This is a genomic window from Dietzia sp. B32, assembly GCF_024732245.1.
Lineage (GTDB): Bacteria > Actinomycetota > Actinomycetes > Mycobacteriales > Mycobacteriaceae > Dietzia.
In genome coordinates, this window is the sequence record NZ_CP093845.1 from 2,168,595 (window position 1) to 2,223,966 (window position 55,372).

55 protein-coding genes and 2 pseudogenes (2 of these 57 only partly in view) are annotated in these 55,372 nt (G+C 70.9%); 26 read left to right on the forward strand and 31 right to left on the reverse strand.

Annotation, left to right across the window (positions count from 1 at the left end; translation table 11 throughout):
- The 13 genes from L8M95_RS10340 to L8M95_RS10400 all read right to left on the reverse strand — a co-directional run.
- On the reverse strand, positions 1-998 hold the 5' portion of the coding sequence (locus L8M95_RS10340) for an MlaD family protein (RefSeq protein WP_260486061.1). It extends 220 nt beyond the left edge of the window; the window shows 998 of its 1,218 coding nt (coding positions 1-998); its start codon is at positions 996-998; the stop codon falls past the left edge of the window.
- A complete protein-coding gene (locus L8M95_RS10345; RefSeq protein ID WP_260486062.1) occupies positions 995-2,095 on the reverse strand; it encodes an MlaD family protein in 1,101 nt (366 codons plus the stop codon). Before L8M95_RS10345 ends, L8M95_RS10340 begins: the two co-directional genes overlap by 4 nt.
- A 2-nt stretch (positions 2,096-2,097) precedes the next feature.
- On the reverse strand, positions 2,098-3,195 hold the full coding sequence (locus L8M95_RS10350; RefSeq protein ID WP_260486063.1) for an MCE family protein: 1,098 nt from the start codon (positions 3,193-3,195) through the stop codon (positions 2,098-2,100).
- On the reverse strand, positions 3,186-4,214 hold the full coding sequence (locus tag L8M95_RS10355; protein ID WP_260486064.1) for an MCE family protein: 1,029 nt from the start codon (positions 4,212-4,214) through the stop codon (positions 3,186-3,188). Before L8M95_RS10355 ends, L8M95_RS10350 begins: the two co-directional genes overlap by 10 nt.
- 11 nt (positions 4,215-4,225) lie before the next feature.
- A complete protein-coding gene (locus tag L8M95_RS10360) occupies positions 4,226-5,272 on the reverse strand; it encodes an MlaD family protein (protein ID WP_260486065.1) in 1,047 nt (348 codons plus the stop codon).
- Entirely contained in the window at positions 5,269-6,549 is a 1,281-nt protein-coding gene (locus tag L8M95_RS10365) for an MlaD family protein (protein ID WP_260486066.1), read from the reverse strand. Before L8M95_RS10365 ends, L8M95_RS10360 begins: the two co-directional genes overlap by 4 nt.
- Positions 6,546-7,337, reverse strand: a complete 792-nt coding sequence (locus L8M95_RS10370) for an ABC transporter permease (protein ID WP_260489225.1) — start codon at positions 7,335-7,337, stop codon at positions 6,546-6,548. Before L8M95_RS10370 ends, L8M95_RS10365 begins: the two co-directional genes overlap by 4 nt.
- Before the next feature lie 91 nt (positions 7,338-7,428).
- The gene (locus L8M95_RS10375; RefSeq protein ID WP_260486067.1) at positions 7,429-8,238 is read right to left on the reverse strand and encodes an ABC transporter permease; all 810 of its coding nucleotides are present in this window, start codon (positions 8,236-8,238) and stop codon (positions 7,429-7,431) included.
- A 10-nt stretch (positions 8,239-8,248) separates the two neighbouring features.
- On the reverse strand, positions 8,249-9,841 hold the full coding sequence (fadD5, locus tag L8M95_RS10380) for a fatty-acid--CoA ligase FadD5 (RefSeq protein ID WP_260486068.1): 1,593 nt from the start codon (positions 9,839-9,841) through the stop codon (positions 8,249-8,251).
- 56 nt (positions 9,842-9,897) lie between these two features.
- Positions 9,898-10,689: an enoyl-CoA hydratase gene (locus tag L8M95_RS10385; protein ID WP_260486069.1), complete on the reverse strand. Its 792-nt coding sequence runs from the start codon at positions 10,687-10,689 to the stop codon at positions 9,898-9,900.
- Positions 10,686-11,672 (reverse strand): nitronate monooxygenase family protein, encoded by a 987-nt coding sequence (locus L8M95_RS10390; protein ID WP_312027457.1) that lies wholly within the window; start codon positions 11,670-11,672, stop codon positions 10,686-10,688. The genes L8M95_RS10385 and L8M95_RS10390 overlap by 4 nt, the downstream gene beginning before the upstream one ends.
- Positions 11,672-13,882: a 3-hydroxyacyl-CoA dehydrogenase NAD-binding domain-containing protein gene (locus L8M95_RS10395; protein ID WP_260486071.1), complete on the reverse strand. Its 2,211-nt coding sequence runs from the start codon at positions 13,880-13,882 to the stop codon at positions 11,672-11,674. The genes L8M95_RS10390 and L8M95_RS10395 overlap by 1 nt, the downstream gene beginning before the upstream one ends.
- A gap of 44 nt (positions 13,883-13,926) precedes the next feature.
- On the reverse strand, positions 13,927-15,144 hold the full coding sequence (locus tag L8M95_RS10400) for an acetyl-CoA C-acetyltransferase (protein WP_260486072.1): 1,218 nt from the start codon (positions 15,142-15,144) through the stop codon (positions 13,927-13,929).
- A gap of 97 nt (positions 15,145-15,241) precedes the next feature.
- Between L8M95_RS10400 and L8M95_RS17600 the strand changes: the two are divergent.
- Positions 15,242-15,502 (forward strand): annotated as a pseudogene (locus tag L8M95_RS17600) (TetR/AcrR family transcriptional regulator); the annotation flags it as partial.
- A gap of 519 nt (positions 15,503-16,021) precedes the next feature.
- Positions 16,022-16,576: pseudogene (locus L8M95_RS17605) on the forward strand (TetR/AcrR family transcriptional regulator); the annotation flags it as partial.
- Positions 16,577-16,591: 15 nt separating this feature from the next.
- Here the strand turns inward: L8M95_RS17605 and L8M95_RS10410 are convergent.
- Positions 16,592-17,674, reverse strand: coding sequence for an oxygenase MpaB family protein (locus L8M95_RS10410; RefSeq protein WP_260486074.1), 1,083 nt, complete (start codon positions 17,672-17,674; stop codon positions 16,592-16,594).
- 6 nt (positions 17,675-17,680) lie between these two features.
- On the reverse strand, positions 17,681-19,177 hold the full coding sequence (locus L8M95_RS10415) for an aldehyde dehydrogenase family protein (protein ID WP_260486075.1): 1,497 nt from the start codon (positions 19,175-19,177) through the stop codon (positions 17,681-17,683).
- Positions 19,178-19,313: 136 nt separating this feature from the next.
- Between L8M95_RS10415 and L8M95_RS10420 the strand changes: the two genes are divergently transcribed.
- From L8M95_RS10420 to L8M95_RS10430, 3 genes are all read left to right on the forward strand, one after another.
- Positions 19,314-20,456, forward strand: coding sequence for an acyl-CoA dehydrogenase family protein (locus tag L8M95_RS10420; protein WP_260486076.1), 1,143 nt, complete (start codon positions 19,314-19,316; stop codon positions 20,454-20,456).
- Positions 20,453-20,920 (forward strand): DUF4334 domain-containing protein, encoded by a 468-nt coding sequence (locus tag L8M95_RS10425; protein ID WP_260486077.1) that lies wholly within the window; start codon positions 20,453-20,455, stop codon positions 20,918-20,920. The genes L8M95_RS10420 and L8M95_RS10425 overlap by 4 nt, the downstream gene beginning before the upstream one ends.
- Before the next feature lie 76 nt (positions 20,921-20,996).
- Positions 20,997-21,797, forward strand: coding sequence for an LLM class F420-dependent oxidoreductase (locus L8M95_RS10430; protein ID WP_260486078.1), 801 nt, complete (start codon positions 20,997-20,999; stop codon positions 21,795-21,797).
- Positions 21,798-21,947: 150 nt separating this feature from the next.
- Here L8M95_RS10430 and L8M95_RS10435 read toward each other — a convergent pair whose 3' ends face one another.
- The 5 genes from L8M95_RS10435 to L8M95_RS10455 all read right to left on the reverse strand — a co-directional run bounded on the left by L8M95_RS10435 (position 21,948) and on the right by L8M95_RS10455 (position 26,829).
- The gene (locus L8M95_RS10435) at positions 21,948-22,172 is read right to left on the reverse strand and encodes a hypothetical protein (protein WP_007627187.1); all 225 of its coding nucleotides are present in this window, start codon (positions 22,170-22,172) and stop codon (positions 21,948-21,950) included.
- Between the two features lie 6 nt (positions 22,173-22,178).
- Entirely contained in the window at positions 22,179-23,087 is a 909-nt protein-coding gene (locus tag L8M95_RS10440; protein WP_260489226.1) for a carbohydrate ABC transporter permease, read from the reverse strand.
- A gap of 35 nt (positions 23,088-23,122) precedes the next feature.
- Entirely contained in the window at positions 23,123-24,112 is a 990-nt protein-coding gene (locus L8M95_RS10445) for a carbohydrate ABC transporter permease (protein WP_182608842.1), read from the reverse strand.
- A gap of 135 nt (positions 24,113-24,247) precedes the next feature.
- Positions 24,248-25,516, reverse strand: coding sequence for an ABC transporter substrate-binding protein (locus tag L8M95_RS10450; RefSeq protein ID WP_260486079.1), 1,269 nt, complete (start codon positions 25,514-25,516; stop codon positions 24,248-24,250).
- Positions 25,517-25,773: 257 nt separating this feature from the next.
- On the reverse strand, positions 25,774-26,829 hold the full coding sequence (locus L8M95_RS10455; RefSeq protein WP_260489227.1) for an ABC transporter ATP-binding protein: 1,056 nt from the start codon (positions 26,827-26,829) through the stop codon (positions 25,774-25,776).
- 203 nt (positions 26,830-27,032) lie between these two features.
- On the opposite strand from L8M95_RS10455, the gene L8M95_RS10460 reads away from it, so the two are divergent.
- Positions 27,033-29,177, forward strand: coding sequence for a PhoX family phosphatase (locus tag L8M95_RS10460; protein ID WP_260486080.1), 2,145 nt, complete (start codon positions 27,033-27,035; stop codon positions 29,175-29,177).
- 19 nt (positions 29,178-29,196) lie between these two features.
- Here the strand turns inward: L8M95_RS10460 and L8M95_RS10465 are convergent, their stop codons facing one another.
- Positions 29,197-30,009, reverse strand: coding sequence for an alpha/beta fold hydrolase (locus L8M95_RS10465; RefSeq protein WP_260486081.1), 813 nt, complete (start codon positions 30,007-30,009; stop codon positions 29,197-29,199).
- A gap of 112 nt (positions 30,010-30,121) precedes the next feature.
- On the opposite strand from L8M95_RS10465, the gene L8M95_RS10470 reads away from it, so the two are divergent.
- From L8M95_RS10470 to L8M95_RS10480, 3 genes are all read left to right on the forward strand, one after another.
- A complete protein-coding gene (locus tag L8M95_RS10470) occupies positions 30,122-30,661 on the forward strand; it encodes a MarR family winged helix-turn-helix transcriptional regulator (RefSeq protein ID WP_260486082.1) in 540 nt (179 codons plus the stop codon).
- A gap of 68 nt (positions 30,662-30,729) precedes the next feature.
- Positions 30,730-31,404 (forward strand): SDR family oxidoreductase, encoded by a 675-nt coding sequence (locus tag L8M95_RS10475; protein ID WP_260486084.1) that lies wholly within the window; start codon positions 30,730-30,732, stop codon positions 31,402-31,404.
- A 72-nt stretch (positions 31,405-31,476) separates the two neighbouring features.
- The gene (locus tag L8M95_RS10480) at positions 31,477-32,565 is read left to right on the forward strand and encodes a 2-dehydropantoate 2-reductase (RefSeq protein ID WP_260486085.1); all 1,089 of its coding nucleotides are present in this window, start codon (positions 31,477-31,479) and stop codon (positions 32,563-32,565) included.
- Positions 32,566-32,602: 37 nt separating this feature from the next.
- Here the strand turns inward: L8M95_RS10480 and L8M95_RS10485 are convergent, their stop codons facing one another.
- Positions 32,603-32,884, reverse strand: coding sequence for an Lrp/AsnC family transcriptional regulator (locus tag L8M95_RS10485; RefSeq protein WP_260486086.1), 282 nt, complete (start codon positions 32,882-32,884; stop codon positions 32,603-32,605).
- 38 nt (positions 32,885-32,922) lie between these two features.
- On the opposite strand from L8M95_RS10485, the gene L8M95_RS10490 reads away from it, so the two are divergent.
- On the forward strand, positions 32,923-33,612 hold the full coding sequence (locus L8M95_RS10490; RefSeq protein WP_260486087.1) for an AIM24 family protein: 690 nt from the start codon (positions 32,923-32,925) through the stop codon (positions 33,610-33,612).
- Positions 33,613-33,655: 43 nt separating this feature from the next.
- Here the strand turns inward: L8M95_RS10490 and L8M95_RS10495 are convergent, their stop codons facing one another.
- On the reverse strand, positions 33,656-34,030 hold the full coding sequence (locus L8M95_RS10495; RefSeq protein ID WP_260486088.1) for an SgcJ/EcaC family oxidoreductase: 375 nt from the start codon (positions 34,028-34,030) through the stop codon (positions 33,656-33,658).
- A gap of 181 nt (positions 34,031-34,211) precedes the next feature.
- On the opposite strand from L8M95_RS10495, the gene L8M95_RS10500 reads away from it, so the two are divergent.
- Positions 34,212-35,642 carry a sugar porter family MFS transporter gene (locus tag L8M95_RS10500; RefSeq protein WP_260486089.1) on the forward strand — a complete coding sequence of 477 codons (1,431 nt, stop codon included), beginning with the start codon at positions 34,212-34,214 and terminating at the stop codon, positions 35,640-35,642.
- Positions 35,643-35,809: 167 nt separating this feature from the next.
- Here the strand turns inward: L8M95_RS10500 and L8M95_RS10505 are convergent, their stop codons facing one another.
- On the reverse strand, positions 35,810-36,421 hold the full coding sequence (locus L8M95_RS10505; protein ID WP_260486090.1) for a GyrI-like domain-containing protein: 612 nt from the start codon (positions 36,419-36,421) through the stop codon (positions 35,810-35,812).
- Between the two features lie 174 nt (positions 36,422-36,595).
- On the opposite strand from L8M95_RS10505, the gene L8M95_RS10510 reads away from it, so the two are divergent.
- Both L8M95_RS10510 and L8M95_RS10515 read left to right on the forward strand, forming a co-directional pair.
- The gene (locus L8M95_RS10510; protein ID WP_260486091.1) at positions 36,596-36,778 is read left to right on the forward strand and encodes a hypothetical protein; all 183 of its coding nucleotides are present in this window, start codon (positions 36,596-36,598) and stop codon (positions 36,776-36,778) included.
- Positions 36,775-37,647: a hydrolase gene (locus tag L8M95_RS10515; RefSeq protein WP_260486092.1), complete on the forward strand. Its 873-nt coding sequence runs from the start codon at positions 36,775-36,777 to the stop codon at positions 37,645-37,647. The genes L8M95_RS10510 and L8M95_RS10515 overlap by 4 nt, the downstream gene beginning before the upstream one ends.
- 7 nt (positions 37,648-37,654) lie before the next feature.
- Here L8M95_RS10515 and L8M95_RS10520 read toward each other — a convergent pair whose 3' ends face one another.
- Together L8M95_RS10520 and L8M95_RS10525 are read right to left on the reverse strand one after the other, a co-directional pair.
- Entirely contained in the window at positions 37,655-38,047 is a 393-nt protein-coding gene (locus L8M95_RS10520) for a helix-turn-helix transcriptional regulator (RefSeq protein WP_260486093.1), read from the reverse strand.
- Positions 38,044-38,532 (reverse strand): SRPBCC domain-containing protein, encoded by a 489-nt coding sequence (locus L8M95_RS10525; protein ID WP_260486094.1) that lies wholly within the window; start codon positions 38,530-38,532, stop codon positions 38,044-38,046. Before L8M95_RS10525 ends, L8M95_RS10520 begins: the two co-directional genes overlap by 4 nt.
- 329 nt (positions 38,533-38,861) lie before the next feature.
- Here L8M95_RS10525 and L8M95_RS10530 point away from each other — a divergent pair, with 329 nt between their 5' ends.
- Positions 38,862-39,458, forward strand: a complete 597-nt coding sequence (locus L8M95_RS10530; RefSeq protein WP_260486095.1) for a dihydrofolate reductase family protein — start codon at positions 38,862-38,864, stop codon at positions 39,456-39,458.
- Between the two features lie 112 nt (positions 39,459-39,570).
- The gene (locus tag L8M95_RS10535; protein WP_260486096.1) at positions 39,571-40,152 is read left to right on the forward strand and encodes a dihydrofolate reductase family protein; all 582 of its coding nucleotides are present in this window, start codon (positions 39,571-39,573) and stop codon (positions 40,150-40,152) included.
- Positions 40,153-40,180: 28 nt separating this feature from the next.
- Here the strand turns inward: L8M95_RS10535 and L8M95_RS10540 are convergent, their stop codons facing one another.
- Complete coding sequence (locus L8M95_RS10540) at positions 40,181-41,119, reverse strand: SDR family NAD(P)-dependent oxidoreductase (protein WP_260486097.1); 939 nt, start codon at positions 41,117-41,119, stop codon at positions 40,181-40,183.
- 92 nt (positions 41,120-41,211) lie between these two features.
- On the opposite strand from L8M95_RS10540, the gene L8M95_RS10545 reads away from it, so the two are divergent.
- The 3 genes from L8M95_RS10545 to L8M95_RS10555 all read left to right on the forward strand — a co-directional run bounded on the left by L8M95_RS10545 (position 41,212) and on the right by L8M95_RS10555 (position 44,569).
- Positions 41,212-42,432, forward strand: coding sequence for a lipase family protein (locus L8M95_RS10545; protein WP_260486098.1), 1,221 nt, complete (start codon positions 41,212-41,214; stop codon positions 42,430-42,432).
- Positions 42,433-42,754: 322 nt separating this feature from the next.
- On the forward strand, positions 42,755-43,624 hold the full coding sequence (locus L8M95_RS10550) for an alpha/beta fold hydrolase (protein WP_260486099.1): 870 nt from the start codon (positions 42,755-42,757) through the stop codon (positions 43,622-43,624).
- Between the two features lie 87 nt (positions 43,625-43,711).
- The gene (locus L8M95_RS10555; RefSeq protein WP_260486100.1) at positions 43,712-44,569 is read left to right on the forward strand and encodes a DUF4261 domain-containing protein; all 858 of its coding nucleotides are present in this window, start codon (positions 43,712-43,714) and stop codon (positions 44,567-44,569) included.
- A gap of 3 nt (positions 44,570-44,572) precedes the next feature.
- Here the strand turns inward: L8M95_RS10555 and L8M95_RS10560 are convergent, their stop codons facing one another.
- The gene (locus tag L8M95_RS10560) at positions 44,573-45,295 is read right to left on the reverse strand and encodes a methyltransferase domain-containing protein (protein ID WP_260486101.1); all 723 of its coding nucleotides are present in this window, start codon (positions 45,293-45,295) and stop codon (positions 44,573-44,575) included.
- 393 nt (positions 45,296-45,688) lie between these two features.
- Between L8M95_RS10560 and L8M95_RS10565 the strand changes: the two genes are divergently transcribed.
- Entirely contained in the window at positions 45,689-47,044 is a 1,356-nt protein-coding gene (locus tag L8M95_RS10565) for a lipase family protein (protein WP_260486102.1), read from the forward strand.
- Between the two features lie 22 nt (positions 47,045-47,066).
- On the opposite strand, the gene L8M95_RS10570 is transcribed toward L8M95_RS10565, so the two are convergent.
- The gene (locus L8M95_RS10570; RefSeq protein ID WP_260486104.1) at positions 47,067-47,501 is read right to left on the reverse strand and encodes a nuclear transport factor 2 family protein; all 435 of its coding nucleotides are present in this window, start codon (positions 47,499-47,501) and stop codon (positions 47,067-47,069) included.
- Between the two features lie 23 nt (positions 47,502-47,524).
- Here L8M95_RS10570 and L8M95_RS10575 point away from each other — a divergent pair, with 23 nt between their 5' ends.
- Genes L8M95_RS10575 through L8M95_RS10585 form a run of 3 tightly spaced genes read left to right on the forward strand, consistent with a single transcriptional unit; the run spans position 47,525 to position 49,376 of the window.
- The gene (locus tag L8M95_RS10575; protein WP_260486105.1) at positions 47,525-48,055 is read left to right on the forward strand and encodes a nuclear transport factor 2 family protein; all 531 of its coding nucleotides are present in this window, start codon (positions 47,525-47,527) and stop codon (positions 48,053-48,055) included.
- Positions 48,052-48,948, forward strand: coding sequence for an SDR family NAD(P)-dependent oxidoreductase (locus L8M95_RS10580; protein ID WP_260486106.1), 897 nt, complete (start codon positions 48,052-48,054; stop codon positions 48,946-48,948). The genes L8M95_RS10575 and L8M95_RS10580 overlap by 4 nt, the downstream gene beginning before the upstream one ends.
- A 2-nt stretch (positions 48,949-48,950) precedes the next feature.
- Positions 48,951-49,376: a hypothetical protein gene (locus tag L8M95_RS10585; RefSeq protein ID WP_260486107.1), complete on the forward strand. Its 426-nt coding sequence runs from the start codon at positions 48,951-48,953 to the stop codon at positions 49,374-49,376.
- A 173-nt stretch (positions 49,377-49,549) separates the two neighbouring features.
- On the opposite strand, the gene L8M95_RS10590 is transcribed toward L8M95_RS10585, so the two are convergent.
- Positions 49,550-52,579, reverse strand: a complete 3,030-nt coding sequence (locus tag L8M95_RS10590) for a leucine--tRNA ligase (protein WP_260486108.1) — start codon at positions 52,577-52,579, stop codon at positions 49,550-49,552.
- Between the two features lie 106 nt (positions 52,580-52,685).
- Positions 52,686-53,216, reverse strand: coding sequence for a DoxX family protein (locus L8M95_RS10595; protein WP_260486109.1), 531 nt, complete (start codon positions 53,214-53,216; stop codon positions 52,686-52,688).
- A gap of 83 nt (positions 53,217-53,299) precedes the next feature.
- Here L8M95_RS10595 and L8M95_RS10600 point away from each other — a divergent pair, with 83 nt between their 5' ends.
- The 4 genes from L8M95_RS10600 to L8M95_RS10615 all read left to right on the forward strand — a co-directional run.
- Positions 53,300-53,815, forward strand: coding sequence for a MarR family winged helix-turn-helix transcriptional regulator (locus L8M95_RS10600; RefSeq protein ID WP_260486110.1), 516 nt, complete (start codon positions 53,300-53,302; stop codon positions 53,813-53,815).
- Positions 53,812-54,399 carry an SdpI family protein gene (locus tag L8M95_RS10605; RefSeq protein WP_260486111.1) on the forward strand — a complete coding sequence of 196 codons (588 nt, stop codon included), beginning with the start codon at positions 53,812-53,814 and terminating at the stop codon, positions 54,397-54,399. Before L8M95_RS10600 ends, L8M95_RS10605 begins: the two co-directional genes overlap by 4 nt.
- An 88-nt stretch (positions 54,400-54,487) precedes the next feature.
- Complete coding sequence (locus L8M95_RS10610; protein ID WP_260486112.1) at positions 54,488-55,057, forward strand: hemerythrin domain-containing protein; 570 nt, start codon at positions 54,488-54,490, stop codon at positions 55,055-55,057.
- Between the two features lie 90 nt (positions 55,058-55,147).
- A protein-coding gene (locus tag L8M95_RS10615) for an SRPBCC family protein (protein ID WP_260486113.1) crosses the window boundary here: on the forward strand, positions 55,148-55,372 show its start. 249 nt of this gene lie beyond the right edge of the window; the window shows 225 of its 474 coding nt (coding positions 1-225); its start codon is at positions 55,148-55,150; its stop codon lies beyond the right edge, outside the window.

The window sequence follows — 55,372 nt, forward strand, 5'->3', positions numbered from 1 at the left end:
TCCTCCCACGAGTGGTCCCGTACGTCCCGCGGCTCGTACGGATACACGCACACCGGCCCCTGGGTCGCGATGAGTGCGAAGTCGGCACGACCGTCGCGGACCGAGCCGGCCAGGGCCCGCAGGCCCCGCTCCCCCTGGGTCAGACCCGCCTCCCACGCCGGCCCGCGGTCCCGGAACACCGGGGTGACCACGAGGGTGTTGGCGAGCAGGCCGGCCGCGTCGTCCCGGTTGTCATCGAGCAGCCTCTGTGCGCGGAGCATCGCCTCGGGCGAGCGGTCGAGCATGTACACGAGGGTGTCCTCGCGACGTGCCAACTGGCCGGTGACGTCGCGCGCCGTCGCCACCGATCCGGAGACGGGTGCGTCGCGGGCGGCGAGCGCGCGAACCGTCACCAGCCCGTCGTCGACGAGGCCCCGGAAGGTCGGTGCGCGGTCGGCGAGCACGGCCGCGAGCGTCGCCGTGTCCTCGATGATCGCGCCCAGTCTCGGCCCGTTGCCCTCGAGTGCTGCCGCGGTGCTGTCGCCGAACGAGGCCAGGGACCGGGGGTCCACGGCCCGCAGCGAGGCGTCGATGTCGGCGATGAGGTCCGCCAGCGGCGGGGACTGCACGTCCTCCGGGACGCGCAACTCGTCGCCCTCCCCGAGGTAGGGACCGTCCGCGGTCTCGGGCCGCACGTCGAGCCGGTTGTCGCCCAGCGCGGTGCTGGTGACCACCTTGGCCAGGGAGTCCCGGGGGATCCGCGTCCCCTCGAGGATCCGGAGGCGCAACCGGACCCCGCCGGAACCGTCGAGCTCGGCACCCTGGACCACCCCCACGTCCGCGCCGCGGTACGTCACCCGGACCCCGGGCCCGACCCCCCTCGCGTCCTCGACATGCGCCACCACCCGGAAACCGCTGGAGACGTCCGCGTCCTGCCCGATGTAGCGGATGCCGTAGCCGATCGCCACGACCGAGATGAGGGCGAACAGCAACGCCTGCGCGACGATGTGCCGGTTCACGGCGTGCCCCCCATCGGTGGCAGGGCGTCGGCCGGACCCGTGGCACCCGGCGGCAGCGGGCGCCCCGCCCGCACCTCGCCGCCGGTGCCCAGGACGTCGAGGGAGCCCGTCAGGTCGAGGTCACCGTCGAAGACGAGGTGATCCCCGCGGGCCGCCTCGTCGAGGTGGATGACGAACCGCTCCAGCGCGTCCAGGGTGGGGGCGACCTCCTCGCCGAAGCCCTCCATGTCCTCGAGCAGGACGGTCAGGGTCCGCAGTGACGGCGCGATCCTCCCCTCGGTCGCCGACGTGAACTGGTCGACCTGCACCGTCAGCGCGGTCGTGGTGTCCATGAGGGCGACGATCGTCTCCCTGCTACGGGCGGCCTCCGAGACCAGGTCCGCGGACACGTCCAGGCCACGGTCGAGGAGGTCGCGGCGGCCGGCGAGCGCGGCGTTGACCCGGTCCAACGCCAGCAGCGTGCGATCGACATCGTCCCGGTGCGCCTCGTACAGGGCCAGAGCCCGCTCGCCGCGTTCGCGGATCCTGCCGATCTCCTCCCCACGTCCTCCGAGGGCCACGGTCAGCTCCTCCATCACCGACCCGAGCTGGTCGATCCCGCTGCCGTTGAGCAGCAGCCCGAGCGACGCCAGGCTCGACTCGAGGTCCGGACCGACCCCGCTACGCGACCGCGGGATCACCCTCGTGTCCTCCAGCAGTGCGGCGGTCCCCGGACCGCGGGGGGCGCTCAGCGCGATGAACGGACTCCCCAGTGCGGTCGGGAGTCGGATCTCGGCGAGTACATCGGCGGGGACCCCGGAATCACCTTCGAGGCGGACCCCGATCACCGCGTCGCTGCCGTCGGTGTCCACCGTGCGGACGCGCCCCACCAGGGACTCTCCGTACCGGACCTCGGCACCGGGGGCGAGGCGGTCGGCCCGCTCGAATCGCATCTCCACGTCCGTAGAGTCCTCACCGGTGTCCATCCCCAGCGGGAGCGCCTGCAACGACAGGGCCGGGGAGTGCGCGGCGACCACAGCTGCCAGCACGAGCAAGACCACCCCGATCGATGCCACGAGTCCGCGGATGAGGTGCGGTCCCGTCCTGGTCTCCCTCATGGTCACCCGCCTCCCGTCGCGCGTTCGAAGGCGCCCACGATCCCGAGTGGATCGTTCTGCTCCACGGGGAACATGAGCGGATTGGTCAGTCCGGCCCCCGTACACAACGGCAGCGGTTCGCGGGCGCACAGTTCGCGACCGCGCTCGAAGTGGGTGATGTTCGACGAGATGTTGAGGCGGATCCGCGCCCGACCGTCCGGTCCGATGCTGTCGGCCATGTTGCCCATCATCTGCGGGTACTGGTCGAGGAACTCCGCGAAGTCGGCGCGGTGGCGCGCGTACAGGGCGGTGACATCGCGGGTCGCCCCCGTCGCGGCCGTGAGGTCCTCGCCGCGGGCGGCCATGATCCCGTCCACCTCGTCGAGGATGACGCGCAGGTCCTCCGCGGGGGCGGCGACGTCGATCTCGTCCTCCCTGATCTGTCGTCCCAGGTCGTCGAGCCCCAGGACGAGGTCACGCATCTTCTGGTCGCGTCCGCCGGCGGCGTCCATGAGCACGGACAGTTCCGTGACGATCGCCCCGAGGTCCTGCGCGCGGTCTCCACCCACCGCGGAGACGGTGGACAGGTCGCGGATGGCGCGGTTCAGCTCCTCCCCGCGGCCGTCGAGCGCCGCGGCGCCACGGTCGAGGCCCCGGGCCACCTCTTCGGCACCCGGCGCGAACGCCGAGCTCAACGTGTCGACGCCGGCGACGAACTCGTCGAAGTCCAGTGGCGCCCGGGTCCTGGCAACCGGGATGACGCCGCCGTCCGGGAAGGTGGGCCCGTCGATGTACGCAGGGGTGAGCTCGACGAACCTGTCCGCGATGACGGCGGGGTTCATCACCACCGCGCCCACGTTCCCGGGCAGTCGGGTCCCGGGATTGAGGGAGAGCCCGACCCGGACGACCGGCCCGAGGGGCTCGACCTCCTCCACCAGCCCCACCTCGACTCCGACGATCCGCACCTGGGAGCCCACGTAGATCCCGTCCGCGGTCGCGAACTCGGCGGTGATCCGCACGCGGGAATCACCGCGTCCCCCGACCATCACCACGGCGAGGACGATCGCGGCGACCAGGACGGTGGCGAGAACGATGAGGACACGGGCGCGACTCAACGGCATCCGTCCATCACCCCCAGGGCACAGAGGGCGGAGTCGGGGATCGGTCCGGTGGGGGTGGCGACGTCGGTCCAGGGCCCGTTGCCGGACGCGTCGCTCACGGCGCGCAGACCCGGTGGCAGGCGGGTGAGCGCCTCGTCCATCACCTCGATGTTGCGGTGGTAGGTCTCGCTGATCGAACGCATGTTGACCAGGAGACGGTCGACGTCCTCGGCCTCGGAACCGAGCAGCGAGCGGACGCGGGTCGCCAGGTCCTCGACCGACGCGACCAGAGTCCGCAGGGCCTCCCGGCGCTGCGTCAGCACGGTCACCAGGACACGGGCCTGATCCGTGAGCGTGCGGATCCCGGCCTCCTGGGTGACGAGGATCCCGGTGATCTCCCGTGTGGTGGTGACGACCTGACTCATCCTGGCGTCCTCCCGTGCGAGTAGTCCGAGCGCGGCGGAGACGTCGTCGATCGCCCGCCCCGTGGCGTCGGCGTCCTGCGGCAGGACACTGTCGAGGGTGTCGATCACCGCGCTCACCGCCTCGGTGTCGAGACCGTCGGCGAGGTCGGTCACGGCCTCACCGACGTCGTCGATCATGTACGGGGAGGTGGTCCGTTCCACCCTGATGCGGCGCTGCGGACCGAGGTCTCCGGAACCCGACGGGACGACGTCCAGGAACCGGTTGCCCAGGATCGACTTGAGCCCGACCGTCGCGGTGCTCGACTCCCCGAGACCCTGGCCCCGGTCCAGGCGGAACCCCACCACGGCCAGGCCGTTCTCGATCGACAGTGAGTCGACCCTGCCGGTCGGGACGCCCGAGACGAGCACCGTGTCCCCGGCGCGCAGACCGCCCGCGTTGTGGAACTCCGCCGTGTACGCCTCGGTGCGAAGGACGTACCACAGGCGCGGCAGCGCGACCCCGGCCACGAACACCGCCAGCACGAGCAGGATCGACACCGCCCCCACCAGCACCGTGTTCCCCCGGCGGGCGTGCCGCGGGTCCCGGACCAGGTCCGACAGACTCTCGCGGATCATCTCCGACCCCCTCACCTGCACACCTCCGAGTTCTGGTGTCCGAACGGGTTGGCCTGCATCCCGTCCCACGAGACGGTGAAGTTGCACATGTACAGGGACAGGAACCCGCCCTTGCGGGTCAGTGCGTTGACCTCACGGGCGAACCCGGGCACCCGGCCGAGCGTCGACTCGAACTCGTCGGTCCGGGGGACCCAGCCGTCGGTGGTGTGGCGCGCGGCGTCCACGCTCGTCCGCAGGTCGCGGTCCGTCTCCTCAAGCATCGCCGCCAGGGCCGCCGACGAGGCACCCCCGCGGTCGATGAGCAGGGCGAGGTCGCGTCCCCCGCCGTCGGCGAGCGCCCCGGAGACCTCGTCGAGCCCCCGGACCAGACGCCGCAGGTCACCCTCCCGACCGGTGAGGGTATCCCCGAGCGCCTCGACGTTGTCCGCGAGCCGGGTGTAGACGTCCTCGCGGTCGAGGACATCCCGGCTGAGCAGCGCCAACCTCGACAGGAGGGTGTCCATCGCGCCGGGCTCACCCTGGAACGCGGCGACCACCGTGTGCGAGAGCGCGTTGACCTCCTCCGGCCGGACGGAGTCGAACAGCGGCTTGAACCCGTTGACGAGGGCGGTCAGGTCCACCGGTCCCGTGGTGTCCTCCAACGGGATGCGCGAACCCTCGGGCATGTCGACCGCACCACGGACGGCCGGCGCTCCGCCCGGGGTCGGGTCGAGCGACAGATAACGGATCCCGAGCATGTCCCCGTACCGCACCGACGCACGGGCGCCCGCGGTGACGGGGTTGTCCTGCTCGACCTCGAAGTGCACCACGGCGGTGACCTCACCGCCCGCACGGATCTCCCGGTCCACCCCGAGCACCCGTCCGACCCGGACGCCGGCGACGGTGACCTCGGATCCGGGCCCGAGCCCACCCACGTCGTCGAACTCGGCGCTGTACCCGCGGGCACCGAACCCCACCGGTACGCGCAGCGTGTTGATCACCAACACCGTGCACAGGACCCCGAGCAGGCAGAAGACGAAGAGCTGCACCGCTGGCGCGAGACCCGGACGACCGGTCATCGGATCGCCACCTCGTTCCCACGCACGAGCGGGCCGAGCATCGTCCACGCGGCCGCGTCGGGACCCGCATCGTGGACCCCGGGCGGCGGGACCGGTGACCCGGGCTCGCCCGCGGCCGCTGCCTGGAGCTCCCGGATGACGTCCCGTTCCGACGCGGCGTTCACCGTCAGCCCGGGCCCGGTGTCCGGGGCGGGCTCGCCCGTGCAGGTCGAGCCCGCCAGGTCCGGGTACCGCGGGCAGTCCTGCGGCCCGTAGGGCATCGGGTCGGCGAACGACGGGACCGCGGTGATATCGAACCGGCCCGTCGAGAACGCCGCCGCGCCCGCCTCGCCCATGGGGCGCATCGCGTACAGGGTCCTGATGACCCCGTGTGGATTGCGGGCCGTCCGGTCGAAGACGACCCCGGTGTCGTGGACCAACCTGATCGCGCCCGGCACCGTCCGGTCGGCGAGGACCGCGCCCGAGGCCCCGGCGCCCAGACCCGCGTCGAGGAGGCGGCCCAGGGAACCCGGGCGGTCGAGGACGATCCCGGACAGCCGGGTGGCCTCCTCCATCGTCGCGAGGATCGCCGGGCTCGCCGAGGCCAGGTCCTCGGCGAGGGCGGCCACTCCCGGGGAGGCGTCGAGCGCGTCGCCGAGCGCCGGGTTGAGCTGGGCGGTCGCCAGGTCGGCGTCGTCGATCACGCGGCCCAGGGTCTCCCCGCGGCCGTCGAGTGCGCGGGACAGTGCGGTGAGGGCCACCTGCATCCGCTGCGGCTCGATGGACACCAACAGATCGCTGGCCCGGGTGAACACGTCGTAGAGCTGCACCGCCTCGTCCGACCGGTCGGCGGGCAGCTCGTCGCCGTCCGTGAGCGTCCGTGCCCGGTCGGCAACGGGCCCCGCCGGACCGGTTCCGCCGGCCGGGACCAGGTCCAGCCGGACATCACCGAACAGCGTGCGCGGGACCACCCGCACGACCACGTCCCCCGGGATGTGGTCGGCGTACTCGGAGTCGATCAACATCTCCACGCGGGTGCCGGGCTCGTCGTCGTCGCCGACCGCGCCCGCCGACCCGCGCACGTCACCGACCTTCACTCCCAGGTGGTGGACCGGTGCGTTCTCCGGGATCCGTCCCGCCGCGGCCGGCAGTGCGGAGGTCACCGTGGCCCCGGCGTCGAACACGCCGGCCCCGCGGCCCACCAGCAGCACCCCGATCGTCACCGCCACGACGGTCGCGACCACGCCGCGCAGGATCAGGGTCCGCTCGGGCGCCGGGCGCGCCACCCGGCGCCTCATGTGATCCCCAGGGCGGGGACCTCGGGCACGAGACCCCACAGGGCGAACGTGAGCACGATGTCGAGGAAGCCGATCGCGAGGATGCTGGTGCGCAACGCACGACCCGCCGCACGGCCGACCCCCTCGGGCCCGCCGGTGGCATGATAGCCGTAACTGCAGTGCACGAGCACGATCACGAGGGCGAACACGACGGCCTTGATCAGCGAGTACAGCACGTCCTCGGGACCGAGGGTGATGTGGAAGAAGTGGTCGTAGGTCCCGGCCGACCCGCCGTTGACGTACACCACCACGAACCGGGTGGCGATGTAGGTGGCGACCAACCCGATCGCGTAGAGCGGGACGATGCAGATCATCGTGGCCACCAGGCGGGTGCCCGCCAGATACGGCACTGTCGGCACGGACATGGCGTCGAGCGCGTCGATCTCGTCGGAGATGCGCATCGACCCGAGCCTGGCGGTGAACCCGGTGCCGACCTTGGCGGCCAGGGCCACGGATGCCACCACCGGCGCGAGCTCACGGGTGTTGGCCATGGCCGAGAGCATCCCGGACAGGGTCGTCATCCCGATGAGGTCGAGGCCGCGGTAGGTCTCGACCCCGACCATGATGGCCGCCACGGCGGACATCGCCAGGACGATGCCCACCGTGCCCCCGCCGGCGACCAGCGACTTGGACCCGAAGCCCACGTCGACGACCTCGCGGAGCACCTGTCCCCGGTAGCGGACCACGGCGGTCGGGAGCGAGACCAGGACCCTGCCGGCGAAGGTCACGTGCCTGCCGACCTCGGCCATCGCCGTGCCCAGTGCGTTGACGCGGCCCGCGGTCCGCGTGGCGCGGGCGCGCTGCCACGCGGTGGTCTCCGCGACCCGGAAGCCCCCCACCTCAGTACTTCCCCACCGACGGCACGGCCAGCCCGTAGACCGCGGACAGGACCGTGTTGACCACGAAGACGGTGACGAACGCCAGGACGACGGTCTCGTTCACCGCGTCCGCGACACCGGAGGAGCCGCCGTCGGCGTGCAGACCCTTGAACGTCGCGATGAGCGCGGAGACGATCGCGAAGGCGATCGACTTGACCATGGCCATCCACAGGTCGGACGGACGGCCGTACGCGCTCAGGGTCGACAGGAACGCGCCGGCGGACTCCCCCTGCCCGTAGACCTGGTAGAGCAGGCAGGCCACCACGCCCATGGCGGTGACCAGCGCGCACATCACCACCGAGACGAGCACGGTGGCGATCACGCGGGGCACGACCAGACGTTCCACCACGTCGAGGCCCATGACCTCCATCGCCTCGACCTCCTCGCGGATCGTCCGCGAGCCGAGATCCGCGCAGATGGCCGAGCCCCCGACCCCGGCGAGCATGAGCGCACACACCAGGGCCGAGGCCTGTCCCACCACCACGAAGGCCACCACCGCACCCGCGTACCCGGCCGCGCCCAGCCGGCCGGCGAGCTCCCCCACCGAGACCGCGACGAGCACGCCGACCGGGAGCATGAGCAGCAGTGCGGGCACCGAGCTCACACGCGCGATGAACAGCGCCTGGTCACGGGTCTCGGCGAGCGCCAACCGGCCGCGGGCCACGGTGCTCACGCACCGCAGCAGGGTGAAGACCGAGAACCCGACGAGCGAGCCGACCTGGCCGGCGAGATCGACGACCGGGCCGCGGCCGGTGGGGAGGTGGAAGACCATGGCGCTCGGGTCAGACGCCCATGGTGCCGTGCTCGGAGCGCAGCGTGCCCTTGACGACCTTGCCGCTGGCGTTGCGCGGGAGCTCGTCGACGTGGACCAGGTGCTTGGGGAGCTTGAAGCCGGCGAGCTTGTCCCGCAGCCACTCGGTCAGCTCCTCGAGGGTGAGATCGGTGCCGCCGTCCTCCACGTTCTGGGCGACCACCGCGACGGGGACCTCGCCCCACTTGTCGTCCTTGCGGCCGATCACCGCGACCTCGCGGATCCGCGGGTGTCCGGCGATGATGTTCTCCACCTCGGCGCAGTAGATGTTCTCGCCGCCGGAGATGATCATGTCCTTCTTGCGGTCCACGACGTAGACGAAGCCCTCGTCGTCCATCCGGACCAGGTCGCCGGAGTGGAACCAGCCGCCCTCGAACGCCTCCGCGGTCTCCTCGGGCTTGTTCCAGTAGCCGGACATGGTGGTGGGGCCGCGGTAGACGATCTCGCCGACCTCACCCGGGCCGACGGGCTCCCCGAATGCGTCGACGACGCGGGCCTGGAGGGTGGGGATGACCTTGCCGACGGACCCGAGCTTGCGGATCGCGTCGTCGCCGTCGAGGGCGCAGGTGATCGGGCTCATCTCGGTCTGGCCGAACACGGCGCAGTTCAGGGCGTCCGGGAAGGTCTCGGCCATGGCGCGCAGGATCGTGTCGGTGGACGGGGCCGCGCCCCAGGAGATGTTGCGCAGCACCAGGCTGCGTGGGCGGGCCTGCTGCTCGGCGCAGACGGCCTGCCACTGCACGGGCACGAGGAAGATGCTGGTGATCCGTTCGGCCTCGAGCGTGTCCAGGACCGCCGTGGGGTCGAAGGCCTGCAGCGGGTGGACCACCGTGACGCCACCGAGCTGGAGACTCGGCGCGATCGATCCCAGCGCCGCGATGTGGAACATCGGGGCGGCGCACAACGCGCGGCCCTCCTCGTCGAACAGACGGAAGACGCGGATGCAGGTCAGCGACTGCGCGGTGAGGTTCTCATACGAGAGCATCGCGCCCTTGGGACGACCGGTGGTGCCCGAGGTGTACATGATGAGCGCGGTGGAGTCCTCGGGGACGTCGACCGGCTCGTGCGGCTGGCCCTCCTCCGCGATCGCGTCGGCGTACGTGGTCTGCTCGGGCGTCCCCGACTCACCCCCGATCACGATGTGATGGCCCGGCTCCTCGCCCTGCGCGCGGATCGCACCGACGAGCGGGGCGAGCATGGCGTCGGTGATGACGACCTTCGGCGCGGAGTCGCCGACCAGGTAGGCGAGCTCACCCGGGGTGAGCCGGAAGTTCACCGGTACCGCGATCGCGCCCAGCTCGTTGATGCCCAGCACGGCCTCGACGAACTCAGGGTTGTTGAGCGTGATGAGCATGACCCGGTCGCCCTTGCCCACCCCACGGCGGGCCAATGCGTCGGCGAAGCGGTTGCTGCGCTCGTGCAGTTGGCTCCACGTGGTGGCCTGTCCGAGGTAGCGCAGCGCCTCCGCGTCGGGTTGCATCTCGGCGTGGGTGGCGACCCACGTGTTCCAGTTGTTGCGGCGTGCCGCGTGGAGCTCGGCGATGGGATCCGTGGCGGTGGTCATGATCTCGGCCTTTCGTGGCGGTGGGTGACGGGAGGGGCAGGTGACAGAGGGACGGTTCAGGAGAAGTTCGGACGACGTTTCTCGAGGATCGAGGACACTCCCTCGGCGAAGTCGGGCGAGACCAGCAGCTCGCACTGGCCCTCGTGCTCCCGGGCCAGGGCCGCGTCCAGCTCGGCCAACGTGGCCCCGGTGACGGCCCGCTTGGTCAGTTCCAGGGCGCGGCGTGGGCCCCGGGCCAGCCGGCGGGCGAGCTTGGTGGCCGCGGGCTTCAGATCCGCGGTCGGGTGGACCTCCATGGCCAGTCCGACGTCGCCGGCCTCCGACGCGGAGACGGCGTCGCCGCGCAGCAGCATGCGCGAGGCGATCGACCGACCGACGGCCGCCGGCAGCAGCACGCTGGCCCCGCCGTCTGGCATGAGGCCGATGTTGGTGAACGCGAACAACAGGTAGGCGTCCTCCGACATGAGGACGAGGTCGGAGGCCAGCGCGAGTGAGACACCCACCCCGGCGGCCGGACCCGTGACCGCGGCGATCACCGGGACCGGAGCGGTGAGGACCGCGCGGACCAACGCGGCGGCCCCCGCCATGGTGTCGTCGGGGCTGGGCGCGTCGTCCCCGGACTCCTTGATGGCCTGCAGGTCGGCGCCGGTGGTGAACGCCCCGCCCTCTCCGGCGAGCACGATGACCCGGGTGCCCGGGTCGGTGCCGCGTTCGGAGATGATCTCGGTCAGCGCGCTCACGGTGGGGTGGTCGAGGGCGTTCATCCGGTCGGGCCGGTTGATACTGATCGTCACCACTCCCAGGTCGTCATGGTCGACCTTGATGGCGTCACGTCCGGTCGCGGTCATCGGACCGTCTCCCTCGCCTCGACCATCCCGGCCAATCTGCCGGTGATGATCTCCTCAGCCTCGGACATCATCCGGTCGACGAGCTCGGCCACGGTGGGCACGTCGTCGATCAGTCCCTGGCATTGTCCGGCGCTCCAGATACCGGCGTCGAGATCACCGTCCTCGAAGACCTTGCGTCCGCGGGCACCGGCGACCAGGTGTTGGATGTCGGAGAACTCGGCACCCTCGGCCTCCCGCGACACCACCTCGGCGGAGACGGCGTTGGCGGCCACCCGCGCGGTGTTGTGCAGCGTCCGGAAGATCAGCTTCGTGTCGAGCTCGGTGTTGGCCACGATCTGCTGCTTGACCTGCTCGGCGACCGGCGACTCGGCGGTGCACATGAAGCGGGTGCCCATGTTGGCGCCGTCGGCGCCCAGCGCGAGCGCCGCCACCATGCCGCGGGCGTCGGCGATCCCGCCGGACGCGAGGATCGGGATGGACAGCTTCGCCGCGGCGGCGGGGATGAGCACCAGGCCCGGGACGTCGTCCTCCCCCGGGTGGCCGGCACACTCGAAGCCGTCGATCGACACGGCGTCCACTCCGAGCTGCTCGGCCTTGATCGCGTGACGCACCGAGGTGCACTTGTGGATCACCTTGACGCCCGCGGCGTGGAACACCGGCAGGTGGTCCTTGGGGTTGGACCCCGCCGTCTCGACGATCTTCACGCCCGACTCGACGATCGCCTGCCTGTACTCGGCGTACGGCGGCGGGGTGATCGCGGGAAGGATGGTGAGGTTGACGCCGAACGGCTGGTCGGTCATCTCCCGGCAGCGCGCGATCTCGCGGACCAGGTCCTCGGGCGTGGGTTGGGTGAGCCCGGTGATGATGCCCAGGGCGCCGGCCTCGGACACGGCGGCGGCGAGTTCGGCCCGGCCGACCCACATCATGCCGCCCTGGACGATCGGGTGTCGGACGCCGAACTCCTCGGTGAATCGGGTGCGGATCACGGGTGGACCTCCTCGTAGGTGCCACCGGAGGTGGCCTTCTCCCGAAGGGAGGCGGGCGGGGTGAATCGGTCGCCGTAGCGCTCGGCGAGCTCCTCGGCGCGGGCGACGAACCCGGACAGTCCGCCGGGGTACTGGTCCATATAGCGGGCGACGCCACCGGTCCAGCCGGGGAAGCCGATGCCGAGGATCGACCCGACGTTGGCGTCGGTGGTGGTCTCCAGCACGCCCTCGTCGAGGCACTTGACGGTCTCGATCGCCTCGGCGAAGAGCATGCGGTCGATCGCGTCCTGCAGCGGGATCTGGGTGGTGCCGCCGAAGGCGTCGGTCAGCCCCGGCCAGAGTCCGGCCCGCTTCCCGTCGGCGTACTCGTAGAAACCGGAACCGGTCGAGCGGCCCTTGCGGTCGAACTCGTCGATCATGCGGTCGAGCACGGCATTGCCCGGGTGGTCGGGCAACTCGCGCCCCTCCTCCTCGGCGGCCTCTCGCGTCTCGTCGCGGATCTTGCGGGGCAGGGTGAGCGTCAGCTCGTCCATGAGTGCGAGCACGGGCGCCGGGTATCCGGCCTGCGCCGAGGCCTGCTCGATCGTCGGGGCGGGCACGCCCTCGGCGAGCATGGCCATGCCCTCGCTGGTGAAAGTGCCGATAACGCGCGAGGTGAAGAACCCGCGCGAGTCGTTGACGACGATCGGGGTCTTGGAGATCTGGGCGACCAGCGCCAGGGCACGTCCGAGCGCGTCCTCACTCGTCTCGGCGCCCTTGATGATCTCAACCAGCGGCATCTTGTCGACCGGGGAGAAGAAGTGGAGCCCGATGAAGTCCGCGGGCCGGTCCACCCCGCCTGCGAGCATGGTGATGGGCAGGGTCGAGGTGTTGGAGCACAGCAGGGCGTCGTCAGCAATGTGCGGCGCGATCTCCGCGAACACCGTCGCCTTGACCTTCGGGTCCTCGAACACGGCCTCGATCACGGCCTGCGCCCCGGCGGCCTCCGCCGCGTCGGTGGTGGGGGTGATGCGCGCGAGGAGGGCCTCGCCCTTGGCCCGGGCCCTGTCGCGGGCCTCGCCCTCGGCGGCGCGGGAGACGGTCTTGGCGACGAGCTTCTCCGAGTAACCCTTGCCCCGCTCGGCGGCGGCCTGGTCGATGTCCTTGAGCACCACCTCCATGCCGGCCTTCGCGCAGACGTAGGCGATCGCGGCGCCCATCATCCCGGCACCCAGGACGACGACCTTGGAGATCGGCTCCCGGTCGGCCGAGCCGTGGGCCCTGGCCAGTCCGTTGGCCTTCTGCAGGTCGAAGAAGAAGGCGCGGATCATGTTCTTGGCGGTCTGCCCGGTGGCCAGCCCGGCGAAGTAGCGGGCCTCGATCGTCGAGGCTGCGGCGAAGTCGACCCCGGCGCCCTCCACTGCGGCGGCCATGATCGCCACGGGCGCCGGGTAGGGCGCGCCCTTGAGCTGCTGGCGCAGCATCGCGGGGAAGGCGGGCAGGTTGGCCCCGAGGGCCGGACTCGACGGCGTCCCGCCGGGCATGCGGTAGCCCTTGCGGTCCCACGGCTGGGTGGCAGCGGCGGGGTCGTCCGCGTGGGCGACGATCCACGCCTTCGCCGCGGGCAGCAGATCGTCCGGGCCGGCGACGAGCTCGTCGACGAGGCCGATCTCCCTGGCCTTACCGGGTCGGACGCGCTTGCCCTCGAGCAGCACCTCCATGAGGGCGGTGGTCACCCCGAGCATCCGGACGGTGCGGACGATCCCGCCACCACCGGGCAGCAGGCCCAGCCCGACCTCGGGCAGACCCAGCTGGATGGCCGGCGAGTCCACCACGATCCGGTGGTGGGTGGCCAGGGCGATCTCCAGACCGCCACCGAGCGCGGCCCCGCCGATCGCGGCCACGACCGGCTTGCCCAGGGTCTCCAGCCGCCGCAGCGGCGCCTTGGCGCGCTCCACGGTCTCGATCGCCAGGTCCGCGGCGTCTGAGGGGATGGACAGGATGTCGCCGAGGTCGCCGCCGGCGAAGAAGGTCTTCTTGGCGGAGGTGAGGACGACGCCGGTGATGTCGTCGGCCTCGGACTCGAGCCGGTCCACGGCCGCTTCCATGGACGCCAGGTAGTCGGCGTTCATGGTGTTGGCGCTCTGATTGGGATCGTCCATGGTGAGGACGACGACGCCGTCGGAATCGCGCTCGTAGGTGATGGTGTTGGTGAATTCGCTGCTCATTGGGGTGTTCTCGTCCTTGGGAGGCTTGAGGCCGGCGGCTGGTCTTACAGGCGTTCGATGATCGTGGCGATACCCATCCCGGCACCCACGCAGAGAGTGGCCAGGGCGTAGCGGGCGTCGCGGCGTTCCAACTCGTCCAGGGCGGTGCCGAGGATCATCGCGCCGGTGGCGCCGAGGGGGTGGCCCATGGCGATCGCGCCGCCGTTGACGTTGATCTTGTCCATCGGGACGTCGAGGTCCTTGGCGAACTTCATGGGCACGGCGGCGAACGCCTCGTTGACCTCGAACAGGTCGATGTCGTCGACCGTCAGTCCCGCCTTGGCCAGCGCCTTGCGCGCGGCGGGCGTGGGGCCGGTGAGCATGATCGTGGGTTCGGATCCGACCACCGCGGCGGAGACGATCCGGGCGCGCGGCGTCAGGCCGCCCCGCTCGCCCGCCTCGGCGTTGCCGATGAGCAGGGCGGTGGCGCCGTCGACGATGCCGGAGGAGTTGCCGGCGTGGTGGACGTGGTCGATCCTCTCCACCCAGTGGTACTTCTGCAGCGCGACGGCGTCGAACCCGGCCTGCTCGCCGAGGGCGGCGAAGGAGGGCTTCAGGGCGGCGAGGTCATCGGCGGTGGTGCCGCGGCGAATGTGCTCGTCGTGGTCGAGGACGACCTGCCCCGCCAGGTCGACCACCGGGACGACCGACCGGGAGAACCGGCCGTCCTCCCACGCGGCCGATGCCAGTTCCTGGGAACGCTGCGCGAACTCGTCGACGTCCCGGCGGGAGAAGCCCTCGAGGGTGGCGATGAGGTCGGCGCCGATGCCCTGGGGGACGAAGGAGGTCTCGTAGTTGACCCGGGGGTTCTGCGCCCACGCCCCGCCGTCGGAGCCCATCGGCACCCGGGACATCGACTCCACGCCGCCGGCGATCACGAGGTCCTCCCAACCGGCGCGGACCTTCTGCGCGGCCAGGTTGACCGCCTCCAGGCCCGAGGCGCAGAAGCGGTTCTCCTGCACCCCGGCCACCGTCTCCGGCAGGCCCGCCGCGATCGCGGCGATCCGCGGCAGCACCGCGCCCTGCTCGCCGACGGGGCCGACGATGCCCATGACCACGTCCTCGATCTGCGCGGGGTCGAGGTCGGCGTTCCGCTCGACGAGCGACCGCAGTACGCCGACGGCGAGGTCGATCGGGGCGACGCTGTAGAGCGAACCGCTGGACTTTCCCCGTCCGCGTGGCGTACGCACCGCGTCGTAGATGTAGGCCTCGGGCACTGACATGGGTGGGTGATCCCTTCCGCGTTCGACCACGTTCCGCGCCGTCGACGTGACGCGTCTCGTGGATCCGATCACATATATCTGTGAATTCGGGTTTACTATGGCCACTGTAACCGGTGTTGTCAAGATCACACCTTGTTCCGCCGAACCCGGAAGCCGAGACCACGTGACCCCCACCCACGCGCAGGCCGCGCGCCCCCTCCAGGCCCCGCCGCCGGGGTCCCGACGTGCAGAGATAGCGCTGGTGGCGGGCGAGGAGTTCACCCGGCGCGGCTACCACTCCACGCGCGTGGAGCACATCGCCGATCGGCTGGAGGTGACGCCCGGGGCGCTGTACCGGCACGTGCCCGGCAAGTACGAGATGTTCCGGGACGCCGTCGCGATCCTCATCTCAGAGCTCGAGTCCGCCACCGGAGGCGCGCCCGTCACGGGTGGCGATCGGACGGACGTCGACGAGGAGGACGCACTGCGGCACGTGGTGGAGTCGGTCACGCTGACCACGCTCACCCACCGTTCACGGGCGTCGCTGTACCGCTGGCAACTGCGGTACCTCAGCCCGGAGGACCGCGCCGCGGTGGTCGCCGCCGACGCCCGCGTGCGCGGCCGGGTCGCCGACGCCGTCCGGGGACGACGACGAGGAGGACCCACGGCGGGCGCGGGTTCGGCGGCCGGGGCGATCCTGTCGTGCATCGCCTCGCTGGGGCACCACCGGATCGAGATCACCGGGCCCGACGCCGTGACGCTGATGACCTCGATCGCCGACGACCTCGCGCTGTGCATTCCGCAGCGACGCCGGCAACCCGACACTGCGGCGAGGACAGGACCCCCCGGTGCGGCACCGGGGTCGATCCGGCTGCGGGGCGGCGCCGCGACCCGGGAGGGCGCCATCAGCGCCGCCATCGAGCTCTTCCATTCCACCGGGTACGACGGGGTGACGATGGAGGCGATCGGCGCGGATGTGGGGGTTGCCGCGTCGGCGCTGTACCGGCACTTTCCGGGCAAGGCCGCTCTGCTCACCGCGGCGGTGGACAGGACAGCCGGGCTGGTCGGGGACCTCCTGGACCGGCACGCCGCCTGGCACGGCGCGGGCACGGATCCGGCCGGGTCCCTGGTCGACCTGCTGGACCAGTACATCGGCATCGCGTTCTCCCACGGCCCCGAACTGATGCTGTACCACTCCGAACTGGGCAGTCTGGCCACCGAGGACCGGCGCCGGATCCAGCGGGCCCAGCGCGCCCAGCTCGACCGGTGGGCGAACCTGGTGAACGAGGCCTCCCGCGCGCACGGGGGAACCCCGCCGGACGAGGTGACCGCCCGGCTCCGGGTGCACGCCGCGCTGTCGGTGGTCCTCGACGGCGGCTGGGGGACGGGCTTCGACCCGGCTGCGACCGCCAGGCTCGGCGAGTTGGCCCGGACACTGCTGCTCCCCCGCTGAGCCGGCCGCGGCGGGTCAGGCGGCTCCGGTGGCCCCGGCTGCCGGGGCGTGCGCGACCGGGCAGGCGCCCTTCCGGTCCCGCGGCTGGATCGGGCAGGCCCCCAGATCCGCCGGACGGTAGCCCTCCGGGTACCCGGGGTACGTCCGGTTCTCGGTCGCACGGGCCCCGAGCTCCCGGCGACGGACGGGCAGCCAGCGCACCACCCTGGACCGCATCCGCAGTGCCGCGTAGGCGGCGTCCCGGAACGCCGGCGGCTGCCACGGGAAGCCGAAGGCGCGGGTCATGTCGTCGTCGATCAGCGACCGCACGACCTTGCGGACCACCGGCCGGACCGGCGCGGGATACCAGGAACACATCAGGTCGAGCGTGTACGTGCCGATCAGCTCGTTGTTCCGGTCGTAGCGCATGGTGCGGGCCTCGTAGTCGTCCCGCCAGCGCCGGAACTCCCCGATGTCCTCCGGGATCCCCGAGATCTTCATCCGTTCCCCGACGGCGCGGTAGAAGTGGAACGCCGCGAGTCGCTCGTTCGGATGCAGACGCCGCCAGCCGTTCGCATCGATCCACTCGAGCGGCTCGTAGATGAACGTCGACAGCACGTACAGCATGTCGTCATTGGTGATCTCGTACATCGCGTGCTGACGGTTGATGACCCGCAGCGCCTCCTTGCCGCGGGGCGAGTCGTACCCGTGCTCCACCAGCTCCACCATGAGCAGCGCGGTGTCGTCGTACCGCTTCTGCGGGTGGTCGCGGAAATTCCCCGCCTGCTCCAGGACCGCCGACACCGACGGGATGCAGTAGGTCCGGTACAGCGCCAGCTCGAGCGCCCGCTGGTAGTCCCAGGGGAACTCGTACGTCGAGGTGATGCGGTGGATCTCCTCCGCATCCGACACCGGGTCCAGAGTGTCGATGAGGTCGCGCCAGTACCAACGACCGGGCCTGAGCGGGACCCCCGCCGTGAGCGGGTGCTCGACGGCGGAGTCGGTGACGAGGTCGGCCGGGACGGGTCCGAACACCCCGGGTACGGCGGGCCGGTCGGTGACCGTGGACCTCGTCGTCGTCGTCTTCTCCGGGGTTCTCTCAGCGGAGGTGGCGGTCATCCCACATCACATCTTTCCCTGGACGTTGGCGAGCATCCACTTGACGATCTTGATGTCGCGCGGCTTGCGGGTCATGGTCATGAGGTTGAGCGGGGCCGCGAACTTCTGCGCGGTGATGGCCTTGGGGCGGGCGAACTCACGCAGCCCGTCGGCGCCGTGGATGCGGCCGAAGCCCGAGTCACCCGAGCCGCCGAACGGCAGGGACGGGATGCCGGCAAAGGCGAGGAACGAGTTGATGGACACCATGCCCACGTCGAGCTTCTCCGCCAGGGCCAGTCCCCGCTTCTTGTTGCCCGTGAAGATCGAGCCGCCGAGCCCGTAGCGGCTGGCGTTGGCCTTCTCGACGGCCTCCTCCAGGTCCGCGACCCGGTTGATCACCACGGTCGGGCCGAAGGTCTCCTCGGTGACCGCGGAGGAGTCCTCGGGGACGTCCACCAGGACGATCGGCTCGACGATCTTCTCACCGACGGACTCCTCACCGCCGAGGACGGCCTTGCCACCCTTGGCGAGTGCGTCCTTGACGTGCCTGCGGACGATGTCGACCTGCGCCGGCAACGTCATCGGGCCGTAGCTGGAGGAGGTCGAATTCCCCGGGGTCAGCGCACGGACTTTGGCCGTGAACTTCTGGACGAACGCGTCGTGGACATCGGAGTGGACGTAGATCCGCTCGACACCCGCGCAGGTCTGGCCCGCGTTGCCCATGGCACCGAAGACCGCCTGGTCGGCGGCCGCGTCGAGGTCCGCGTCCGAGTCGACGAGCAGGGCGTCCTTGCCGCCGCCCTCGATGACGACCGGCGTGAGCGTCTCCGCGCAGGCGGCCATGACCTTGCGGCCCGTCGCCGCGGAACCGGTGAACGCGAGCTTGTCCACGCCGGCCCTGCACAGGGCGTTACCGGTGGAACCGTCCCCGGTGATGGTCTGGATGAGCGGCTGGGAGGCACCGAGCGAGTCCCACACCTCGGCCAGCCAGACGCCGACACCCGGGGTGAGCTCGCTGGGCTTGAACACGACCGCGTTGCCGGCGGCCATGGCATACGACAAAGTGCCCATCGGGGTGAAGACCGGGTAGTTCCACGGGCCGATCGCGCCGACCACACCGTAGGGCTGGTACTCGACGTACGCCGCCTGGTTGCTCATGAGCAGCCCCGCCGAGACGGGGCGGCGACGTAGGACCTTGTCCGCGTTCTTGGCCGCCCACTCCAGATGGCTCACGGCGAGCATGACCTCGAGCGTCGCGTCCTCGTCCGGCTTACCGGTCTCGGCGGAGATCAGCGACGCGAGCTCCTGGGCCCTCGACGAGATCGCCCGCTTGTACTCCAGCAGCCACTCGCGGCGGCCCCGCGGACCCTGCTTGGCCCACCAGCGGGCGGCGGCGCGCGCACGCTCCACGGCTAGGGCGACCTCCTCCGGCCCGGCGATCGGGTACTCGGCGAGGACGGTGCCGTCGCGGGGGTCCACGCTCGCGAACGTGGGTCCGGTCTTGCTGGGCTCGGTGGTCGTCATCTGAGGTCCTCTCGTTTCCGATCACATATATTTGATGTAGCGTACCGTGATACGGGCCACAGTAGTCCAGTGTGCACGCAACCGACACCCCGTGACCGATACCGGGACAACCACCCACAGAAAACCGAGGCGAGAAGTGTTCGACATCCTCACCGAAGAGCAGCGTGACTTCGCCCGATCGATCGATGATTTCTGCGCGCGCGAGGTCGGCAGCGTCGAGAAGCGGCGCGAGCTCACCACCGAGGGCGGCACCCACTCGCCGCACATCTACGCCAAGATGGCCGAGCTCGGGTGGCTGGGACTCACCGTCCCCGAGGAGTACGGCGGCTCCGACGCCGGCGCCGTCGAACTGTGCCTCCTCCTCGAGCACTCCCTGCGCGGTCTGACCCCCATCGGAGGCATCGGCCCCACCCTCATCACGGCCGCCGCGTACCAGAAGTTCGGGACCGAGGAGCAGCGCAGGCGCGCCCTCGAGCTGGTCGTGAACGGCGGCACCCTGTCCATCTCGATGTCCGAGCCGGGTGCCGGGTCCGACGTCGCCGCCCTGCGCTGCAAGGCCGAGCGCGACGGCGACGACTGGGTGATCAACGGCCAGAAGACCTGGTGCTCCAACGCGCACTTCGCCGACCGCATCCTGCTCGTGGCCCGCACCGACTCGTCGGGCAAGAAACACGAGGGCATCACGATGTTCGACGTGCCCGCCGACATCGCGGGCCTGCAGATCACCGGGATCGAGACCATGGGCGGCAAAGAGGTCAACGACCTCTACTTCACCGACGTCCGCCTGCCCGCCGACTCCGTGATCGGCGAGGTCGGCGGCGGGTGGAAGCAGCTCATGACCGGCCTCAACACGGAGCGCCTCATCCTCGCCGCCATGCAACTCGGCGTGGCCCAGCGGGCGTTCGACGACTGCCTGACCTTCATCAAGGAGCGCGAGCAGTTCGGCCGGCCCGTCGGGTCCTTCCAGGTGCTGCGCCACCGGATGGCCGACCTCGCCACCGAGATCGAGGCCACGCGGCTGCTCGTCTACGCGGTGGCCAGGAAGGTCGACGACGCCGACCCCACGGCTCTGTTCCCCCGCGAGGCGTCCATGGCCAAGCTCAAGGCCTCCGAGCTGAGCAAGCGCGTGACCCTGGAGTGCATGCAGTCCATGGGCGGGTACGGATACGCCACCGAGTACGGCATGGAGCGCCTGGTGCGCCAGGCGGTGGTCTCCACCATCTACGGCGGCACCAACGAGGTGCAGCGCGACATCATCGGCAAGACGCTCGGACTGTGAGCGCCGCCGCGCGCGAGCTCGAGCTCATCCTGGCGCTCGACACGGTCCCCTCGGTCCGGATCTCCGCACTGTGGGACTCCCTCGAGCCCGCGCGGGTCGACGACATCACGGGCAGCCGCTGGAGGGGCACCGGCCTGGACACCGGGCATCCCATGTTCGGCATGCTCGGGCAGATGCGCTGGTGGGGCAAGGACTTCACCGAGGCCCGCAAGGTGGACCCGATCCTCGTCACCGACGACGCCGGTGACGTCGTGCCGGACACCTCAGCGACGGGCGGGGGCGGGGCATCCCTGTGGGAGGTCTCCTTCCGCGGCCGCCCGACCGCCTCCATGGTGTACGACCGTCTGCCGGTGATCGACCACTTCGCCGTCGTCGGCCCCGACACCCTCCTCGCGGTGATGAACGGGCGCGGCACCGTCCACGAGGGCGAGCACTTCTGGTTCGTCCTCGAGCGCCAGCACTGAGCCCCGCTGGCCGGGTGCGCGGGGCGGGTGCGCGGGCCGGGTGCGCGGGGCGGCGCCACGCCCCACAATGGGGCGCATGACCCCCAACCCCGCGCGCCCGGTCCGCATCGCCGTCCAGCTCCAGCCGCAGCACTCGCCCGACTACGGGCTGATCCGGGACGCCATCCGACGCTCGGAGGACGCGGGCGTGGACGTGGTCTTCAACTGGGACCACTTCTTCCCGCTCTACGGCGACCCCGACGGCGCCCACTTCGAGTGCTGGACGATGCTGGCCGCCTGGGCCGAGCAGACCGAGCGCGTGGAGATCGGCGCCCTGGTCACCTGCAACACCTATCGCAATCCCGACCTTCTCGCCGACATGGCCCGGACCGTCGACCACATCTCCGGCGGCCGGTTGATCCTGGGCCTGGGCAGCGGATGGTTCGAGCGGGACTACACCGAATACGGCTACGAGTTCGGCACCAAGGGCTCGCGGCTCGACGACCTCGGGCACTCCCTCGAGCGGATCGAGCAGCGCTTCGCCAGGCTCACCCCCGCTCCGACGCGGGACATCCCCGTGCTGCTGGGCGGCGGCGGCGAGAAGAAGACCCTGCGCCACGTGGCCCGTCACGCCGACATCTGGCATTCGTTCGTGGACGTGGAGACCTACCGCCACAAGTCGGAGGTGCTCGCCGGGCATTGCGCGGACGTGGGGCGCGACCCTGACGAGATCGAGCGGTCGACCGAGATCGGCGGCGCCAGCTCACCCGATGAGGCCAGGCGACTCGCCGAGGACCTGCACGCCGAGGGCGTCACCCTCTTCACGGTCGGGCTCAACGGGCCGGAGTACCCGCTGGACCTGGTCGAATCGCTGGTGGCCTGGCGCGACGGGCGCTGACCCTCGCTCCCGCGATCCGCCCTCCGGCTCGTCATCTGCCCTCCGGCCCCCGCACGCGACTCGCATTCGGGAGGGCGGATCGCGCCGGGGCACCCGACGCGGCCGGAATCTGCAGCGCAAGGCGCGTTCCGAGGGGCGGATCGCGGGCACTCAGCCCCGCTTGACCGCCCTGTCGACCCGGCGCCACGTCCGGTAGGTGTACCACGACGCCACCAGCATGAGCACCAGCACCAGCGAGGCGAAGATCGACGGCCGCCCGGTGAGGATCAGCCCGACCGCATTGACCAGTGCAAGCACCGTGAAGAACCCGACGAACCCGCCGATGACCTCCAGCCGCTGCCGGGCACCCAGGGCGTCCCCGCCGCTACGAGCCACCGTCGGTCAGCTCTTCAGGCCGCCGGCGGTGAGGCCGGAGATGATCCGCCGCTGGAAGATCAGCACCATGACCACCAGCGGCACGGTGACGAGCGCGCCGGCGGCCATGATCGCCGCGTGCGGCGGGAGGTACGGGTTGACGCCGGAGAAGCGGGCGATCGCGACGGTGACGGGCTCGGTCGCGGCGGTGGACAGCTGCTGCGAGAGCACGAACTCGTTCCACGTGATGATGAACGCCAGGATCGCGGTGGTGAACAGCGCCGGCGCGGCGAGCGGCAGGATGATCTTGATGAACGCCTGGCCGCGGGTGGCGCCGTCGACGCGAGCGGCTTCCTCCAGCTCCCACGGCAGGTCGTTGAAGAACGACGTGAGCGTGTAGATGGTCAGCGGCAGCGCGAACGAGATGTTGGGGATGATGAGCGCCTGGTAGGTGCCGATCCAGCCGATGTCGGTGAACAGCTGGAACAGCGGGGTGACCAGCGCGACGCCGGGGAACATCGACGCGGCGAGGATGATCCCGGTGACGAGGAACTTGCCGCGGAAGTCGACCCGGGCGAGGGCGTAGGCGGTGAACACGCCGAACGTCAGCGCCAAGGCCGTCGTGATCGAGCTGATGACCACCGAGTTGATGATCGCGCCCAGGAAGTTGTTGCCGCCGTCCGTGGACAGGGCCTCACGGAAGTTGTCCAACGTGAGGTGCGAGGGCACGGGGCTGGCGGAGAAGATGAACCGGTTGTCGCGGAACGCGGTGACGAGCATCCAGTAGAACGGCGCGAGTCCCCAGACGAGGATGAGCAGTGCCCCGACGTAGGTGCTCGCGGTGCGGCCGAAGGGCTTGCGCGGCGGCTTGATGTCCTGGTCGTCGGGACGCCGATCGGGACCGGGGGTCGACGACGACGAGGAGGGCCGCGGCATCGTCGGCGAGGTGCTCGGTTCAGACACTCGGTCGCTCACCGGATCTCCTCCTTCTTGCCGGTGCGATCTTCCACGACGTTCGCGCCGAGGAATTTCACCATGATGTACGCGACGGCGAAGACCAGCAGGAACACCAGTGTCGATATCGCGGAGGCGCTGTTGAAGTTGCCCATCCTCATCTCGTTGACCACCAGCATCGACACGGTCGCAGTCGGCGAGTTGGAGTTGGCGGAGACGAGGATGACGGGCAGGTCGTACATGCGCAGCGCGTCGAGCGTGCGGAACAGGATCGCCACCATGAGGGCGGGCCGCACCAGCGGCAGGGTGATCCTGGTGAACTGCTGCCAGCGTGAGGCGCCGTCGACGCGGGCCGCCTCGTAGACGTCACCGGGGATCATCTGGAGGCCGGCGAGGATGAGGAGCGCCATGAAGGGCGCGGTCTTCCACACGTCGGCCACGATGATGGCGATCCGGGCGTAGAACGGGTCGGTGGTCCAGGCGATGTTCGTGCCCAGGATGGTGTTGGCGATCCCGTTGGGGGCGAAGATGAACGCCCACAGCTTGGCGGTGACGGCGGTGGGGATCGCCCACGGGACGAGCACGGCGGCCCGCAGCAGGGAGCGACCCCAGATGCTCTTGCCCATGACCACGGCCATGGCGAAACCGAGCACCGTCTCGAGGGAGACCGTGGTGACGGTGAAGAACAGGGTATTGCCCATGGCGGGCCAGAAGTCGACGGACGAGACGCCGGGCGGACAGGTGACGGTGCCGTCCCCGCCGGGCGCCGGACACGCCTGCGTCAGCCAGTAGAGGTAATGCTGGAAGCCGGCGAACCCGCCGTCCGAGAACATTCCGGTCGCCGGGTCGAGACCTCGGTCGGCCATGAAGGACAGGTACACGGCGCGGATGACCGGGTAGCCGATCACCACCGCGAGGATGGCCAGTGCGGGGCCCACCATCCACACCGGCCGCCAGTCGAACTTCTTCTCGACCAGTGGCGCCGGGGACTTCTCGATCGTCGTCATCGCCTCGCTCCTCGCCGGGTTCGTGCCCGCCCACCAGGGAGACCGGTGGGCCCCGGGAACGTTACCCGGGGCCCACCTGCCCTGGTCCGACAACCGTCTGTCATCGGACCGTGTCGATCACTCAGCTGTCGTGGATCACTGAGCCTGTTCGATCGCGGCCGTCATGTCCGTGAGGGCCTGCTGGACGTCCTTCTCCCCACGCAGCGCGGCGAAGGTGTTGTCCTGGATCGCCTTGGACACCGACGGGTAGAACGGCGTGACGGGGCGCGGCTCGGCGTTGTCGAGCGCCGCCTTCAGTGCCGGCATGTACGGGAACTCCTGCTGGAGCGCCTCGTCGTCGTAGATCGAGGACAGCACCGGCGGGAACGACTGCTCGGCGAAGCCCATCTGGACGTCCTCGGAGATGATGAACTCGAGGAACGCGCGCGCGGTCCCCTTGTTCTCCGAGAACACGTTGATCGCGTTGTTGTAGCCACCGAGCGTGGACTGGCCCGCGCCGTCCTTGCCGACGATCGGGGCGACCTGGAACTTGCCCTGGACCTGGGAGGTGGGGTCGGACTGACCCGACTCGTACATGTACGGCCAGTTGTAGGAGTACATGGTCTCGCCGGCGAGGAAGGCCTGTGCGGTCTCCTCCTCGGTGAACGCGTCGGTCTGCGGGGCGATCACGCCGCCCTTGTAGGCGTCGACGAGGGCGGTCAGACCCTCGCGTGCCTGGTCGGTGTCGAGCTCGGGCGTCTTCCCGTCCTCGCCCACGACCTTGCCGCCCCAGCTGTGGATGAACTGGGTGGCGGCGACGGTCAGGCCCTCGTACTGGCTGAGCTGGGTCTGCAGGCAGTCGACGTCCGCACCCTCGGCGGCCTCGCAGGAGGAGACGAGTGCCTCCCAGTTGGCGGGCGCCTCCGGCTGGAGATCGGTGCGGTAGTACAGCAGCTGGGCGTTGGTGTTCTGCGGCACGCCGTAGAGGGTGCCGTTGTAGGTCGCCGAGTCGACGGCGGCCTCGATCAGGCCGGAGGTGTCCACCTCGGTGTCACCCTCGATCGGCTGCAGCCAGCCGTTGGCCGCGAAGTAGGCGGTGTCGGTGACGTCGAGGGCGAAGACGTCGTACTCGCCGCTCTCGGTCTGGAGGGACTGCGTCAGGGTGTCGCGCTGTCCGTCCTGCTCGGCGGGCAGCTCGCGGAGGGTGACCTCCTGGTCGGGGTTCTCCGCGTTCCACTGCTCGATGACGGGGCGGAGCTTGTCGGTGTCGTTGCTGCCCATCGCGAAGGTGATGGGGCCGACGCCGGAGGCGCCGGCCTCCGCCTGCTGGTCGGACTCGTCGCCACCCGATCCACACCCTGCCGATACCAGGGCGACGATGGAGGCGGCCGCCGCCGCCTTGAGGAACCTGCCGTGAACGGCCATGCGCTCTCTCCTACTGTCGTGTCTCGACTCCCCTCGGCGAATACCGACGGGCAGTGGACCGGTGCCGCCTGTGACGCGGGTCTCACTGAGGACCTGCTGAGCGTAACCCACGAGGCGGCGGTGGCGCGGGACCACGTGCGAACATGTGGCCGACGCGCCGTCGCTCCGATGACATGGGGCGTCACGCGAGCGAGGTCACACTTGTCACTCTAGCAACAACAATTGTTGCGGATGTAGCATGCACCGCCCCGCGACCGTCAGCGGAGTCTGAGACCGGTCTCGACGTCGAAGAATCGGACCTCGCCGTCGAGCGCCTCGAGGTACATCGTCTCGCCCTTGCGCGGGTGGTCGCCCGACTCCGCGCGGTACACCACCGGATGCCCGTCACCGGTCGAGCAGTGCAGGTAACTGTCCGCCCCGAGCTCCTCCACCAGGTCGACCGTGACCTCCAACCCGCGCCCGTCCGCGGCCAACCGCAGGTGCTCGGGCCGCACGCCGACGGTGACCCGTGAACCCGATCCCTCGGGCAGCGGCTCGCGGAACCCCTCGAGATCCACCGTGCCGTCGCCGACCGGGGCCTCGAAGAGGTTCATGGACGGGGACCCGATGAAGCCGGCCACGAAGGCGTTGATCGGGTTGTTGTACAGCTCGCGCGGGGTGTCCACCTGCTGGAGCACCCCGTCCTTGAGCACCGCGACGCGGTCACCCATGGTCATGGCCTCGACCTGGTCGTGGGTCACGTAGATCATCGTGGTGTGCAGGTCGCGCTGTAGCTTGGCGATCTGTGCGCGGGTGGCCACACGCAGCTTGGCGTCGAGGTTGGACAGTGGCTCGTCCATGAGGAAGACCTGCGGGTTGCGCACGATCGCCCGTCCCATGGCCACGCGCTGGCGCTGGCCACCGGAGAGCTCCTTGGGTTTGCGGTCGAGGTACGGCACCAGGTCGAGCATCTCCGCCGCGCGGTCGACCCGCTCGGCGATCTCCGTCTTGGAGGCCTTGGCCAGCTTCAGGGCGAAACCCATGTTCTCGCGGACCGTGTAGTGCGGGTACAGCGCGTAGTTCTGGAACACCATCGCGATGTCGCGATCCTTGGGCTCGGTCCCCGTGACGTCCTTGTCGCCGATGAGGATCCGGCCGGCCGCCACGTCCTCCAGGCCGGCGAGGGCGCGCAGCGTCGTGGACTTGCCGCAGCCCGAGGGGCCGACCAGGACGAGGAACTCCCCGTCCGCGATCTCCAGGTCCAGGCGGTCCACGCTGCGACGCGCGGCCCCCGGATAGACGATGGACACGTTCTCGAAGGTCACCGAGGCCATGAGAAGACTTCCCTTCACCGGCAGGAACGTGCCGGACGATCCGAGATAGAGGGCAACACGACGACTGTAGCGGGCCCGGGCGGAGTTCACCGTGGCTGTGCCCAGAGTTCATCCGCGCGTGGTCGGGACGCGGCCGGCCGGTGGTCCGGCGCCCCTAGCGTGCATGCGTCCACTACGACTGTCGACACCTCCAGGAGACCCCGATGTCCGTCCGCCGCCTGCTCCCGATCGCCAGCACCCCGTCGCCGGGGATCTCCAACCGCCAGCACGTGACCTGCGTCTACAAGTGCGGCGACCAGTGCGCCGCACCGGTGCCCAACACCACCGCCAACCCCTACTTCGGCGAGATCGCCACCCAGATCAGCCGCCGCGGGGCGCTCAAGGCCGCGGGGGTCGTGGCGTTGGCCGTGGGGGCCAGCCAGGTACTGCCCGCGACCGCCGCGGCGCAGGGCTCGATCGCCGCCGGCCCGCTCGGCCCCACCGGGTCGACCGGCGGGGCCACCATCGATACGTCGTTCACCCCGGTCGCACCCAACACCGCCGACGCCGTCACGGTCCCGGACGGGTACACCAGTGACGTGGTGATCCGCTGGGGCGACCCCGTGCTGCCGGGGGCGCCGGAGTTCGACTTCGAGAACCAGACCGCCGCGGCGCAGGCCATGCAGTACGGCTTCAACTGCGACCTGGCCGTACTGCTGCCGATGGACGACCGGGACGAGCGTTTCCTGCTCATCGTCAACCACGAGTACTCGACCGAGCCGTCGATGTTCCGCGGGTACGATTCCTCGTCGCCGACCCGCGAGCAGGTCGAGATCGCCTGGGCCGCCCACGGGTTGACCGTCGTCGAGCTGGCCAGCCGCGCCGGCGACGGCGGGCTCGACCCCGTCATGGGCTCGTACAACCGCCGGATCACCGCCACCACCCCGTTCGAGTTGCGCGGCCCCGCCGTCGGTGCCCTGACCCGGACCACTGCGGACCCGACCGGCACGCGCGTGCTGGGCACGCTGAACAACTGCGCCGGCGGGCACACCCCGTGGGGCACCGTGCTGTCCGGCGAGGAGAATTTCAACCAGTACTTCGGCACCGCCGGGACGGTCGCCGACCCGGAGCGACTCGAGGCCCTGCGCCGCTACGGCATCTCCGTCTCCCGCTCGGGACGACGGTGGGAGGATTTCGACCCCCGGTTCGACCTGGCCGCCGAGCCCAACGAGGTCAACCGCTTCGGCTACGTCGTCGAGGTGGATCCCTGGGATCCGGACTCGACCCCGGTCAAGCACTCCGCGATGGGCCGGTTCAAGCACGAGGGCGCCAGCATCCACGTAACCGGGGACGGCACGGTCGTCGCCTATTCCGGCGACGACGAGCGCTTCGACTACCTCTACAAGTTCGTCTCCAGCCGCCGGATCACGCCCGGCACCTCGTCGGCCGCGCGGGCCGAGAACATGAGGATCCTCGACGAGGGCACCCTCTACGTGGCGACGTTCGCCGGCAACTCCCCCGCCGCGGAGATCGACGGCTCCGGGGCGCTGCCCGCCGACGGCGCGTTCGACGGCACCGGCACCTGGATCCCGCTCATGACCGTCGCCGCCGGCGGGAGCGCCGTCTCGCACGTGCCGGGCATGACGGCGGAGCAGGTCGCCGTGTACACCCGCATGGCCGGGGACCGGGTGGGAGCCACCAAGATGGACCGCCCCGAGGACGTCGAGCCCAGCCCGACCACCGGCAAGGTCTACATGGCGCTGACCAACAACACCCGCCGCACGACCGCGGACGTGGACGAGGCCAACCCGCGGCACAACAACAAGCACGGGCAGGTCGTGGAGATCACCGACGACCACGCCGGCACCACCTTCGGGTGGAACCTGCTCCTGGTGTGCGGCGACCCGGCCGAGGCGGACTCGTACTTCGGCGGCTTCGACAAGTCCAAGGTCAGCCCCATCTCCTGTCCGGACAACGTCGCGTTCGACCCCGCCGGCGGGCTGTGGGTGTCCACCGACGGCAACGCGCTCGGCTTCAACGACGGCCTCTACTCGGTGGCCACCGAGGGGCCGAACCGCGGCGAAACCAAGCTGTTCCTCACCGTCCCGATCGGGGCGGAAACCTGCGGTCCGCTGGTGTTCAACGATCGCGCGATCGTCAACGTCCAGCACCCGGGTGAGAAGGACGGCGCGTCGATCGAGAACCCGGCCTCGCACTGGCCCGACGGCGGCACCTCGCAGCCGCGGCCGTCGACCGTGGTCGCGTGGCGCAACGGATTCTCCGGGGGCGCCGGCTCTCTCGGTTCGGGGTCACTCGGCTCGGGGTCACTCGGCTCCGGCTCCCTGACGACGGGCCGGCTCGGGTCCTGACGGCCCGGGGGCCGGGTCGTCAGACCCGGCCCCCGGCCGGCGTGTACGCCAGGCCGCGCTCCGCGCAGGCGATGATCGAGGCGGCGACCCCCTCCGGGTCGTCCGACATCGGCACGTGGCCGTCCGCGCTGATCTCGATCTTCGCCTGTGGGAACAACCGCGTGGCGAGCGCGACCTGGCGCACCGGCAGGACCAGGTCGAACCGGCCCCACCGGATGGTGATCGGCAGGTCCTCGTCGACGGGCGCGGAGAAGAGGAACGCGCGCCGGTCGGCGCGGTCGAGCACGGTGTTGGACACGATCGCCTCGCTGTCGATCGCCGCCGCCTCCGCCGGGTAGCGCCACGGCCGGGCACAGAACACCGCCATCATCACCGCACGTCCGGCGGCCCGCTCGGTCAGCGCGGGGGTGTGGCGACCGAGCTTCGCGGCCGCCCGTCGCAGACTCCGGAAGACGGTGACCGTGTAGCGCCACTCGGCCTGCGATCGGAAGAACCCGGCGGGAGAGAGCGCGGTGACGCTGCTCGCCAACCCCCGCGCACCCAGCTCGAGCGCCAGGAAGCCGCCGAGGGAGTTGCCCGCGATGTGCGGGCGCTCCCCGGCCGGGACGACCTCCTCCAGGAGAGTGACGAGTTCGGTAACGACGTAGTCGAGGACATCCCCGGCGTCGGGCAGGTCCGCGGACTGCCCGTGGCCGGGCAGGTCCACGACCACCACCCGGAACCGATCCGTGAGCAGCGGCACGACCGGATCCCAGGCGTGCGCCCGGTGGCACACGCCGTGGAGCAGGACGATGGTGGGACCGGTCCCGGTGATCTGGTGATACAAACCCATGCCGTCAGTGTCCCCCACCGCGGCGAGGTGACGCCCCACGACTGGCGAATTTGGGCCTAGATTCGGTTCCGCGAGGCTTCCGGGGGAAGCCGGTGTCGAGGGGGCAGGGGTCATGGAGACGACGACGAGCGAACCGGCCATACGGGACGGTGGGCCCGCTTCGGGTCTCGCCGAACAGTTCCGGCCGATCCTGTTGCGCCTGGACCTGCTGGTCCGCAGGCAGAGCACCCAGTACGCCCTGAGTCGCGCGCAGACCTCGATCCTGCACACCCTGGCCTGTCACGGGCGGCTCCGGATGTCGGACCTCGCCCGGCTGGAGAACGTGCGGGTCCCCACCACCAGCAACTCGGTGAGCGTGATCGAGGCCATGGGGTACGTCGAGCGTGAACCCGACGCCTCCGACCGCCGCGGGGTGTGCGTCCGCCTCACCGACCTGGGGCGGGCCCGCATCGAGGAGGTGCTGGCGGACCGGGACCGGGACTTCACCGAGCGCATGGCGCACCTGACCCCCGAACACCGCGACCTGCTCTCCTCGGCGGTGCCCGCTCTCACCGCCCTGCTCGACGCCTTCGACGGCGACCCGGAACCCCAGCCCGACACCCAGCCCGACACCCAGCCCGACACCCGGCCAGACGCGCCGCACCCCGCCTGACCTCGGCCCGTCCGGCCGTCCTCCGCCCGACCCCGGCCCGGTCAGCCGCGCCCCTCTACCCTCGGGGCATGAGCACTGTCCTGATCACCGGCGCCTCCCGCGGGATCGGAGCGGCGACCGCGCGCGAACTGTCCGCCGCCCACGACCTGATCCTCGTGGGTCGGGACGTCGACTCCCTGCAGGCCGTCGCTGCTGACTGCCGCTCAGCGCGGGTGGTGGAGGCCGACCTGACCACCGCCGACGGGGTCGCCCGCGCGGCCCACGACATCGACTCGCTCGACGGCCTCGTCCACAGCGCCGGGGTCGCGGACCTCGGCCGGATCGACGAATCGGACGCCGGGCACTGGCGCCGCGCGTTCGAGGTCAACGTGCTCGCGGTGGTCGAGTTGACCCGGGTGCTGCTCCCGGCGCTACGCGCGGCACGGGGCCACCTCGTCGTCGTCAACTCCGGCGCGGGGATCACCGCCAAGCCCGGCTGGGGCGCCTACAGCGCGTCCAAATTCGCGCTCCGGGCCGTCACCGACACGCTCCGGGGTGAGGAACCCGACCTGCGAGTCACCTCGATCCACCCGGGCCGCGTCGACACCGATATGCAGCGCGCGATCGTCGCCGCCGAGGGTCGCACCTACGACCCGACCGCATTCCTCCGGGCCGAATCGGTGGCCACCGCGGTCCGGAACGCGCTGGAGTCCACTCCGGATTCACATCCCACCGAGGTCGTCCTGCGGCCGCGCCCGCACTGATTCCCCCGTCCGGCGGACAGGTGCGGCGAACGCCTCCCCCGCCGCCGCGCGTGTCGTAACGTCTGCTCCACCATGACCAGCCCGGACACCCCACTGCGGGTCACCGTGATCGGCGCGGGCGTGGTCGGCTGCTATGTGGGCGGCCGGCTCGCCCGCCATGCCGACGTGACCCTGGTCGGGCGTCCCCACGTTCTCGACCCGATCCGCGCGGTGGGCCTGACCGTCGAGTCCGGCGCCGGCGAGGACGACCGGCTCCACGTCCCCGCCGAGGCCCTCACCCTGGCCACCACGCCCGAGAGCGTCCGCCGCTCGGACGTGGTCCTGGTGTGCACCAAGGCCGGGCAGACCGCCGCCGCCACCGCGGAGTTCGCCCCCTTCCTCAGACCGGACACACTGGTCGTGGGCCTACAGAACGGCCTCCACTCGGCGGACCTCATCCGTGAACTGCTCGACTCGACCACGGTGATCCCCGGCGTCGTGCCCTTCAACCTGGCGCGCACCGGCCCCGCCACCTACCGGCGCACCTCCACCGGGGTGATCCGGCTCGCCGATCACCCCCGGGCCGTCCCGCTGATCCACACCATGACGGCGGCCGAGCTACCCGTGCGGCCCACCGACGACATCCAGGCCGTCCTCCACGGCAAGGTCCTCATCAACCTCAACAACGCGGTCCAGGCGCTGTCCGGACTCCCGCTGCGGGCCGAGCTGCTCGACCGGGACCTGCGGCGCAGCGTCGCCCTGTGCCAGGCCGAGGCCAACCGGGTGTTCACGGCGGCCGGGGTGGTGCCGCGGGTGCCGCTGGCCGTCCCCGCCGGCGCCCTCCCGGTGGTGATGCGGCTGCCCAACCCGCTGTTCCGCCGACTCGCCCGGGCCGCGGTGCGGGTCGACGCGGACGGCACCTCCTCCATGACGGACGACCTCGTACGCGGCCGGCCCACCGAGATCGAGTACCTCCAGGGCAAGGTCGTCAAGATGGCCGGTCAGCTCGGGATGGAGGCGCCGGCCTGCGCGCGGATCGTCGAGCTGGTGCACGAGGCCGAGGCCGCCGGCGCGGATCGCCGGAGGTGGACCGGCCGGGAGCTGCTCACGGACCTGCAGCGCGCCCGACGCCGCGCGCGCCGACTGGCCCGGATACAGCAGATGACCGGCCAGCCGACCTGACTCCCGCCCCGTAGCCGGGTCAGTCCTCGTACCGGATTCAGTCCTCGTAGCCGATCGAGAACGCCGCCTCGAGGTCGTGCTTGGACTGTGTGCGGAACGCGATGTGGGTCTCGGTGTCCAGCACCCCGGGGACCTTGTTCAGGCGATCGGAGACGATGTCGGCGATCTCCTCGTTCCGCCGGGCACGCACCAGCACGATGAGGTCGATGGTGCCGGTGACCGAGTACACCTCGGAGACCCCGTCGATGTCGGCGATCGCGGAGGCGACCTCGGGGATCCGCGCCGTCTCGGCGTGGACGAAGACGATTGCGGTGATCATGGCCTCAAGGCTAGTGGAGCGGGCGTACCGTGTGCGCCATGATCCACGGCGACCTCTTCCAGACCGCGCGCGAGACGGAGACGAATCGCCGGTTCGCGCTCCAGAACTCCAAGATGCTCAAGGTGACCCTCGCCGAGCAGCCGATCCTCGCGCGGACGGGGTCGATGGTCGCCTACCAGGGGCAGGTCGGGCTCGAGAACGTCGGCAGCGGCGGGATCGGCAAGATGTTCAAGGCGGCGGCGACCGGTGAGGGCGTGCCCCTCATGCGCTGTACCGGCCGGGGCGAGCTCTTCCTGGCCGATCAGGCCTCCGAGGTCCAGGTGCTCCACCTCGAGGACGACATGATCTCGGTCAACGGGGCGAGCGTGCTGGCGTTCTCCGAGGGGATCGCGTCGGACATCCACCGCATCGCCGCCAAGGGGGCCGTCATGACCGGTGGCCTGTTCAACGTCTCCCTTCGCGGGACCGGGTTCGTCGCGGTGACGACCAAGGGCCAGCCGGTCGCCCTCGACGTGTCCTCCGCGCCGACGTTCGCCGATCCCCAGGCCGTGGTCCTGTGGACCGCCGGGGTGACGATGGACGTCCGGGTCGACACGGGCGGCCTGAAGTCCCTGATCCGCGGCGGCAGCGGGGAGACGTTCCAGCTGGCGTTCGGCGGTCAGGGACTGGTGGTCGTCCAACCGTCGGAGAACGTGCCCCAGGGGGCAGGGAGCCAGGGCGGCGCGTAGTGCGCGCGCCCCGGCCGACCGGGGCGGAGTTCAGGGCGCGAGGTCAGCTCATGTTCTCCGGGGTCCAGTAGGCGCGCATCGAGGCGACCTTTCCCTGCTCGTCGTGCGTCATGAGGTCCCACACGTTGATGGTGGCCTTGGAGTCGGCGTCGAAGTGGGTGGTGATCTCGAAGTTGAACAGCAGGTCGTTTCCGCACACGCGCGCCTCGAGCACCTCGCCCTCGATCTTCATCGCCACGACGCTGGCGTAGAACTCGCGGATCGCAGCCTTGCCCTCGTGGACGGTCCCGTTGCCGACCGGGTCCTCGACGGTGGCGCCCTCCGCGTAGAGGTCCATGACGGCCTCGAGGTCGCCGGCGGTCAGCGCCGCGATGTAGGAGTCTGCGGTGGAACGGATCTGTTCGGGTGAGGCGCTCAAGGCGGTGGCCCTTTCGGTGACGACGACGAGGTGACCCCGAGCCTAGAACGTGTTCTCGTTCCGCGGGGGCGGACCGGGCGGAACAATCGTGCGAGTTGTGACTTGCGCCACTCTCGTCACGTGCCTACGCTCCTGACACCACCTGGAGCAGGTGCGACCGGCCCGGAATCGGGGGTACGCCATGTCCACGCAACAGACCTCACCCACGCCTGCCGAGGAGGAGTCGTTCCACACCGGCCGGGTGGTGATCATCTCCCTGGTCGCCGCGTTGGGCGGTTTCCTGTTCGGGTTCGACACCGCGGTGATCAACGGGGCGGTCGACGCCGTGCAGGAGACGTTCGAGATGAACGCCGGCCTGACCGGGTTCGCCGTCTCCTCGGCCCTGCTCGGCTGCATCGCCGGCGCCTACCTCGCCGGACGCCTGGCGGACCGGTGGGGCCGCACGCGCGTGATGATCCTCGCCTCGGTGCTGTTCACGGCCAGCGCGCTCGGGTCCGGGCTCGCGGTCGGGCCCTGGGATCTCATCGTGTGGCGGATCGTGGGCGGTCTCGGCGTGGGCGCGGCGTCCGTCATCGCGCCGGCCTACATCGCAGAGGTCGCCCCGCCTGCCATCCGCGGTCGGCTGGGATCGCTGCAGCAGCTCGCGATCGTCTCCGGCATCTTCGTCGCGCTGCTCTCCGACGCCTGGCTGGCGGGGGTCGCGGGCGGCGCGATCGAGGAACTGTGGTTCGGCGCCGAGGCGTGGCGGTGGATGTTCTGGGCGGAGGTGATCCCCGCCGTGACGTACGGGGTGCTGGCGCTGACCATTCCCGAATCGCCCCGCTACCTGGTCGGCAAGGGGATGGTCGACCGGGCCCGCGAGGTCCTCCGCTCCATCCAGGAGGGCGGGATCGACAACCGGATCAAGGAGATCCGCGAGACGGTCCGCGACGACCGCAAGCGCACGTGGCGCGACCTCGTGAAGCCGGGCGGGGTCAACCTGCTTCCCATCGTGTGGATCGGGATCGTCCTGTCGGTCTTCCAACAGGCCGTGGGCATCAACGTGATCTTCTACTACTCCACCTCGCTGTGGCAGTCGGTCGGCTTCACCGAGTCCGACGCCCTCACCCAGACGGTCATCACCTCCGTCACGAACATCGCGGTGACGATCGTGGCGATCGCACTGATCGACCGGATCGGGCGCCGCAAGCTGCTCATCACCGGCTCCGTCGGCATGACGATCTCCCTGGCAGTGATGGCCCTGATGTTCAGTACCGCCACCATGGGGCCGGGCCCGGACGGCGAACTCGCCCCCCAGCTCGCCGACACCCAGGGGCTGATCGCGCTCATCGCGGCCAACGGGTTCGTCGTGTTCTTCGGCATGTCCTGGGGCCCGGCGGTGTGGGTGCTGCTCGGCGAGATGTTCAACAACCGCATCCGCTCCGCGGCGCTGGGCCTGGCCGCGGCCGCCCAGTGGCTGGCGAACTTCGTGGTCTCGACCGCGTTCCCGCCGATGGCCGAGTTCAGTCTGACGTTCACCTACGGCTTCTACGCGGTCTCCGCGCTGCTGTCGCTGCTGTTCGTGGCCAGGTTCATCCCGGAGACGACCGGCCGATCGCTGGAGGACATGTAGGCGCGCGGCGCTCGGCGCTGCCCCCGCCCGGCCCGTCGCCCGTCCGGCCCGTCCGGCTTGTCGAAAAGGCTGTTCGGCACGCATCGGCCGAGAAGGGGGTGTGCGAAACGCTCTTCTCGATGAGGGGCGGGCGAAGGGCGGAGGGCGGCGGGCGGCGGGCGCCCGGGTCAGGCCGCGTCGTCCGGGGTGCGCGCCGGGCAGAACAGGTCCGTCCGCAGGGTGGCGGGGTCCATGTCCGGGCTCGGCTCGGTCACGTAGCTCTCCCAGAACGGGGTCCCGGGCGCTCGGCCCATCGCACCGATCGATGCCATGAACTCGCCCCACGCCTGCCCGAGCCCGTCGTAGGAGCCGAGGTGGCTGACGACCGCCACGTCGCCGGAGGGGAGCTCGGAGGCGACGACCCGCATCCCGTCGACCTCCGCCGGGTCACCGTCGTGGAGCTCGGCCAGCGGTCGGGCGAGGGGGAACCCGATCTCGATGTCGGCGGTGAACTCCGGCTCCTCGGTCGTGCGGGTGTAGACCGCGAACGCCGGCCCGGCCGGGGCCACGCCGGCCGCGAACAAGGCCGGGAATGCCTTGCCGAACGCCGCGTCGAAGTATCCGGCGATCGTGGACATGGGCACGCCGGTCGCGCGGACGACGGCGGTCGGCACGGCCGGTACGCGCAGCAGTCGCATCTGCCCCACCGGCTCAGGCCCGAGGTCGGGGTACCCGGGCGGCGGGTCGTCCGGCACGGCGGTGGGTCGGTCGTGGGACGGGGAGGATGACGACGACGACATGATGTGCCCTCTCGATGACGCGGTGGCCTCTACCCAGTGTGCGCCGCGCGCGGCCACCAGGGAAGACCCGGCGGGCATCGACCACCGCGCGCCTGCGCCGCCCACTACGCCGGGGCGGGTGGGTCGGGGGCCGAGACGGATGCGACGGTCGCGCGCGGCGGGGACAATCGGGGCATGCCGCACTACCGCCTCCGCACCCCTGACCAGACGATCGATCTCGGCGACTTCGACAACGCCCAGGAGGCACTCGAGTCCGCCGTCTCCAGCCAGTCCGAGAAGATTCCCGTCGACGGGTCACTCGAGCTGCAGGTGGGTGCCGACTGGCACTCGGTCGACATCGAGGGGGACATGCCGTGAGCCCCGGTCACGGGGCGCTCGCGGGTTCGGTGACCCAGTGCGCGACCTGCGGCCTCGAGCGCGCGCGGCCGCTGCCGGAGGTGTGCCCGATCTGCGCGGACGAGCGCCAGTACGTGCCCTCCGGAGGACAGCGGTGGACGAACCCCGAGCAGTCGCGGGCCGGGGGCGCATCGATCGAGTTCACCGAGCGCGAGACCGACGTCATCTCACTCGTCCAGAAGAACAGCCCCGGCATCGGTCAGAAGCCGGCGCTCATCCGCACCGCACACGGCAACGTGCTGGTCGAGGTGCCCAATGTCATCAGCGAGGAGGCGGTCGCGGCGGTGCGCGGATGGGGTGGCCTCGCTGCGATCATCGCCTCACATCCGCACATGTACGGGGTGCAGTCACTGTGGTCGGCGGCGTTCGACGACTGCCCGGTCTACGTCTCGGCCCCGGACGAGCAGTGGCTGGGGCTGCGGCCACGCAACACGGTCGTGTGGGGCGGGGGCCACGCCGCCGAGCCGGCCGACGGCGGTGAGATCGAGATCGTGCCGGGCGTGCGGGCGTCCCAGCCCGGCGGGCATTTCCCGGGCAGTGTGGTGGTGCACTGGACCGCCGCCGACGGCCGCGGCGTGCTGTTCACCGGTGACACGATCGGTTCGGTCGCGGATCCGGGGTGGGTGACGTTCATGCGCTCGTTCCCCAACTGGATGCCGCTGTCCGGGGCCGTCGTCCGCCGGATCGCCGAGCACGTCTCGCGCTACGACTTCGACCGCATCTACAGCAACTTCGGGGGCTGCGTACCACAGGACGCCCGCGGTGCCGTCCAGCGCTCGGCGGAGCGCTACGCCGCCTGGGTCGACGGCGAGTTCGACCACCTCACGTGACCGTCCGTCACTCCACGCGCCGGGCGCTTCCCGCGCTCTCGGCGCTCTCGGCGCTCTCGGCGCTGTCCTTGATCAGGGCGAGCCTGCGGTCCCATCCCCGGGACACCGCGCCGAGCAGATCGGAGATCTCGCGGATCCGATCGGGCCGGACCGCGTGGACCTGCCGTCGCTGCTGCGGGCGTGCGGCGACGAGCCCCGAGTCCACCAGCATCCGGAGGTGTTTGGCGACCGCCTGCCTGCTGATCCCCAGGTCGGCGGCCACCGCTCCGGCATCGTCCGGCTGATCGGCCAGTCGGACGAGGATGCGGCGGCGGGTCCGGTCGGCGAGAGCGGTGAAGACCCCGTCGGCCCGGGCGTCGAGCAGCCCGGACGGGCCGTCGGTCGCGGTCGCGCCGTTCACGGGCGATCCTCCGCACGGCGCCGGGCGATGTCGAGTTCGGCCTCCCACCCGGCGGAGTTCTCCTCGAATCGCTGCCGCCGCACCACCGCGTCACGGCTCAGACCGGCGAATCCGGTCTCGCGCACCGTGAGCACGACGCCGTCGCCCCGGGGTTCGACGGTGAACTCGATCGTGTTGGACGGGAACTCGTCGACGTCTCCGATCTGCCCGCCCAACCAGCGGAACACCGCGCGGCGGGGCGGGTCCAACTCCACGGTGCGGATGCTGAACTCGCCGTGCACCGGGTCCACCACGTGGGAGACATCGCCCTCGGTGGTGATCTCGTGCTCGGCCCACTCACCGTTGTTGATGAACCATCCCGGTTCCGACACGATGCCCCACACGGTCTGCGCCCCGGCATCGATGTGGATGGTGCGGACGATCTCGTCCGGCACGTCGTCGGTGGTCGTGTCGGGTCCGGTTCCGGCTGCTCGGTCCTCGTTCATCGGACTTCCCTCCCTCGCGGTGCGTTCCGCTCGGTGGATGCTGCGTCGCGGGGTGCACCTGTGCCTCCACGTTGGCACGATCCCCGACGTAGTGCAACCCTTTGGTTGCACTCACGTTTCGGACGGCTCTGTTCCCGCACGGCAGATCTCTTGCCCACGCTGATGGGTCGGCGTAGCGTTTCAGACGCGATACCACCGTCCTCACCACCTGTTTCCCGACGTCGCGACGTTCTCCCCGGGCGCCGCGCCCGCCGCACTCGTCACCGATGGACCGCCCGCGCACGGAATCGGACCCCCCGTCCGGCGGGGTCCGAATGTGAGGTGACCCCATGAGAAATCTGGTGGCCGTCGAGTTCCTGACCCTCGACGGCGTGATGCAGGGCCTCGGTTCCCCCGACGAGGACCGCGACGGCGGCTTCGAGCACGGGGGCTGGGGCCTCCCCTATGCCGAGGCCATGCACGAGGTCCTGGACCCTGGCGGACTGAGCAGAACCTCGGCGTACCTGTTCGGTCGCCGGACCTACGACAAGATGGCCGCCTTCTGGCCGTCCCAGCCGGACGAGAACCCCATGGCGGCCAGCCTGAACTCCTCACCCAAGCATGTCGCCACACGAGGTCAGCCGTCACTGGACTGGCAGGGGGCGGTGCCGCTGAAAGGGGACCTGACCTCGGCGGTCGGTCAGCTCACCGCCGAGGGCGAGGGGGACGTCGTGATCCTCGGAAGCGGCGACGTGGTCCGCCAACTCCTGACGGCCGACCTCGTCGACGAACTCCGCCTCTTCATCCACCCCCTCCTCCTGGGCACCGGTAAACACCTGTTCGGCGGCCTGTCGGCCCCGCGGGCGTTTCGCTTGACGAGCGTCGCCGCCACGAGCACGGGCACCATCGCGGCGGTCTACACCAGGAAGGGCCCTGATCAGACATGACCACCACCTCTGACGATCACGACACCTCACCGGGTCTGACGCCCCCGACCAGCATCGACCCCACACCCCGGTTCGGCAGCGGTGCGGGTTCCGAGACCGACAGGACAGACCCGTGGGCACCGTGGTGATGTACGGCTCGGTGTCCGTGGACGGCTTCATAGCCGACGCCGACGACCAACCCGGACCGCTGTTCGACTGGTTGACGGGTGGCGACGTGCCACTGGACGACAGTGGCGTCGTGGCGGTGACGCAGACGTCGTACGACTACATCCGGCCGTACTGGGATCAGATCGGGGTGACGATCGTCGGCCGCCACGTCTTCGACCTGACGGACGGTTGGGACGGGCGCCCGCCGAGCGGGGTCGACGACGTCGTCGTCGTGAGCCACCGACCCCCGCCCGAGGGCTGGGACCTCGAGGCGCCGTTCCACTTCGTCACCGACGTCGACCACGCGGTGGCCACGGCCCGGCAGCTCGCCGGTGACCGGGTGATCGAGGTCGCGGCGGGCGACGTCGGTGGCCAGGTCCTCGCCGCGGGACTGGTCGACGAGGTACGTATGGACGTCGTGCCCGTCGTGCTGGGATCCGGGAAGCGCTACTTCGGGCCGGTCGACGCCCGGCACCTGCTGGAGGACCCGGACGTGGTGATCCGGGGACGCCGCGTACTCCACCTGCGCTACCTGGTCCGCCGTTGACCGAGCGGCCACCGCCGGGAACGCGGGATCAGACCCCGGCCGTCGCCGCCTCCGCGAGTTCCCAGAACCGCTCCGCGATCGCCGGGTCCGACGCCTCGGCGCTGCGACCGATGAGCGTCGGAAGGCCCCGGAGGTGGCGCAGCGCGTCCGGCCCGGTGTAACCGCACGGTGGCAGCGGGCGGGTCGCGGCGAACAACGTCGTCAGCGCGGCCTGCGCGGCGGGCTGCGCGAACAGCGAACAGACGCCGGTGACGACCCGATCGAGCGCCACGTTGCCGGTGGCGTTGGAGATCCCCGTCGCCGCCCAGCCGGGGTGGGTGAGCTGTACATCGACCCCGACCGCCGCCGCCTCGGCGCGCCCGTCGCGTAGCCGCTGGTCCAGCGCGAGGCCCCACAGCATGTCGCCGAGCTTCGACTGGGCGTAGGCCGCGGCGGGCGTCCACCGGCGCCGGCGGAAATGCGGGTCCTCGAAGTGCAGAGTGCCGCTCTTGTGGGCGTTGGAGGCGACGATCACCACCCGCCGCCGCACCAGCGGCAGCAGGAGGTTCGTCAGCAGGAACGGGCCCAGCACATTCACGCCGAGGAGCATCTCGAATCCCTCGGCGGTCTCGCGCCGGCGTGGGGTGATGGCACCGGCGTTGTTGACCAGCACGTCGATCTGCTCGGCCCCGCCACCGATCCCGCCACCGACCCGACGTCCAGCATCGCCCCCACCGGAGCCGGTCAGTTCACCGGCCGCCCGCCGCACGCTCGCCAACGAACCCAGGTCGACCTCCACCACCCGGGACTCACCGGGCAACTGCGATGCGACCTCCCGCCCTCGGGCGGTGTCGCGAACGGCGAGGATCACCCGCGCTCCCGACGCGGATGCGGCCCGGACCGTCTCCAGCCCGACCCCGCTGGTCGCGCCGGTGACGAGCCACGTCTGGCCGGTGAGGTCGGGAATGTCGATGGTTCTCCGGGTCACGAGCGCAGCGTACGTCGAGCCGCCGGGCCCCGGGGATGGCCGCCACCGCGAACCTCACCGGAGCGTCCCCGGTAGCGGACTACCCTCCAGATATGAACTCCACCACACCCCGGCGCTCCCCGTGGATGCTCTCCGCGGCGACTGCGGCCCTCGTCGTCGTCGCCTCTCTCGCGGCCCCCACCGCCGGTGCCGCCCCGGCACCGTCCCCCAACCCCGCGCCCAACTGGTCCGGGCTCGAGACCCGCCAGTGGACCGCTCCGATCCCCGTCCCCGGCGCGCCCGCGGCGACGGTCCCGCTCGACCCCGCCCTCTCCCTCCCTCAGGCCGGCCGGGCGGTGCGGCAGGCTTACGGGACGATCGACCAGCACGGCCGCGAGGCGATCGCCACGTCCGCCGTGTTCCTCCCGCACGGGACGCCGCCCCCCGGCGGTTGGCCCGTCGTGGCGTGGGCACACGGCACCACCGGGCTCGGCGACGACTGCGCTCCCTCGACCCAGCCGCGCTCGGAGCGCGACGCCGAGTACCTCGGCCACTGGCTGGACCGTGGGTACGCCGTGGTGGCCGCCGATTACGTGGGCCTCGGCACCCCCGGGCTGCTCAGCTACCTCAACGGGCAGGCGGCCGCACGTGGGATCGTCGACTCCATCACCGCCGCCCGCGCAGACGGACTGCCGCTCTCCGCCAGATGGGGACTCGTCGGGCAGTCGCAGGGCGCCGGGGCGGCGCTCGTCACCGCGACCCGCGCCACCGAACTCGGCGCGCCCGCAGGCCTCGACTATCGCGGCGTCGTGGCGACCGGGGCCCCGGCCAACATCGAGCACCTGTTCCAATGGGGCGGGCCCGGATTCCCGCCGGTGAACCTCCCGACCGGGCTCAACCTGTACGCGATGTACATCCTCGCCGGATTCCGCGACCAGCACCCGGAACTCGACGTCAACGGGTTCCTCACGCCGCAGGGGCGTGAGATGGTCGACGCCGCCGAGACGCTGTGCTACTCGGCGATGCGCGAGAAGGTGGGCGATTTCCAGGTCTCGCAGGCGCTGGCCCGGCCCCTGCAGGAGGTCCCCGACGTCTTCGGCCACCTCCGGCGCTACATGGGCACGCCGGCTGCGGGCTACGACCGTCCGGTGTTCCTCGGCCAGGGCCTGCTGGACCTCGACGTGCCCGCACCCTCGGCTCTCTCCCTCGCGGCGGAGATGACGCTCAACCGGCAGCCGCTCGAGCTGCGCGTGTACCCGGACCGGGATCACAGCGGGACCGTGTACGCCGCCACCCCCGACGCCACCGCGTTCCTCGACCGGGTCATGAGGTGACCGCGGGAACGGGCGGGGCGGGTTCGTCCATGTATCGGGTCGACCCCGCCGGGCCCGGCGCCGGGGTGGCCTGCACCGCCGATCTACCCCCGTTTTCACCGATCGTCCATATGCGGCGTTTCATAACTGCTGGCCAGGCGCATCGGAGAAGGTCGGTCTAATGTGACGACCGTCATAATTGTTACCGACTTGTCACCAAGTGCCGGTTCGGGTTAGAGTTCCGTCATCGCCGCGCGGGGATGGTCCAGGGACTCCCCGCGCGGCTGACTTAATTTCGGACGACGGCGGGATTCCTAGAACGTGTTCTAGTACTGTCGGCGTCATGAGCGCCCTCGACTTCGAGTCCACCAGCAAGACCATCACCGCCGGCCGTTTCGAGCTGCACTACCACGAGGCGGGTGAGCAGAGCGTCGCCGAACCCGAGAGCGCGGTTCCCGTCCTCTTCCTGCACGGATCCGGCCCCGGCGTGACCGCGTGGTCCAACTTCGCCGGCAATTTCCCGGTCTTCGCCGAGCGATTCCACACCATCCTGCTGGACATGCCCGGCTTCGGGAAGAGCTCCGACCTGGAGTGGGAGAAGGCCTACCCGCTCATCGCCGCCGAGGCGATCGACGCGTTCTGCGAGGCCAAGGGCATCGAGAAGGTCGACATCATCGGCAACTCCATGGGCGGCAACGTCGCCTGCGAGACCGCCCTCGCCTACCCGCACCGCGTCCGCAAGATGGCGCTCATGGGCCCCGGCGGCCTGGCCGCCCCCTTGTTCACGCCCGAGCCGAGCGAGGGATCGCGCCGACTGTTCGAGTTCCTCGCCGAGCCGACCGACAAGAACATGGCGGCGTGGGTCGACACGATGGTCGGCAACAAGAAGGTCGTGGACGACGAGCTCATCCGCGCGCGCACCGAGGCCGCCACCGCGCCGGGCGCCGTCGAGCGCATGTACTCGGTGTTCGGCTCCATCCTCAAGCCGGAGAACGCCTACACCCCGCTGTACGCCCGCGCCTCCCAGATCCGGCAGGAGACCATGCTCATCTGGGGCCGGGACGACCGCATGCTCCCCTACGAGCAGGCCCACTTCGCGTTCCGCCAGCTCCCGCGCGCCGAGCTGCACGCCTTCTCCCGCTGTGGCCACTGGGCGATGATCGAACAGAAGGACAAGTTCGAGCGCCTGGTGATCGACTTCCTGCTCAACTGACCCGGCGGCGGTGCCGGCGCGGTGGCCGGTCGCGGCGGTCCCGGCGGTCCCGGCGGTCCCGGCGCGATCAGGCGTTAGCCTCGGAGCATGACCGACACGCCGCAGCCCGACCAGCCCGCCGTCGACCCGCAGACCGGCGAGGACCTGTCGTGGAAGCAGACCCCGGTGGCGATCGTCCTGGTCGACCGGCCCGCCCCCGGCCACGACGAGGTCGGTGAACTCCTCACCGAGATCTTCGAGGGATCGTACGAGGTCGAGCGGGGCAGCGACGACGACCCCGCCACCGCCGTCTACATCGAGGACGCGACGGTCATCGTGTCCTCGGTCGACGCCCCCGTGCCGGAGGCTGTCCAGTACACCCGCGACCTGGCCGCGTGGAACGGCGGCGAGTCCGTGGTGGAGTCGCACCGGTCCCAGGTCGTGGTGGCGGGGTTCCGGTGGGGACCGATCGGCGACGACGGCGAGCCGGGCGAACCCGAGTACCTGGACCCCCGGCTCGACACGCTCCGTTGCGAACTGGCGGTCGCGAACGTCACGGCAGCCCTGACCGCGCTACCCGGCGCGGTGGCCGTGAGCGTGGGCGGCGCCGCGGCGACCCTGCCGGCCGGCCCGTACCGCGACCTCGTGACGGGCAATCCGCTGCCAGCCCCGGCCCTCGTCGGGGTGCGGGCCGGGATGCAGACCGAGACCACCTCGTGCGTCTACACGAGCGGGATGGGCCGATTCGGCCGGATGGACCTCGAGCGGCTCGACGTGGACGCCCCGCCCGCCGCGGTCTACGCCCAGATGTGCGACCTCGTGGCCTACTCGCTGGCCACCGGGACCGTCTTCCAGCCCGGCCAGACCATCGAGGTGGGCGGACCACGACCGCTCGTCGCCACCGCCGAGGTCTCGCCGTTCACCGGTCAGGAGATCCTCCGGCTCGCGCCCGCCGACCGGTCCTGAACCCTAGGGGCGCTGGCGGCCGTTGCGCTCGACGACCAACCGCGTGGTGGCTGCCAACTGGAACGGCCGGATCACCGGTTCGATCCGGCTGATCAGTCGTTCCTTCTTGAGCCTGGCGATGACGCTGCGCACCAGCTCCGGCAGCGGATTCCCCGCGTGGTCGACCAGCGGGTAGATCCGCACCTCCGGCGCCACGCGGGCCATCTCCACGATCGCGTCGACATGGTCGGCCAGGTCCATGCGGTCCGCGTAGGTGAACAGCAGATGCGAGCACAGGACCAGGTCCGCCGAGTCGTCGGCGAGGGGCAGCGAGGGCAACTCCCCGGCCACGTACCGCTCGGGGGCCGCGGCCAGGTGGCCCAGCATCCGGTCGGCGGCCGTGCGGCGGATGACCTCGTGGCCCACGACCCCGCCGCGGACGTCCCAGTCGTAATCGATCTCCCGCGCGTGCTTCTGCGCCAGGGACCGCTCGACGTCCGCGAGGATCCGCCCGCGCAGGTCGTCGGCACCGAGCGCGTACTGCGGATCCACCGCGACCGCGTCGCCGCCGGCCGCACAGATCTCGGCCACCGCGCTGGCCGCCCCACCGGGGCAGTCGACGATGCGCCGACCGAGGTCGGCCTCGTCCAGGCCGAACATGTCCGTGTACTCGTCCAGCGACCGTGCACTGACGAGGACATCGGTGTCCTCGAGCGCGTGGAAGGTGGTCTGGGGACTTGCGGTCACCTGGGGACTCTCCTCAAGTCAGCTGGCCCGGTCCTGTTCCGAGCCGTGGGGTCTGAAGCGTCGACCCGGGTTCCGTCGTACACCGTCTCGCATGGCGAAGCCGGCCCGACCGATCCCGGCGGGCCCTCGCATCGTCAGTACTACGCCACGACGGCGTGGGCGATGCGGGACCACGTCGGTCCGCATCGCCAGCACATCAGCACGTCTTTGGGCACGCCCTCACCGTAACAGCGGGGTCGGACACCGGCCACCGAGAAGTTCACGGTGATCAGAAATGAGGTGGAGGGCCGCCGGGGCCGTGAGGTGCGCCACACCCACGGCTCGACACGCGTTAGGGTTCTGTCCAGTTCGCGCGGTGCCGACCTCCGCGCAGCCTCGACCCCGGGAGCACTCGTGAGCACTCCGTCCAGCCGGCGCACATCACCCGGACCGTCCACCGTCGCCGGAGCACTCGTGCTGGGTCTCGCGGTCGCACTGGCCCCCGCAGTGGCTCCCGCCGGCGCCCCGGAAGCCGCGGCCCAGGGCTCGTCGACCATCCCGGACCGCGCCGCGTTCTACACTCCGCCGGCTGAGCTCCCCGCCGACCCGGGCACGGTCATCCGCACCGAGCCAATGACCATCACGCCGAGCCTGCCCGACCTGATGAACGGTGGGGCGCTGCCCGCCGACGCCCAGCGGATCATGTACCGCTCGACCGGCGCCGCGGGCGGACCGATCGCCGTCACCGGCACGTTCCTGCAGCCCAAGGCGCCCTGGACAGGGCCCGGGCCCCGCCCGCTCGCGGTGGTCACGCCCGGCACGCAGGGGCAGGGCGACCAGTGTGCGCCGTCGCGCTCCATGGAGGTAGGCCTGGGGATCCGGACCGCGCCCCCCTCGATGGCCGCCGGATACGCGGTCATGGACGCACTCACGATGGTGATGGAGGGCTTCGCCGTCGTCGTCACCGACTACGAGGGGCTCGGCACGCCCGGCCACCACCCGTACGTCAACCGCGACTCCCAGGGCCGGTCGGCCCTCGACGCCGCCCGCGCGGCGGTGCGGCTGCCCGGCACGGACCTTGCGCCCGACTCGAAGACCGTGGTCAGCGGTTACTCGCAGGGCGGTGGCGCGGCCGCCGCGGCCGGCGAGATGCAGCCGGACTACGCACCCGACGTGAACCTGGTCGGCATCGCGGCCGGGGCGCCACCCTCCGACATGCTCGGCACGCTCGAACGCGTGGACGGCGGACTGCTCACCGGCGCGGTCGGGTACGCGATCAACGGCATCCTGCAGGTCCACCCCGAGCTGCGTCCGGCGTTCGACCGGCACCTCAACGCCGAGGGGCAGCGCATGCTCGAGGTGACCGCCGGACAGTGCGTCGCCGAGACCGCGTTCGCCTACGGCCTCAAGCGCACAGGCGAGTTCACCGTGGACGGCCGGTCGCTCGGCGACGCCGCCCGGTCCGAGCCGGAGATCGTCCGGGTACTCGAGGGCTACAACCTGGGCAGGGTCGCGCCGGCGGTGCCGGCGCTGGTCATGATCGGGCGGAACGACGACGTCGTCCCGCACCACACGGCCGTCGACCTCGTCCGCAACTGGTGCGAGCGCGGTTCCACCGTCGAACTGCGGACGGCCGAGGTGCCGTCGATCGCGCCGGGCCTGGTGGTCGACCACGCCATCCCGATGCTGTCCGAGCGGGCCACCAACGCCCGCTACCTCCTGGACCGTGTCCTCGACCGGCCCGCGCCGAGCTCCTGCGGGGCCGTCTGACACTCGGGGCGGGCCGCGACCCTCAGGGCAGGTTGTGGTGGAACGCCTGCTGTTGGCTCAGGCGGGCGATCCGCCAGCCGGCATCCGTACGGACGAACTCGAGCACGTACCAGAGCCCGTAGAAGAACACCTGCTGGTCCTTCTCCTCCACCGGCCTCAGCGCCATCGGGTTGAAGCACATGCAGCGCCCGGTGGCCGAGTCGCCGTCGAGACGGACCTCGAGGTTGCCCATGAGGTGCTGCGTGGCGGCGAAGATCGGCAACATCTCGGCCAACCACGCGCGCACCGCCGGGTAGTCGTCATCCGGGCCGCCGGACGCGGCGTAGCTCACCCGGGCGTCCGGGGTGAACACCGTGTCCAGCCCGTCGAAGTCCCGCGAATCGATGCAGGTCGCGTACGTGGTCATGAGGTCCTGCAGGTCCCAGCGGTCGGATAGTTCGACCAGTGTTCGGCTCATGCCCCCTACGCTAACGTGGCCTTATGCAGTACGAGGAGGAAGTCCGCGCCCGCGAGGCGATCGAACAGCTCAAGTACCGGTATTGGCGGGCGTGCGACGCCAAGGACCCCGAGGGCTTCCGGTCCTGCTTCGTGGCCTCCGGCGGGGTGCTGGACTTCGGACCCCTCGGGCGGACCGACCCGGACACGATGGTCGGGATCTTCCGCCAGATCGCGCTGGCGACCGCCTCCGACGGCGGCCCGCGGATCCTCGACATGCACCACGGCTTCATGCCGTCGATCAGCGTGCAGGGGGGCGGGCCGAGCAGCCCGCCGCAGCGCGCCACCGGCACCTGGACCCTGCAATTCCGCCAGGTGGACCGGGACAAGGGCACCGAGACGCTCTCCACCGGCGAGTACTCGGATGCGTATGTCATCGAGGACGACCGCTGGGTGATGGCCGAATGCCTGTTCACCCCGGGCTGGTCGGTCACCCGCACCCTCGACGACGCCACCGTGACCTACCCCGAGGTCCACACCGTCCCGGGTGCCGCCACCGCCGGAGCGGACTCGTGAGCGCCCGCGTCGCCCTGGTGACCGGTGGCAGCCGCGGTGTCGGACGCGGTGTGGCCACCGCACTCGCGCAGGCCGGGTGGACGGTCTACGTCACCGGACGGTCCGCCGAGCGGCTGCGGGGCACGGTCGATGCGGCCTCCGGCGCCCCGGGCGAGATTCGTCCGCTCGAATGCGACCACTCCCGGGACGAGGAAGTCCTCGCCGTCGTCGCCCGGATCGCAGACGAGACCGGTCGCCTGGACCTGCTGGTCAACAACGTGTGGACCAACCCCAAGGGCTTCATGGGGTTCAACGGCAGGTTCTGGGAGCGGCCCGCCGGCGACTGGGACGCCCTCATGGGCGTCGGGCTACGGGCGCACTACGTCGCCAGCTGCGAGGCGGCCAAGGTGATGGTGCCGCAGGGCTCCGGTCTGATGGTGAACATCTCGTCGTTCGGTTCGCGCGCGCCGTTCCACACCGTGCTCTACGGGATGAGCAAGACCGCCCTCGACAAGATGGCCTCCGACATGGCGCACGAGCTCGCCGGCACCGGGGTCTCCACCCTCTCGCTGTGGTTGGGCCTCATCCGCACCGAGCTGCTGCTGTCGCTGGGGATGGACGACTTCAACGGCTTCCCACTGGACCGCGCCGAGGACCCCACCTTCGTCGGACGGGTCATCGCCGCCCTCGCCGAGGACCCCGACCTGGCCCGGATGAGCGGCTCGACCGTCATCACCGCCGAGTACGGTCGCGAGAAGGGGATAAGGAACGACGACGGCGAGGTCCCCCTGTCGCACCGCGGAGCGTTCGGCGGGGGTCCGCTCTTCCCGCCGGTGACGGACGAGCAGCTGGGTCTGGACACGGTGGACGAGGTGGCCGCCGCGGGCGGTCACAACGGGTTCGGCGGGCGGTAGGGATGACGTCCGGCGACCACGGGGACCGAGGCGACGGCGGGGACCACAGCGCCCACGGGGACTTCGACGACCCACTCGAACGCCTCGAGCGGAACGAGCGGCAGGCCGGCCAGGCCTTACGGTACGTGCTGCTGTCGATAGTCGCGATCGTGGCCCTGGCGGCGGCGATCGTGTTGATCCGGGGCGGCATCGACGAGCAGTGCGCCGACCGGGGCGCCCTGTGCCTGACCTCCGACCGCGTCGAGGTGGTCATCCTGCCGCTGCTGCTGTCGATCGGCCTGTCCGTGATGGCGGGCGTGACGACGTACCGTCGCTGGCAGCAGCACATCCGCTGGCGCCCGTGGCTGTTCGCCAGCTACGCGATGTGGATGGTCACCACGGCCTATCTGCTGATCTCGTCCTCGGCGGTGTTCGTCCAGAGCAGCTGATGCCGGCCGGCTGAATGCGGCCGCCTCTACGGAGACGTCACACGCACGAAATCCGCTATCCGGATTCCGGATCGGCTACCCGCACGGGAGTAGCGGATCCGGAATCCGGATAGCGGATTCGGGGCCGGGCCGGGCCGGGCCGGGGCGGGATCGGGGCCGGGCCGGGGCGGGACTCAGGGGACGATGTTGACCATCTTGCCCGGCACCACGATGACCTTCCTGGGCGCCGCGCCCCCGAGGTTCTCCCGGACCTTCGCGTCGGCCAGCGCCGCCGCCTCCACGTCCGCCGGCGAGGCGTCGGCCGGGACGGTGATGCGCGAACGCACCTTGCCCTTGATCTGCACCGGGTACTCGACGGAGTCCTCGACCAGGTAGGACTCGTCGTGCTCGGGGAACGGCCCGTGGGCCAGCGACCCGCTGTGCCCGAGCCGGGACCACAGTTCCTCGGCGAGGTGAGGGGCGACGGGCGCCACCATGAGCACCAGCGGCTCCACGACCGAGCGCGGTGCGCCCGGCCCCTCGGTCGGATAGGCCTTGGTCAGGGTGTTGACGTACTCGATGAGCTTGGCGATCGCGGTGTTGTCGCGCAGGCCGGCGAAGTCGTCGCGGACCCCGGCGATCGCCTTGTGCAGTGCCTTGAGCACGTCGACGGTCGGCTCGGCGTCGGTCACGCGGACCTCGCCGGTGGTCTCGTCGATCACCACGCGCCACAGCCGCTGCAGGAAGCGGTGCGCGCCCACGACGTCCTTGGTGGCCCAGGGCCGGGAGGTGTCGAGCGGGCCCATGGACATCTCGTACACGCGCAGGGTGTCGGCGCCGTAGGAGTCGCAGATCTCGTCCGGGGAGACGGAGTTCTTGAGCGACTTGCCCATCTTCCCGTACTCCTGGCTGACCTCGACCTCGGCGCCACCGTCCCCGGCCGCGGGGTCGGTCCAGTAGAACTTCCCGTCGCGCTCGGTCACCTCGGCCGCCGGCACGTACACACCGCGGGCGTCGGTGTAGGCGAAGGCCTGGATGTAGCCCTGGTTGTACAGGCGGCGGTAGGGCTCCTCGCTGGTGACGTGGCCCAGGTCGAACAACACCTTGTGCCAGAAGCGGGAGTAGAGCAGGTGCAGCACGGCGTGCTCGACGCCGCCGACGTAGAGGTCCACACCGCCCGGGTCGTCCGCGCCGTGGACCTCGGGCCGGGGGCCGGTCCAGTAGCGCTCGTTCTCCAGGGCGCACAGCTGCTCGGAGTTGGTGGGGTCGATGTAGCGCAGCTGGTACCAGCTCGAGCCGGCCCAGTTGGGCATGACGTTGGCGTCGCGGGTGTAGGTCTGCAGGCCGTCCCCGAGGTCGAGTTCGACGGTCATCCACTCGGTGGCCTTGGCCAGCGGCGGGGAGGGCACGGAGTCCGCGTCGTCGGGGTCGAACGAGACGGGCTTGTAGTCCTCGACCTCGGGCAGCTCGACGGGCAGCATCTCGTCGGGCAGGGCGTGGGGCACACCGTCGGCGTCGTAGACCACCGGGAACGGCTCGCCCCAGTAGCGCTGGCGGGCGAACAGCCAGTCGCGCAGCTTGTACTGGATGGTGCCCTCGCCGGTGCCCTGACCCTCGAGCCAGTCGATGGTGGCGGCCTTGGCCTCGTCCACGGCGAGTCCGTCCAGCGCGAGTCCGCCGGAGTTGGTGGAGTTCACGGCGACGCCGTCGCCCGTGAAGGCCTCGGCCTGCACGTCGATCCGCGAGCCGTCCGCCGGCGCCACGACCTGGGTGATGGGCAGCCCGAAGGCGGTCGCGAACTCGTGGTCGCGGGAGTCGTGGGCGGGCACGGCCATGATCGCGCCGGTGCCGTAGCCCATGAGCACGTAGTCGGCCACGAACACGGGGATCTGCTCCCCGTTGACCGGGTTGATGGCGTGGGCGCCGAGGAAGACGCCGGTCTTCTCCTTGTTCTCCTGGCGCTCCAGGTCGGGCTTCTGCGCCGCGCGGCGGCGGTACTCCAGCACGGCCTCGGCGGGCGAGGAGTGGCCGCCGGTCCAGCGCTCGTCGAGCCCGCCATCGGCGCCTGCCCCGGGTGCGTCGGCCGCGCCGGTCTCCGGCCAGAACGGCCCGGCCAGCTCGTCGACCAGCGGGTGCTCGGGCGACAGGACCATGTAGGTGGCGCCGAAGAGGGTGTCGGGGCGGGTGGTGAACACCTCGATGGACTGGTCCGCCACGGCGAAGCGGACGCGGGCGCCCTGGGAGCGGCCGATCCAGTTGCGCTGCATGGACTTGACCTTGTCGGTCCAGTCGAGGCGGTCGAGATCGTCGACGAGCCGGTCGGCGTAGGCGGTGATCCGCATCATCCACTGGCTCAGGCTCTTTCGGAAGACGGGGAAGTTGCCGCGCTCGGAGCGGCCCTCGGCGGTGACCTCCTCATTGGCCAGCACGGTGCCCAGCCCGGGGCACCAGTTGACCGTGGAGTCGGACAGGTACACCAGGCGGTGGGCGTCGAGGACCTTCTCCTGCTCGGCGTTCGAGAGCTCGGCCCAGTCCCGTCCGGCGTGCTCGCCCGGCAGGGGGCGGGCTCCGGAGACGAACTGCTCGACCAGCTCGGCGATGGGCCGGGCGCGGCCGGTGCGGGTGGGGTGCTCGCCGCCGTCGATCGCCCGGGCGGGGGCCTCGGGGTCGTACCAGGAGCCGTGGATCTGCAGGAAGATCCACTGGGTCCAGCAGTAGAAGTCGGTGTCTGTGGTGGCGAACACGCGGCGGCGGTCGTGGCCCAGGCCGAGGCGGCCGAGCTGGCGCTCCATGTTGGCGATGTTGGCCTCGGTGGTCACGCGCGGGTGTTGGCCGGTCTGGACGGCGTACTGCTCGGCGGGCAGGCCGAACGCGTCGTAGCCCAGGGTGTGCAGGACGTTGGTGCCCTGCATGCGGTGGTAGCGGGCGAAGACGTCGGTGGCGATGTAGCCGAGCGGGTGGCCAACGTGCAGGCCGGCGCCCGAGGGGTACGGGAACATGTCCTGGACGAAGAGCTTGTCCTCGGGCGGGGCGGCGCCGTCGGGGGCGGCGAGGGGGCCGACGGGGTTGGGGGCCTCGAACGTGCCGCGTTCGGCCCATTCGGTCTGCCAGCGCGACTCGATCCGCCCGGCCAGGGCGGCTCCGTAGCGGTGGGCCGGTCCGGTGTCGGACTGCGGTCCGGTCTCGGACTGCACGCCGGTGGCGGTCTGGTCGCTGCTGCTCACGGTTGTCTGCTCTCCCTGGTATCGCCGGTGCCCACACGCAGGCGGTCTCCAGCCTAAACCCTGGCGCGGGCCGGGCCGCGTCAGCGTGTGGGCACCGACCCGTCGGTCAGGCCTTGGCCGCGCGACGCCCGGCGATGAGGGCGTCGAGGCTGTAGCGCCCGGTGCCGACCAGACCGAACACGGCGACGGCCAGGCCGATCACGGCGACGAGCTCCCAGCCACCGTCGGCGGCGTAGATGCCGGCGGCCTTGTGGACGTAGGCGTAGGCACCGGCCATGACGACGACGACGAGGACGGCCACCGCCTGGGTGAGCAGACCCAGGACGAGCAGGATACCGCCGACGAGTTCCACGGCACCGGCGAACCCGGCCGCGGCCTGGGCGGCGGGGACGCCGACCGACTCGAAGAAGGCGCCGGTGCCGTCCACGCCGTTGACGAAGAGCTTCTGCCCGCCGTGGACGATCAGCACGGCGCCCAGCAGGACACGGGCGACGAGCAGGCCGATGTCGCGCACGACGGCCGGGACGGGCAGCAGTTGGGTCCCGGCGGTGGCGGTACCGGCGGTGGCCGGCCGCGTGGCGGCGGTCCCGGTGGCCGTGGTCCCGGTGGCGGTGGCGGTGTCGGTGGTGACGGTCATGCGACTCCTTCAGTAGATGATGTGACACATATATCTATCGTTTTCCTATGTGTTGTGTCAACTAACCGGGTACGCTGGGCCCCATGGTCGAACAGGTTCTGGGTCAGGAAGTGCGATGGTTGGACGACGAGGAGAAGGCGCTGTGGCGTGACTATCTCGCCATCCAGGGCCGCCTCCACCTGGAGATCCAACGGGACCTCAAGACGTCGTCGAGCCTCACCGAGCCCGAGTTCGAGGTCTTGGTGTACCTCAGCGAGGCCGACGGCCCGCTGCGGATGACCGCGCTCGCCGACGTGTTGCAGTGGGAACGCAGCCGCCTGTCCCACCAGGTCACCCGCATGGCCAAGCGGGGCCTCGTGCAGCGCACGAGCTGCCCCGACGACGGTCGCGGCGCGTTCGTGTCCGCCACCGACGAGGGCATGGCCGAGATCGAGAAGGCCGCCCCCGACCACGTCGCCACGGTCCGCCGCGAGTTCCTCGACCGTCTGAGTGACCGGGACAAGCGCGAACTCGCCCGGTTGCTCGCCCTCGTCCGGGGTCCGGTCGGGGCTGAGACGAATCGGAGATCCGACGCCGCGGGCGTACCCTCAGGGGCGTGAACGCAGTGCTCGTGGTGGTCATGGTGCTCCTCGTGGGGCTCGCCCTCGTGGTCGGGGGCACCGGCGCGGCGGCCCTCTCCGGCACCCTCCCCGGCAACGGCGTGTTGGGCGTGCGGACCCCGGAGACGCGCCGCTCCCCCGAGGCATGGGGGCTGGCCAACCGCGCCGCCGCACCCTCGTTCCTCGGCGCCGGTCTCGTGCTGCTGCTCGGGGCCCTCGCCCTGGGACTGATCGGTGGCTGGATCGGTGGCCTCGTCGTCGTCGTGTCCCTCGTGGCCTCCCTCGTCCTGCTCAGCGTCGCCGGCCTGGCCGGGGCACGCGCGGCGGCCAGGTGGGACGCGACCTCCGGCGATCAGGGCGGCTGCGGCTGCGGCCCCGACGGCTGCGGCGGCCACGCCGCGGGCGACGCCGACTCCGCCGCGTCCACCTGCGGCGGCACCGACTCCACCACCGGTGAGGGCGCCTCCTGCTCCCCCGCCGACGGTTCCACGCCCGGCGACCCCGCCGCCGACTGCGGCGTGACCGGCGGCTGCGGCACCTGCGTCCTGCAGGGCATGTGCGAGACGGAGAGCACCAGCCGCTGAACCGGCCACCGGCTCCTCCGGTGGCCGACGCGCACGACCGCCTCTACGGTCTGAGGTCCACCCGTCTCACACCGCGAAGGAGATCACCATGGCCGATCCCACCACCGCCGGGGACGTCGTCGACATCCTCACCGCCGACCATCGCGAGATGGTCGGCCTGCTCGAGATGATCGAGAACACCGCCGACGCCGAGGAGCGCCGCTCGCTCGCCGACTCCGCCATCGCCGAGGTCGTGCGCCACTCCGTCGCCGAGGAACTGTTCGTCTACCCCGTCTACGAGCGCGAGGTCCCGGGCGGCAAGGACGAGGTCGAGCACGACAAGGAAGAGCACCAGGAACTCGAAGAGGTCATGAAGGAACTCGAGGGCCTGGACTCCGGGGGCGCCGAGTTCATCGCCACCGTGAAGCGCTTCAAGGAACTCCTCGACCACCACGCCGACGACGAGGAGTCGGACCAGTTCCCCAAGATGCGCGAGCACATCTCCGCCGAGGACCTGGTCGACCTGGGCCGCAAGGTCGAGGCCGCCAAGAAGATCGCCCCCACCCGGCCGCACCCCGGCTCGCCGCACTCCGAGTTGTTCCACATGACACTCGGACCGGGCGTCGGCATGGTCGACCGCCTCCGCGACGCCCTGAGCGGACGGGCCAAGAACACCTGACGCCTCCTTTCCCGGCCCCGGCGACCACTCGCGCGGGGCCGGGGACGGGCGCACACTGGACGGAGAGCGCCCGGAGCGAAGGAGCCCGTCATGGCAACCGACTACTCGATCACCCGCACGGCCGTCCTCGACGCCCCCGCCGCAGCGGTGTTCGCCCAGCTCGAGGACTTCCATGCCTGGGAAGACTGGTCGCCGTGGGAGAACGTCGACCCGGGCATGGAGCGCCGGTACAGCGGCCCCGAGCGCGGCGTCGGCGCCCACTACGAGTGGTCCGGCAACGCGAAGGCCGGTGCCGGCTCGATGGAGATCGTCGAC

Bases quoted from the DNA above. Each gene is read 5' to 3' on its own strand.
- L8M95_RS10505 (WP_260486090.1), bottom strand. From the start codon at position 36,421: ATGTCGTCGTCGTCATCCTCCCCGTCCCACGACCGACCCACCGCCGTG.
- L8M95_RS10365 (WP_260486066.1), bottom strand. From the start codon at position 6,549: ATGAGGCGCCGGGTGGCGCGCCCGGCGCCCGAGCGGACCCTGATCCTG.
- L8M95_RS10490 (WP_260486087.1), top strand. From the start codon at position 32,923: ATGATCCACGGCGACCTCTTCCAGACCGCGCGCGAGACGGAGACGAAT.
- L8M95_RS10460 (WP_260486080.1), top strand. From the start codon at position 27,033: ATGTCCGTCCGCCGCCTGCTCCCGATCGCCAGCACCCCGTCGCCGGGG.
- L8M95_RS10585 (WP_260486107.1), top strand. From the start codon at position 48,951: ATGACGTCCGGCGACCACGGGGACCGAGGCGACGGCGGGGACCACAGC.
- L8M95_RS10510 (WP_260486091.1), top strand. From the start codon at position 36,596: ATGCCGCACTACCGCCTCCGCACCCCTGACCAGACGATCGATCTCGGC.
- L8M95_RS10355 (WP_260486064.1), bottom strand. From the start codon at position 4,214: ATGATCCGCGAGAGTCTGTCGGACCTGGTCCGGGACCCGCGGCACGCC.
- L8M95_RS10395 (WP_260486071.1), bottom strand. From the start codon at position 13,882: ATGAGCAGCGAATTCACCAACACCATCACCTACGAGCGCGATTCCGAC.
- L8M95_RS10465 (WP_260486081.1), bottom strand. From the start codon at position 30,009: ATGGGTTTGTATCACCAGATCACCGGGACCGGTCCCACCATCGTCCTG.
- L8M95_RS10385 (WP_260486069.1), bottom strand. From the start codon at position 10,689: ATGACCGCGACCGGACGTGACGCCATCAAGGTCGACCATGACGACCTG.
- L8M95_RS10550 (WP_260486099.1), top strand. From the start codon at position 42,755: ATGAGCGCCCTCGACTTCGAGTCCACCAGCAAGACCATCACCGCCGGC.
- L8M95_RS10345 (WP_260486062.1), bottom strand. From the start codon at position 2,095: ATGAGGGAGACCAGGACGGGACCGCACCTCATCCGCGGACTCGTGGCA.
- L8M95_RS10375 (WP_260486067.1), bottom strand. From the start codon at position 8,238: ATGGTCTTCCACCTCCCCACCGGCCGCGGCCCGGTCGTCGATCTCGCC.
- L8M95_RS10500 (WP_260486089.1), top strand. From the start codon at position 34,212: ATGTCCACGCAACAGACCTCACCCACGCCTGCCGAGGAGGAGTCGTTC.
- L8M95_RS10595 (WP_260486109.1), bottom strand. From the start codon at position 53,216: ATGACCGTCACCACCGACACCGCCACCGCCACCGGGACCACGGCCACC.
- L8M95_RS10485 (WP_260486086.1), bottom strand. From the start codon at position 32,884: ATGATCACCGCAATCGTCTTCGTCCACGCCGAGACGGCGCGGATCCCC.
- fadD5 (WP_260486068.1), bottom strand. From the start codon at position 9,841: ATGACCACCGCCACGGATCCCATCGCCGAGCTCCACGCGGCACGCCGC.
- L8M95_RS10415 (WP_260486075.1), bottom strand. From the start codon at position 19,177: ATGACGACCACCGAGCCCAGCAAGACCGGACCCACGTTCGCGAGCGTG.
- L8M95_RS10440 (WP_260489226.1), bottom strand. From the start codon at position 23,087: ATGCCGCGGCCCTCCTCGTCGTCGTCGACCCCCGGTCCCGATCGGCGT.
- L8M95_RS10610 (WP_260486112.1), top strand. From the start codon at position 54,488: ATGGCCGATCCCACCACCGCCGGGGACGTCGTCGACATCCTCACCGCC.
- L8M95_RS10480 (WP_260486085.1), top strand. From the start codon at position 31,477: ATGACCAGCCCGGACACCCCACTGCGGGTCACCGTGATCGGCGCGGGC.
- L8M95_RS10455 (WP_260489227.1), bottom strand. From the start codon at position 26,829: ATGGCCTCGGTGACCTTCGAGAACGTGTCCATCGTCTATCCGGGGGCC.
- L8M95_RS10545 (WP_260486098.1), top strand. From the start codon at position 41,212: ATGAACTCCACCACACCCCGGCGCTCCCCGTGGATGCTCTCCGCGGCG.
- L8M95_RS10600 (WP_260486110.1), top strand. From the start codon at position 53,300: ATGGTCGAACAGGTTCTGGGTCAGGAAGTGCGATGGTTGGACGACGAG.
- L8M95_RS10430 (WP_260486078.1), top strand. From the start codon at position 20,997: ATGACCCCCAACCCCGCGCGCCCGGTCCGCATCGCCGTCCAGCTCCAG.
- L8M95_RS10530 (WP_260486095.1), top strand. From the start codon at position 38,862: ATGAGAAATCTGGTGGCCGTCGAGTTCCTGACCCTCGACGGCGTGATG.
- L8M95_RS10525 (WP_260486094.1), bottom strand. From the start codon at position 38,532: ATGAACGAGGACCGAGCAGCCGGAACCGGACCCGACACGACCACCGAC.
- L8M95_RS10445 (WP_182608842.1), bottom strand. From the start codon at position 24,112: ATGACGACGATCGAGAAGTCCCCGGCGCCACTGGTCGAGAAGAAGTTC.
- L8M95_RS10475 (WP_260486084.1), top strand. From the start codon at position 30,730: ATGAGCACTGTCCTGATCACCGGCGCCTCCCGCGGGATCGGAGCGGCG.
- L8M95_RS10410 (WP_260486074.1), bottom strand. From the start codon at position 17,674: ATGACCGCCACCTCCGCTGAGAGAACCCCGGAGAAGACGACGACGACG.
- L8M95_RS10470 (WP_260486082.1), top strand. From the start codon at position 30,122: ATGGAGACGACGACGAGCGAACCGGCCATACGGGACGGTGGGCCCGCT.
- L8M95_RS10350 (WP_260486063.1), bottom strand. From the start codon at position 3,195: ATGCCGTTGAGTCGCGCCCGTGTCCTCATCGTTCTCGCCACCGTCCTG.
- L8M95_RS10370 (WP_260489225.1), bottom strand. From the start codon at position 7,337: ATGGCCGAGGTCGGCAGGCACGTGACCTTCGCCGGCAGGGTCCTGGTC.
- L8M95_RS10555 (WP_260486100.1), top strand. From the start codon at position 43,712: ATGACCGACACGCCGCAGCCCGACCAGCCCGCCGTCGACCCGCAGACC.
- L8M95_RS10570 (WP_260486104.1), bottom strand. From the start codon at position 47,501: ATGAGCCGAACACTGGTCGAACTATCCGACCGCTGGGACCTGCAGGAC.
- L8M95_RS10360 (WP_260486065.1), bottom strand. From the start codon at position 5,272: ATGACCGGTCGTCCGGGTCTCGCGCCAGCGGTGCAGCTCTTCGTCTTC.
- L8M95_RS10400 (WP_260486072.1), bottom strand. From the start codon at position 15,144: ATGTCAGTGCCCGAGGCCTACATCTACGACGCGGTGCGTACGCCACGC.
- L8M95_RS10450 (WP_260486079.1), bottom strand. From the start codon at position 25,516: ATGGCCGTTCACGGCAGGTTCCTCAAGGCGGCGGCGGCCGCCTCCATC.
- L8M95_RS10575 (WP_260486105.1), top strand. From the start codon at position 47,525: ATGCAGTACGAGGAGGAAGTCCGCGCCCGCGAGGCGATCGAACAGCTC.